The sequence below is a fragment of the Sulfuracidifex metallicus DSM 6482 = JCM 9184 genome (assembly GCA_032834875.1).
In the GTDB taxonomy this organism is placed as follows: Archaea; Thermoproteota; Thermoprotei_A; order Sulfolobales; family Sulfolobaceae; genus Sulfuracidifex; species Sulfuracidifex metallicus.
This window is the reverse complement of sequence record CP135238.1, coordinates 111,500-169,170: the sequence shown is the minus strand read 5'-3', so window position 1 is coordinate 169,170 and position 57,671 is coordinate 111,500. Positions and strand designations below refer to the sequence as shown.

Sequence of the window (57,671 nt, the reverse complement as noted above, 5' to 3'; positions counted from 1 at the left end):
ATAAACGCTTTGACTTTTAACATAGAGACTATGTACCATATAATCCTGGCGAATATTTTACTTTTGCATATTTGAGTTATCCTGATAGAGAAAAGGGAATATTTCAATTACTTTCTGCATTTTCGCTAGCTCTTAAAAAGAATGAAAAAATTAGGTTAAAAGTTCCAGGCGGCCTAGAATCGCCTCAAGTTATTAAAACTGTAAAAAAATTAGGAATAGAAGATCATGTTATTTTAACTAATAGAGTTCCTTATGATCAGTATCTTAAATCTCTTAGAGATATCTTGAATGATGTTGACTTTGTGGTAGTGCCAAATTTATATATTGATACATGGGGAAGAGTAGTTATAGAATCAATGTTGGCCGGAAGGGCCTACTATAGTTACTAAAGGTAACGGTGGACTTGTAGAACAAGTATCTGACGGTGTAGATTGCTTTCACGTAAATACGTATGACGTTAAAGAGTTTAGTGAAGCATTATATAAGATTTCACTTATACCTAGAGACAAAGTAAGAAAAATGGGAGAAATTGCAAGAGATAATGCGTTCCAAAAATTTGATAATGAAAAAATTATTAATCAATTAATAGACTTATATAAAGAAATAGGCGAGTAAAAATGAAGGATATTTCCGTAATTTTATTTGACGCTAGTGTTTTAGGCGGAATACAACTTATGACAATAGATACTATCGGCTTATTATCAAAAAATGGATATAATGTAACTTTTGTTACAATGAAAGTATCTGATAGAATAGTTAATTATTTAAAAAGATATGATCTTAAAAATGTTAAAATAAAACTACTGCTAAAAATTTCTAATATAACATTACAGATGTTGTATTCCAGGCTATTTTATAGTGAAAAAGATTTTAGTATTAATATGCATGGGGACATTCAACCTATAGCTTCTGATATTGTATATTTTCATCAATTTAATATAGATTATAGAATAAGATCACCTTTCAAGGAAAAGCTAATTTTGATTCCTCAATATTTAATAAGAAAAGGTTTTATGGAAAAAATAAGGAAAGAAGAGAAATTAGTTTTAGTAAATAGTAGATGGACAAAAGCAGAAGCTAAATATTTTTGGAACATAAATGCAGAGATCTTATATCCTCCAGTTCATGTAGAGTGGTTTAGAAATATAAATAACTTAGATAGAGATAATACCGTAATTACTATATCCAGATTCTCTAGGGATAGGGGATTAGACAATATAATAAAAATAGCTAAAGAACTAGAAGATTATAATTTTATTATTGCTGGTTATCTACAAGATCAAGAATATTTTAACGAAATAAAAAATAAAAAAACCAAAAATATACAGCTATATCCTAATATTGATGAAACTACTAAAATAAAATTACTATCTTCTTCTAAGGTTTATTTTAACCCTACTCCTTATATTGAAGGATTTGGTACTTCAGTAGTAGAGGGCATGAGTGCAGGTCTAATTCCTGTAACTAGAAATAAAGGAGGTGTAATAGACTTTGTTCCAGAAAAATATACATTTAATGAATTCACTGACGCTATGGATAAAGTGAAAAGAGCTATGGAAGATTGGAACGAGAAAGAAATGAAAGAGATGAAAAACATTTCTGAAAGATTTTCATTAGAGAATTACGAAAAAAATCTATTAAATATAATTAACAAATTTTTTTAAAGAATTATATATAGAAGAATTTCAAAATTATAAAAATATATAAGATTTTAACAAAATGGTTCCTAAAACCTTAAATATTAAAATAAGATATGAAGTTTAATGCAAGTAACCCTATTACCAGGTAATGTTAAACCTTAGGATGGAATTGAAGTTTATTCATTTGAACTTGCCAAAAGGTTAAGTAATAGAGGAATTTATGTTATAGGTCTTCGTATAAGTTCAAAAGATGATGTTTTTAAATATAATAAAAACTTTGAAGTCAACTACGTTAAAACGTCTGAATTACAAGGAGGATTAGGCTATCATATTAGAACTTTAGAAATGGTAATTAAAAAATCACAGCTAATCTTAGGCAAAAAGAAGGTATCTGAGATGAGAAGTAAAAAAGGATTTTGAGCGTTGACAAGATTTACATAATTTTTAGAACGTAAATGTTCTTTTATATACTGGAACTTATTCCTATTATTATGTCATGCTATCAATTGTTATTCCTACTTCCAATGCTGAGGATACAATTGGTGAGCTATTGGAAAGTATTAAAGCTCAAGACTTCCATGACGATTATGAAATAATCATAATAGATAACGGTTCTAAGGATAAGACTGAAGAGATTGTAAAAAAATACATAGATCACTTACCGATAAGATACTATAAATATGAGGAAAAACTAGGTCATGCAGGAGCTATAAATGAAGGAATAAGTAAAGCTAAAGGAGAATACATTTTAATTTTACACGACGATCTAATTCTAGGGGAAAGAAACTGGATTTCAGTAATGCTTGAAACGGTCAAAAAAGATGAAAGGATTGGCATAGCTTCTTCGCTTTTTATTACCCCAGTTAAAAAACTCAGGAGTACGATTGATAAAATATTCTCCTATATTTACATACTAGGGTGGCACGATAAAGTACCTAACTCGCCTATAATGGAAGTACTATACAGCGGGCTTAATAATGACGTTATCAGAAGAGAAGTTATAGAGAAAGTCGGTTTTCTCGATAATACATACAAATACGGTATGCACGACATAGATTTTGCTGAAAGGGTTAGAAGAACTGGGTATAAGATTGTATTAAATCCAAAAGTACATGTGGAGCACTTACTTTCTTATTATCAAAAATCGCTAAAGTCCCATTTGGTTAAAGCCTGCAATACGGATTCCCTTTAGCAATAATTTTGAAGAAGTACAAATATTTGCCCAATTTGGATAACTTAATTTATTTTCTAAGCGTATTTTTCTTCTTATTAAATTTCTTTCTACCTTTTTATCCTCTTCTTTTCTTTGTAATATTACTCTCGCTACTCACTTTTCCATTAGAACAGCCTAACTTTTATAAGAAGAACAAGTATGTCATCAGAGCTAAGAAAATTGTCATAGGTTATTTGCTGGGGGCTATAGCTTACTTAATTTTTCATCCATTATTCCTTTTAGCCATTGGCGGGTCAGTAATACTCTATAGAACTATTACCAGTGCGTTGAATTCATATAAAGAGTTAAGAAACTTAAAGGTGACCTTAGGTGTTATTCTATTTTATCCTATATGGACTTTAATTAACGGTAGCGCAGTATTCTCTGGCATTTTCAAGTTTATATTTACGAAATAATTTATTCGCTTAATTCTTTATACATCTCTATTATGTCGTTAATTATCTTATCCGGATTATACTTTGCTAAAGCGTTGGCTCTAGCTTTTTCTCCCATTTTCTTAATCTCCTCCCTCGGAATTAATGATATTTTATAGAGTGCTTCAGCAAATTCCTTAACACCATAAGTATTAACGTGGAAACCATCAACGCCGTCAGTAACTTGCTCAACTAACCCTCCGTTACCCTTAGTTACAAGTACTGGTCTACCAGAAAGCATTGATTCTGTTACAACTCTACCCCACGTCTCAATGATTAAACTCGGTACTACAACAACATCAACGTCACTTAAAATTTCTCTCATTTTCTTTACATACTCTTCATAAGGAACTCTTTCTGTTAGAATTACATGTTTAGTTAGTTCTAAATCCTTAACAATCTCAACCACTTGTTTCGATTCTGGGCCTCCAAGAACTTTAAGCCTTAAATTATTATTATTCTTTAAAGCTATTGCAAAAGCCTCTAACAAGTTGAATATACCCTTCTCCCTATCCGGGTAACTAAGGTACGCAAAAGTGAAAAACTTATCATTTGGAGTGTACGGTACGTAATCTATGTTTTTTGTAAGTGCACTAATGGTAATAACTCTTATCTTCTCTTCGGGAAAACCTCTAGATATTAGGACGTCCTTTACCACCTTGCTTAAAGCTAAAATTACTGAGGCAGAAGATACATTTTTCTTTATCCTTTCCATTTTTCTTATTGTGTAAAATGCCTCAAGCGTTGACGTAAGCAAAGATTTGCTTTTCTTACTACTTATAGCTTTACTCACCTTACCCACTGTTTTACAATCACAGTCATTACAAGTCATTGAATTAAAGTAACAGGTTGGCCACCAATACTGTATTGTTATTACAGTCTTTACTCCTCTCTTTTCGGCTAAAGGTATTATACCGTGCCAAGCGTTAGCTATGTGAAGTATTGAACCTTTTTCTGGGTTAATCTCGTTGAGAACCCTCTTTGAGTAAGATGGACTATTAAGCATCGTCTCTTCTCCGAATATCTTACTTTTAGGAGGAGAAGGTAATACATTAAAGTTGGAGGGAAAAGAAGTATACATTTCCACGTCTATTCCTTTCTCCTTTAGAAACTCGTACATTAGTAAAGTAGTAGCGTAAACTCCTCTCTGTCTCGTCTCTAATAAAATTCTAACCCTCAATTTAATCAAATAATTGGTTGTCACGCAGTATTTAAATTATTATAAACCTATCGCTTTTTAAATCTCTTCATAAACTCCTCAAACTTGAATTTCTTAGCGGTTTCTATTGTACCTAAAGAAAGCCTATCAGCCTCTGACGGATTATCCAGCAAGTACTCCACATATTCAGCTATCTTTTTGTAATCATCAACGTCAGCGATTAGGGAATTATGATTATGTATTCCGTAATCTTTAGACCCCTCAGTCCTTGTCATGACTACCGGAGTACCGCAAGCCATAGCTTCTACTGGCGGAAGTCCGAAACTTTCCAACCTTGATGTATAAACGAAAATATAAGATGATGCATATAAATTTGCCAATTCTGTCCAAGAAAGTCTAGGATGCTCTATATATTTAAAGCCAAGATCCCCAAGATTGAAGTTGTCTGAGTTAACTATGTGTATTTCAAAATCTTTTCTCTTTCTATAGATTTCATTCATAGCTTTTACAAACGTATCAAAACCTTTTGTAGGAGCTATACGGGCTATAGTCATTATTATTCTTTTCCTCTGTGATGGTTTAACTAACCTAGTGTTAAAGAACTCATCCGGAATAAATATTCCTACTCGCAATATTTTTTCCTTACTATTAAATTGCTTAATTATATTATCAGTGTAATTCGAAATGCTTAGAAAAGTAAGATCAGAGGAAAATGCTTTTGATATATATTTTTTGACCTCTTTCCATTGATCATAAATGAAATAAGCGTCAATTGAATCTTGTACAAATACATATTTTCCACCAGCTCTTACAGTTGGTAATATAGTATACCATGATGTAGCAATTACTATATCACTCTTTACTTTCTTAACAAGATTTGCTAATATTCTCATATTCATTTCATAAAACTGGGTTGTAGCCCAGCTAAATCTCTTAAAGCGCCTATTAGATTCTAAAAGAAATTGTATTGAAAAGAGAGGACGTAAAAATTTCCTTTGAGTAAACACATTAGCATATCTTGTAGGATTATAACCAGAATAATTCCATCCCACTAAACTGACTAAATTTACAGTATGTCCTTCTTTAGCTAGCTGATCCGCAATCCTGTAGATTATTAGTTCACCGCCAGCTCCTCCTAATCCCCACATTACAAATGTTATATTAGCCACGAAATGTAATGAGCTAAAATAAGGTTAAAAATTATTATAAAACCTTTTATTCTTCTTTTTTCTTACTCTTTTTGTGCCTTTTATTTCAGTTATTATTACTGCTCATAATAGGAGGGAGTTTTTACTTGAGGCTGTTAACTCTGCCTTAAACCAAACACTACCAAGAGATGAATATGAGGTAATTGTTGCAAAGAATTTCTCAGAATACGATAACATTTTAAAAAATCTAGGTGTAAAAACTGTATTTTCTAATGAACAGAATCAAGGTGCTGATATTGTCAACGCTTTATCCTATACAGAAGGTGATGTTATTTGTTTTCTAGACGACGATGATTTATGGGTTCCATGGAAGCTAGAAAAAGTTAAGGAGGAATTTAAGGAAGAAAGCTTAGGCTATTATCGTCATGCTCTTTTAGCTTTTAGGCAAGGTGAAAATATAAATGAACTTATAGGCAAGTTGAAAGAAAATGACAACGAATTTATAAGAAATAGGTTCATTGATTTAAGCCCAGTTAATTCAAGTTCTACGTGTATTAAGAAAGATACTCTAATGAAATGTATTTCACAGCTAAAAAAGGTAAGATAGTTTATTGATAACTTTTATTACTATTTTGCACTACTTAAAAACTGCAAGATTAAGTTCGACCCAGTTATATTAACTTTATACAGATAGCATTACAATAATTCTACTGCTTTAAAAGAGAAAAGTTTTCAAGATTGGTTAGAGAAGAAAATAACCTTTTATTCTAATCGATATGAGCTGATACTAGAACTTATAAGTTCTTGTAAATCAGAAGGAATAAGCGACAGCGTAATTAAAGCGCTGTTAGCTCAAGCTTTAAGTGACAAAATAACTGTAACTAGATTATCTAAAGACGGGCCGCATAAAGCAAATTTTAGTGATTACCTGAAATATGTTAGTCTGGATTATAAAAACTTTAGAGGAATTTTATTAGCATCACTAATCTTTATGCCTAAGTCCATTCAATTATACGTTGCAAGGAAGTGGTACGAAAAGGAGCAAAAAGCTTCCTAGAGTACTGTCTAAATTTTTATATGTATACAAGGTTATTGGCTTAATGGGTGATATATCTAAATACGCTATCACGTCATACCTCCACATCTTAGTAGGCACATTCTCGGCAATGGTTTTACTAGGCTTAAACACCATCATTATCGCTAGGCTACTAGGACCTGCAAATTACGGTTTATACACTCTTTCATTTGGTATTCCTTACTTTCTTTTAGGCTTCATAGATTTAGGAATGACTACTGCAGCGCAAAGATACATTTCGGAATTCATGACTAAAGGAAAATTAGCAGGTGCAAAAAAAGTGTTTCAAATTACTTCATCTTACATGCTCACATTATCCTTGGTTTTCACTGTGCTCTTCTTAATCTTAAGTAATTACATTGCGAGTACAATACTAAATAGACCAGAATTAGCTATTTATTTAAGGATTTCAGCCTTAGTAATTCTCTTAGAAACGGTATTTAGGTACATTAGTTATAATCAGTTACTAGCATTAGGAAAATCTCACGTAAGTTCATTTATAGATTTCTTACATGCATTATTGAGGTTTATTTTAGCGCCATTATTAATAATTCTAGGTTTTGGAATAGCCGGGGCGATCTTTGGTGTATTAGCGGGATATGCTGTTGCCGGAATAGTTGGGATCACTTATTTGCTCTACATTTTTAGGGGGATAAAAGCTGAAGGAGATATATCATTAAAGAGTATTTTCTCTTATAATATACCGTTTACGATTTTGGGCATAATAGGGTTAATTTCGAGTGAAGTCCAATATATCTTACTTTCTCGGCTCATAATTGCCTCAGATATAGGTAATTATGTTGCCGCTAACAACTTAACTAGTATTATAGCCATCTTTACTTCTCCCTTAGCTCAGATAACTTTACCTACCTTCTCTAGGATAACTGACGAAAGACCGTATGCCGAGGCAGTAATGAAGTATTCCAAGTATGCTTTACTAATAACGTTGGGAGCGCAAGGGATGTTATTTTCCGTTTCATTTCCCCTTGTTTACTTACTTTATGGGAAGTACTCATTAGCTCCCTATTTATTGCAGCTTTCCTTGACCCTCTCAATCTTAACCTCGTTTCTTTCTCTTTACGGAAGGAATACTATCTTCTATATAAAAAGAATGTACAAGATTCCAATTGTAGAAAATATAATTAATATTTCTGTATTTATACCACTATCATATTTCCTTCTCTTACACTACGGTATTGTGGGCATGATATTTTCAGTTTGGGGTTCATCAATTGTAACCACAATTTATGAGGATATACAGTTAAGTAAATTAATAAGATTGAAATTGAAGAAATCAATTTTTACCCTTATTAGGATTGAAACTATAGCACTTATCTCACTCATATTACCTACTATAATAGAGTTCAAGATTCCTTATCCTTACAACCTTCCACTTTCCTTGGTAACTTTTATAACTCAATATATAATATTGATAGCATTGTTAAAAACAATTTCCACTATTGAAATTAATGAAATTGAATCAGCACTTGAGAATAGCAAGTTTAATATTATTCTGAAACCATTACTGAAACTAATCCTCATTATTTCATCATTACGAGTTTAAATTCTCATTATTATTTAGTGTGAAATCTTTGGCTTAAAGTTTAAAGTAGTCTCATTTTACATTACCATTATGAGAATATTAATAACGAGAAGAGAGCATCTTGATGCTCTAGACGGCGTCAGTAGGTTTGTTTTCACATTAGGGGAAGGAATGAGAAAATTAGGTAACGAAGTATTTTTCCTTACGCATCACATCGAACGCGATTTTTCCCCTTTGGAAAGATGGGGTGTTGATGCTAAATATAAGGCTTTTTCAGTTCCTAAGCCTATAAAAAAAGTAGTTATTGATTGGTCCTTTGAGGGAAGTAAGGTAGTGAATGAGTTTTCTCCAGATTTGATCATAATGAATGGAGTTACGTGGATTAGAAGTAAGGCTAAGAAAATTGCAGTAATTCACGGTAATGGTCTTGATGAAGCTAAAAAGAGTAAGGTTAACGCGTTAGCTTTACGCTTCCTTTATTCCAGGCAAGATTACGTTGTGTGTATTTCGCAGAAGGTTAAGAGGATGGCTCCCGAGTTGGGCATTAAATGTCACGAAGTTATACCTATTCCATTTAAGAACGATGGATTTAAATACTACCCTAGAGATAAGAGAGGATTTATCCTTCATGTAGGGACTAGAGGTGAGAAAAACGTTACCGTTTCTATTGAGGCTATTAGGCTCTTAAGGGAAAGAGGGTTTAACGTGAACCTAGTTATAGTAGGCCCTGCTGCTCATTACTGGAAGGAAAAATTTGAATATGACTGGATTATCCCTAAAATAGTAAATGATGAAGAACTCAAAGAGTTATATGCAAGAGCTATAGCCTTAATTTTACCGTCTACATTTGATGGCTTTTCGTATACGACTCTCGAAGCTTCAGCAAGCGGTACTCCAGTGGTCGGCAGTAACTGTATTCCAGAAGAGGCATTAATTGATGGATATAATGGTTTTAGAATTAATGGAATTAATCCTAACGATTATGCTAAGAAATTAGAGATGATATTATCAAACTATGAGTTATGGGAAAAGATAAGCAGTAATGGAAAGGAGTTGGTAAAAAACTATGATTATATTTCCATATCTAAAAGATATCTGGAGCTAGCATCTGAATAGTTATTGATAAATACCAATTGTGGGATTATATTAATAAAGTGTGTATTGATTCATAATTAACTAAGGAAAAAACCTATTACTGCTCATTTGATCCCATAACACTTAGATTATAATTATACCATTTCTTTATAACATATTCCTTAATTTTCCTAGGAGCATAAGGTAATAAGCCGTATAAGAACGATTTTAAACTTCGTTGATAGCTAAGGTATTTAATAAACTCTTTGAATGTGAGTTCATTTTTTGTATTAGGTAATCTACTATAAGTAACTTTCCAACCTAAATACATGGATTCAAACTGTAAAATTAATCTCCTCTTATACTCATTTGAAATTTTACATTCAATTGAGGAGAAAATATCTAGAAGTGTTAAATTATCAGTCATATATAGCTTACTTATTCTAGAAAGGTTATTAAGCCAATCCCTATATTCGCTCACTCTATCTACACTTGTATTAGTTTTGTGAATCCTCCTTAGAGTTAAGATCCTATCATCAAAAACGAAATCTTTACCGTAGCAATAAGCTAGATAAAACAATAAAGCATCTATTAAACTAAAAACCTTTCTAATTTTATCTAATACTTCATAAAAAATCTCTTTCTTAACAGTTATAGAAGAGCTATTCATAGGGGTAAGAAAATTTTTCATGTCAGTTATCTTTAATTTTAATAATGAGCTTTTATTGTTATAAGCGATTTTATTTATTAAATCTAAATTACTAAATTCAGTAAAATTAACGAAGCCATTGTGGTAGTATATTACGTTTTTGTCTTTGAATACTTGTTTTACTATTTCTAATTTTTGTGGTAACCATAAGTCATCATCATCAAGTAACGATATCACTTCACCTTTACTCTCCTCAACACCTTTAACAAGGTAAATACCAGCAGGTTCTTCCTTCGTTACTATATTCTTCACATTATGTTCTTCAAGGAACTTATCAATCCTCTCGTCCTCGAAGTTTTTCACAACAATTATTTCATACTTATCTCTTGGTAGTGTTTGGTTTAGAGCAGAGTTAACGGCCTCAAGTAAAAACTCCCTCCTATTATGAGCAGTAATAATAACTGAAATAAAAGGCACAAAAAGAGTAAGAAAAAAGAAGAATAAAATGTTAACGTTTTTATTTTCAAGGTATTATAGGAGTTTGATTTTACATTGATATTCTAATGTAAAATAATAATTATGTATAACTAATATTGTACTACTTAACTATACGGCTATAATTTATTTTTAGGCAATTAGCATTTTAATAACCTATAATTGCATTTTAGTGAGGGATTAAGTTGCTTAGTGAAAACCGAATAGTTACCGCAATCATATTCAATTAGTTTCAGGAAATTATTTAGTAAAATCTCTCTAACTTTATTATAATCAATTATATTCGATCGCCTTTCTACGATTAGCGGATAAATGAACTCGTTATCTATTCCGTATTTTTGAGGGTCATCAATATTATAAAAGAAGTTCCTTAGTGTAAAATTCCAATTATTTAGCTCTTTTGAGTTCCTATAAATTCCTTCTACTTTTGCTACTAAATAAGCTAACGGTTTAGCTAGCTCTTCTACTAAAGTCTGTTGTCTTTTTCTCATTAATTCTACAAAACTGTAACCTGTCCCTCTAATAGTATCAATTTTCCATCTTAGTTCCCTTTTTATAAACTCTCTCCATTTTCTCGCATATCTCTTTTCTCTGGCCCCATTATATACAAAATTTTTACCTATAATTATTGGGAGTCCGTATTGAATTTTCATTCTAGAAAAAAATTCCCGATCTTCACCTGAGTTCAGATCTTTCCAATTTCCTCTACTTAGTATTTCTTCTTTAACTCCAATGAACGTGTTTGCTTCATGAAGTATTAATGCATTCTTAATTCCAGATTTTACAATTTTTCTGAAAGCCGGAGTATAAGTTACGTCAAGATCTATATATGCAGTTACTGAATTGTCAGGACAATGTTTTAATGCAATACCTCTTCCTATACCTCTTGAAGACTTAAATCTGAGTATTGTTAAGTTAAACTCTTTTTCAATCTCCTTTAGTTTTTCATATGTACCGTCAGTTGAATAGGAATCAACAATTACAATACTAGAAATTTCAGGATCAAAGACGCTTTCTATTGTATTTTCTACTGTATTTACTGAATTATAAACAGTGCCGTAAATGCATATATTCATTAGCTTTCCTCTTATTTAATTTTGTCCTATTGTATTATAAAATTTACTGAATGGGACACTTTACAGAGTAGTTAGGGAATATATAACGCAGTAGTTGTGTCAATGGTGATAATCTTTCTTTCTGTTAACTATGTATAGATAAACTAAGGATAATAAATATAAAGTTTCAAGGGGGAAATAATTTAATGGCTGTAAAAATAGGAAGAAGCACATTACCCTCACTTATAGTCTCCTTATCAGTTTTAGTAGTTTTAACAATTTACACGCTTACACTCTTATCGTATTCTAGGCTAATGGGGTTCAAGGATTATTTTAGTCAAATGAGCTTAGACCCTTACGCTTTTCCCCTATTCTCAGTCCTCACAGCACTTTCCTTCACTTTAATTTATTTAACTAAAAGAGAGAACAAGAGCATAATCTTCTTAACTATCCCCTTAATAGCGTTTATTTTAGCTCGTTTTTACTTACCTTGGTTCTCATTTCCTCAATACGGCAGTGAGTTTTATGACGCAGGGGGATTTTTAGCAAGGACAGAATATGTAATCTATACTGGCCATACTACACCAATTTATCCCCTTGATCAAATAGTAAGGCAAGAGCCAGGCTTTGAATGGGCTAACGCTATGCTAATAGATATAATGAACGGTGTACCTAAATCGCCTACAGCTTTTATTCTCGCCTTCCTCGTAAAGTACTATAATGTAGTGGAAGTCCTAGTTTACACTCCGATAGTCCTATACGTCTTCCGAAAATTAGGTTTAGACATATATAAGAGCTTCATAGGGCTCATAATATTCTTCGGCTTTGAGTTCTCGCCAAACCTTCATTATGTTGATCAAACTTACGCTACGCCCCTTTACTGGTTACTGCTTTTATTAGTTTACTTAAGCGCTAAGGAAGGCGGGTTGAGGCACTCTGTGCCTATTGCAGTACTATCATCAGGGATAATATTATCTCAATTAGGTGTTGCATTCTTTTCCTTCTTCGGGCTTTTAGTAATTGCTCTTTACTATTTAAGGAAGAACAGAACGCCAATTTATTATACAGTGCTATTCGGAATAGGTTGGATAAGTTACCTTAATTACCTAGCTATGGTTTACGGTGGTTACGTAGTTTTAGGTTATGATGTAGCAACGTTTTACATAAAGCCTTCTAGTGCAATTAATGTAGTATCGCAAGACTTATACAGACCTTTGCCTATATGGGCTGAAATAGTGTTTTATCAGGCAATATACATGGCTATAATAACTTTGACTCCTGCACTGCTCTTTTTCTTACTATCGCGGAAAAGCGAGAAAAAGGAGGAATACTTAATGTTAGCAGCGTTGATACTCATTACTTCTTTAATAATCGGTCCGGTAGCAGCAAAGTTGGGCGGCGCAGGTTATATTACGAGAATTCCGCAACAGTTAATGCCATTTATGGCAATAGCTTTTGCTGAAATAGCTTTCTCCAGAAAGCTTAAGCCTTTATTCGCTACCATGGTTATTATCCTAGTGTTAATTGGTTCGCTTTATTACTATGAGGGTAGGAATTTTGAAGCCACGCTTAATAATGATTACTTTGAATTCCTTTATACTTACGCAGCGTCTAAACCTCCTTCGTTCCTCCTAACGGCTTATTGCCCCTTAACTGTTAACGCTACGCTTACTGGCTATTCAATTTCAGGTTTGATACAATCTTATTATTATGAGTACGGTAACTTCTCGATAATTCAGGAAATAGTTTATAATACGAGTTTGAGGGACGGAATAATTTACATGGCTCCAGGTTTTGTTATTGGAATTAGCTGAGGTTAAAGAGGAGAACTTTTAACTAGCTACTAGTCTTCTTACAGAAAAGGGGCTAAAGCCTTGCAGGTGGGAATGGATATTCACCTTATAAAAAGTTCAAATATCTCTTTGTCAAACACCTCTTAGTTGTGCTATACCTTTCTTCAGCTTAATGGAAATATAGGAGGAGTAATTAGTATCTTTCTCCCTTAAGGGACTAGAGCTTGGCGATTCCTCTCTGGGGCTCTACCTCGACTGCCCACCAGATGAGTCCCGATGGTGGAACTATGAATTCCTTGGAAAGGAACTCTCGCCTTCCAGGGCGCGGAGACGTCAGTACTAGTATTGCATATTTTTATGTGGAATTTTCAGAATGCCTAAAAATGTGAGTGTAATAAATTAGTAATTATGTGGTTAACTATGATAATGTTGCATTCTTAGTATTAAAGATTAAATTCATCTCCTCGCTTTTATAATTGATGAAAATAGCATTAGTCCATCATAGTGTTTGCGGTTACGGAGGTATGGAGATTGTTTCTCAAAGGCTTTACTATTACTTGACTAAAAGGGGACACGAAGTAACACTCTTCTCTACCTCAGCTTGTCAAGGTATGAACGTTAGGCAAGTTAAAGTCCTTAAATTCAACCCGGAAATTCAAATACCTCTAGATAAGGTAAATGGAGATTACGAAGTAGTTCACGCGCTTTCCTCATTGAGCTATTTTAATATTTCAGTATCCTCAATGCTTAAAGGTAAAAAAGTAGTGAGTTTTCTATCCGTAAAGACTTTGCGCACTCATCCAAACTTATTTTACAGACTGGTTGGTTCTATTTACGAGGACTATATGATAAAAAAGGGGTTAAAGTTAGCTAACGCAGTAACAGTGAAAAACTTGGGCGATAAAATAATTCTAGAGAAGTTTAATGCAAATCCTTTCCTAATTCCTGATGGGTTAGACGACGTATATTTTAAGCCTTTAAATGAGGATTTTAGGCAAGAGGTGTTAAAACGTTTTAACTTAGAAGAGGGTGAGTTTGCACTTTACGTGGGTAGGATTCATAAGTTGAAGGGCGTCGAGGTCTTTATTAAAGCTCTGCAATTGTCTAATTTTAAGGGCGTAATAGTTGGTGGTGGAGATAAAGTTGAAGGTATGAACGTTGTTTATGCCGGTTCTCTTGACGATCTGAGTAAGATTGCTTTAATAGACTCGTCATGCTGTGTAGTTATTCCGAGCCTTTCGGATTACGTTGAGGCTTTCTCTATAGTAGCTTCTGAAGCTTGGGCCAGGAGGAAACCGGTCATAGCTTCTTCCGTAGGTGCTTTGAAGTATAGGGTTAAAGAGGGGGTTAACGGTTTTCTGTTTAAGCCCGGTGATTATAAGGCTTTAGCTAACATTTTGCCAAAGGCTAAGGATTTTAAGGTTAAGGAAATACCGGAGGACGTTTTGCCTTGGGAAATGGTTGTAAGTATGTATGAGGATGTATATAAGAAGACATTAGAAGATAGCAATTTTGAAAAGTAGCTAATAGGAAGAAAGACGCTAACTACATCTTGTCAGATAGGTGTTTACCCGGGGCGTAACTCTTCTTTACTTTTAATTACTTTTAATTCCGCCACGGGCACCCCTCTCAAGGGATCATACACAGTCATCCTTAAATCATTGGGGCTAGTCGAGGGAAAAACCACTACCCTCCCATCCACCTTTTTCATAATGTTAAGTGGAGCAATAGAATCCCTTTCTAAAAGAACTTGTCCACTTTCCAAGTACCTAGCATTCACTTTAAATACTCTAATACCCCCACCCTCGTGAGCAGTGCCCGTCATCAGGAAGGGGTTAAAAACCTTGACAACCTTCTCAACTTCCTGCTTACCCTTCCTTAACTTCTTACCGTCGAAGGGATTGGTAGACGAGGTATATGACTCAGAAACCTCTTCAACATCTATAGGTTGAGTCTTCAACATTTCCACAAATTTAACAACACTCCATTGATGAATCCTATGCCTAAGCCTACCATTTTTATCACCCTCCATTTTCTCCTTAGCTTTAGAGGAAAACTTACCAACAATAACCTTAGCCTTTAAATCCCTAGCCAGTTCGGTTATCCTCTTAGCAGTCTTCCTCAACACGTCAATTTTCCTCTCCCTTTCCCTCAATTTCCTCAACTTCTTCTTTATTAATTCATCCTTAGTTGAGTGTCCTTTAGTAATCTCTTCTCTTCTAATAGAGTAGTTAACCACAATCCTACCTAAACCGGTCTCATAACGTCTCAACTCCTTGAGTTTAAAATCTTCAAAAACTGCTAAAGTGAAGTTATTCTCATTAACGTCAATAGAGATATAATTACCGTCTTTCGTTTCAACCTCAACCTCCTTCTCAAAAGTCAACCAAACTAGGACTTTCCTACCCACTAATCTCAGCTTAAGCTCTTGTGAAACTCTCCAACTCTCATATACGTAGCGGGTAAATTGCTTAGTTGACTTAAGGGATATCTCAATCCAACCCTTGTGGGTTAAAACGTTAACTGAAACTCTGTTAAACCTCCAGTTAACCATGTTTGGTATAGTGATTACCACCTTCTTATACTCTGGTTTATCCTTCCTCGTTAATCCTCTCTTCCTCCTCTCCCTAAAACTCTTAACAATCCTACCAGCAATAATGTAAGCACCTTCAATAACTCTTGAAGGTAGGAAGGGGTACTTCTCCTTATAATGATTGTAAAACCTCTCGTGTAACTTCTTCCTAGTGGTTGGTAAGCCCTCTGATAGGATTACCCCAATCATTTCATTAACAATTAATCTTTGATATTCCTCAACCTCCCTAAGAACATGATATTTCCACTCGTTCAAGAAGTCACTCTCTAACCTAACTGTCCTTTTCAACGTCTTCAACACATTTTACCACCTTCTCATATTTATGAGACCTATGTCCATAGATTCTTGAGGCGAACGATTTAACGATTTCTACGAAGTCCTCAAGCAACTCTTGCATGTAATCCTTTGGCTCTTCCTGAAATGCTACGACGACGTTCACTCTGTAAGCTTTGAATAACTCTACAAGGTACTCAAATCCGAAACGTGTTAGCCTGTCCTTATAAGCTACTACTACTACGTCAATTTGCCTCCTCTTGGCTAATTCTATTAACTTCTTTAACCCTCTCCTATCCTCCTTCAATCCAGAACCTATATCCTTAATTTCTATTACACTCACTTCACCGAAAGTTTTCCTAACCCATTCCTTTAATGCGTTTAACTGCCTCTCTAGGTCGTCCTTTTGTGTATTCGATGAAACTCTAGTGTATATAGCTATCTGTCTTGCCCTCTCACCTCCACTTAATAGCCTCTCAATCTCACTGTAAGGTATTCTCCACCTACCGTTAACTTCAACAGCCTTTATCTTCCCTTCCCTTATCCACTTAATAACACCACTCCTACTCATTCCGAATATTTCGGCAACTTCACTAGGTGTTAGATACTTCTCCACAGTAATTAAAAGTAACTAGAAGTATTTAAAAGTTACATAAAGGTGTTACAGTCTTTTATTCTCTATTTAAGAAGCAAGTTTTAGGTTCTTACGTCTTTACTACAATGAGTATCCACCTAGTATATATGAATGAAATATTTTTAATTCTCAGATTATTTTTTTGAGAATAATTTGTCTCCTAATAGAGATTCATAGAAGCTGATCATGCCCTTGGCATAGAGTCTACGTCCCTTGGCAATTCTATGAGTAAAGAGGAGGTAAAATAGAGTAGTCATTGCATCTAATATTTATAATCCCCTTGTATAATATTCTCCTATGAAGACTTTAGGAATAATCCTTATTGCTCTTTCCCTTCTAGTGATTGCTCTTTACGCTTACGGTCTTTTCTTCTCCCCTTACAGTGAAATCTTCTTAAAAATAGCAGTTTTCGCAATAATAACCGTAGTTTTCGGCATATTTGGTTGGATAGGTTATTCAATGGTTAAAGCTCCTAAACCGAAGGACTTAAAGGATTTAGAGAAAGAAATTGAGGAAGTCGTAAAGGGGAAGAAAGGTGAAGGGTAAGTGGGCTACGTTTATCCCTACTTTTATAGTCCTAATGCTGAGGCTTTATCCATACTTATATTCCCGTGAACCTTTCACTACAATAAGCTGGGATAACTTATACTTATCTAACATGTTATTAAGCGGTAAGGTTTCACTTTCAAGCTTACTTATAATTCACCCAACTTTAGGTAGTGAGTTCTTTTCAGCAATATTTTCAAAAGTCACGTCCATTTATCCAATATCCTTTGAGCCGTTAATAATACCTGCCGTAGGGTCTATTTCGGTTTTAATAATATACTTAATGGTTAGGGATTTCGGGGTCAAAGTTGCATTCCTTTCTTCAACTTTTTTAGCCTTATTTTTCGGTGAGGCTTTGATAGATGCTTCAGTTAAGAACGGAGTTTACGGTGAACCGCTCTTCTTGTTAGCTATATGGCTAATGATGAGAAGAAAGAGCGGGTTAAAGGAGTACTTCTTGTTGTTTCTCATCTCCTTATCCCTTATTCCAGTATATTTCTATTTTACGGGTTTCTTATTTCTTATAGCACTGTTTTTTACGCTCTATGACAGGGACTGGAAGAAATTTATAAGTGTCTCTTTACCTCTATTAATACTCTTCCCTCACCTTTCAACAATAATTAGGCCTATTTACCTACTAGCCTTAGGTGTGTATATAGCCTTTTACTTTTTAACAATATTCTTACTACAGTTTCACGTTAAAGGCTATGTGATATCCGGCTTGATGGCGGTTCTTGTTATACTCTCCTTATTCGTTAAGTTACCCTATGCCACGGTTTTCCCTCTTTACTTCTTACCTTTTGCAGTACCTTACATAGTAGGATTTTATTACATTAATGAGAAGAAGTTAACTTACGTTAACTTATTCCTTTCATCCCTTCTAGTGGTCTTGCTCTTTTCAGTTTTAATTAAGACTTCTTTGAGTTTTTACATTGCATACAGAGTAATGGACTATATATCAATTCCCTTAGCAATGCTTTTCGGTTTAGGTGGGGTAAGAACAAAATTAATCCCTTTCATTTTATTAATTCTGGCTACCTCTAACTTTTTTGCAATTTTCGCAACAGTTAACCTGCAGTTGCCTTACACTGGAGGAACAACGGAGGTTTATACACAACCTGAGTTCTTTGCAGGAAGTTTTATTTCATGTAATAACGTCTTAGCTGAGGTTTCTACGTGCGTTAAGTTCCAGTTCTTATTCCAATATTTCGGTCAATCTGTTGATCGTTATTCAGCATACTATTACTTGTTAGGAAAAGCTCCTCCACCAACTCTCTTTTTGCTTACTCCTTCTCTTAGTCAAGGATATGTTCTAAATTATAACGAGAATTTGCCTAACCCAGTACCGACGAATTACGAAGAGAAGTTGAATAACGTTAGTCTTATATTTAACGATGGGGCAGTGCAGTTATACATGGGATAAAATATATAAATAAGGAATGAAATAAGACTCGCTGTGAGATTTATAATCCTTGCACTACTCTTAATCTCCGCGGCTTTCTCTACGGTATCTTTTGCTGCGTCTAATTCTCACTTAATTACTCAAATTCAAGAGCTTTACTTGCAACTAGAGAAGATAAGTGAATCGGGAGTTAATGTAAACCCTCAAATTCAAGAGCTTAATGAAGCCTTACAATTGTTGCAGAATTGCTCAAATCCGAAAGAGGCTGAAAATTTAATTCAACAAGTTAATTCCTCAATACCGCAACTCAAGAGTGAGGCAAGCACACTTTGCCTTGAACACCAAATCGTTAAGTATTCTACAATTACGGCTTTAATAGTCTTAGGTTTTCTAACTTATTATTTCGGTCCTAGGTTTTTGTGGAAGGCATGGATAAAGATGAGGAGTAGGTGGGTGGTTAAATGATAGAGGACGAAGTGCTGGGAGTTATAATGGCTATAATTGTGGTTGCTGCCGTAGTTGCTGTGACGTTAGCCTTCTTTAACCCAGGTGATAATTATACTGCAATAGGTCTCCTGGGAATTAATGGTAAAATAGGGAATTACCCCAGCCATCTAGTAGTTAACCAGTCTGTAACCCTTTATCTCTTCATTTATAATCATGAAGGTAAGGCTATGTATTACATAATTTACGAAAAGTTGGGTAACTATACTACTGTTCTTAACTCAACTTACCCTGGCTATAATTTGCCAGTGTTAAACGTTTATCAAGTTATAGTAGGGAGTGACGAGAACGCTACTTTGCCGGTAGTTATTAAAATCCCTTACCCGGTCATTGACGGTAAGGTGTTTTTCATATTGTATTATTATAACGGTTCGGAGGTGTATTCTGGGAAATGGTTACAGCTAATCTTGAACGTGACAGAATAAGGAGTGCTGTAATAAAATACAAGGGTTTGACCTTAGACGAGATCGTCGAAAAGGTAAGTAAGGAATTGAACGTTAAGGACTACGATGTTGCTAAAGTAATTTATAAAATGCTCGAGGACGGTGAAATAAGGCTTGTGGATCCTAATGAGGGTTTTCTAAACTTTTTACTTTATCATGCTATATGGTTCTTCTTAGTCTTAGTAATAATCTTCGGGACTATAATTTCCGTTTTTCTTAACTTCTTACCTTTACGTTACTTTTTCGGAATAATCTTCGTAATGTATTTGCCTGGCGCAACTTTAACTGAACTCGTTTACCCAAAGAAGGAGGATTTATCGCAATTGGGTAGGTTAGCAATGGGGATAGGACTTTCCTTAGCATTAGATCCAATTGTGGGTTTATTCCTTAATTACGGCCCTGGAATCTTCGTTAACACTTCTTTAATTTCTCTTACTTTACTGACCTTAGCTTTTTCCCTAGGAGCATTGTTTAGAAAGTATTCTAACTATAGATTGTTAAAGGAGGTGGAAAAGGTTGAGAAGTGAATTAGGAATATCTTTAGGCATTTTCGGCACATTACTTTCTCTATCTTCCTTTTTCATTTTAAGAGACGATACTCTCACTGCCCTAGGAATAGGGATTATAATAATAGGTTTGACTTTAATCTCGATCAGAGATGAGGGAGACATCTCCGGGATTATTGAAGGCGGTTTAGCTAATTTGGAACTTTTACTTGAGGACTTAGATGTTTCCCAAAAAGGATATTATTTCCCTAACGGTAATAAGGTAAATTTTTATGTTGCTCTGAACGGTAAATTATCATTTCCAGAACCTCAGGGGATTATAACAACTCAAGATGGTTCATCGGTTTTAATCCTCCACCCCCCTATTTACGTTATCAAGGACTTAAACAAGAGTTTAGACTCGCTAATAAGTGAGTACGTGGTTGAGAAGGGTTTGGCTGAAGGTGTTAAGGTTGTTAAGAATGGTAGCGTTTACGCCTTAGAGGTAAAGGGTAGTAAGGTTTACACCCCTGGAAGAGTTAAATTAGTAATGGGAAGCTGCGTATCGAGTATTGTCGCATCAATTATAGCCTTAAAGGAAGGAAAACCATGCGTTATTAAGGAAGAGAAGGGTGACGATAAGAGATTCACTGCATTGATCGAGGTGTTAACTTGAGTAAGCTATTCCCATTGTATTTGACAATAGCTTTTACTTTATCAACAGTAGTAATTTCCTTATATAATCAACCTATAGACGCTTATTTTATGACTTATGTCTTCATATTCCTAGTGCTTTACGCGGTTTATAGACCTACATTTGAATCTAATTATCTTCTATATGGTTTAATAATTGGAGCAATATTAATAATCATGTTGATCACAATCTCTTATATACCTGCTCACAATCTCTTATAACCATGAGAAAAGAGGCTTTACTTAGTTTATCAATGCTTTTAATTATTCTATCGTTAGCCGTGATTACTGTTTACCAACAGCCTGCTGCAGTTAAGGAAATTCACTTACCTAATATCGTTGTAAGGCAAATTAACCAAATAGTCTCAACTTACTACCAATGCGTGATAAATAATATATCAGTAGGGAACTTCACTTTGGCTTTACAGATGGTATCTGAGGCACCAAGCCAATATTCGCAGCTTAATTCCAATTTATCCGCCCTGATATTCTACCTTCAATCTCTCCTAAATTCTACTTCTCTTAGCTTAAAGGAATACTATTTGTTAAAGACTAATGAAAGTTTAAACCAATTGAAAAATTTATTAAAATTTTACTCACTTAATGTAACGCTCACCCCAATTTATTCCCTTTTAAACAAGATATACGCAGGAATATTACAACAAGAAAGCGAACTTATAAAGACTGAGATCGAAATAAATGTAATTAACTCTACAGTTCCTGGAGGTAATATTACTATTACGGGGAAGTTGCTCACTTATAACGGAACACCGCTACCTTTTTACACAGTTTATATAACTCTTTTAAACAAACAATACTCCGTAATAACAAGTAGTATAGGTAGTTTCGAGTTAAACTTAACTTTACCTCAAATTTACGTTAGGGAGATAGAGGTTACTGCTTATTTTTTACCAACAAATGTCTATGCAGGTTCCTTAACTACAGCAAAAGTGTTTCTAAACTATTATCAACCGGAAATCCAAGCAAGCCTTAATCAAACACGAGGATTTGAGGGAGAGAAGTTAACTCTTAATTTTGAGTTAAAGACAATTAGCACAGATAATACTGTAGTAATTTCAATTTTTAACTCCAGTTACACGATAACAGACGTTGAGCCGAACGTAACATATTCTACTATAGTTACTTTGCCTAACATCCCAGGTCTACAGAATATTATAGTTACTTCCTTACCGCAAGGCAATATTGCACCAGCGTCTGTTAAACTCACGGTTAACGTAACTTACTTTTCGGCAAATATAACCTTTGAAAGTCCTGGCTTTGTTATAGCTGGATTACCTACTAACATACATGGATGCACTACGTCCAAGTTTAACGGCGAGGTATTAGTTATGATCGGAAATAATAAGTATTATACTCATGTTATTGACGGTCAATTTTCAGTAAGTGTTGTAATTCCTCCTACTCTCAATTTGGGTAATACTCCAATATCAGTTTCAGCCCTACCCCCCTATTCTGGTACTACTGTAAAGAACGTCTTCGTAATTAATGTCTTAGATTTAGTTCCTTTGGGAGTTGTAGGGTATCTAGCTTATTATGCCTTGAGTAGTAGGACTGTTGAGGTTAAGAGGGAAGAGAAGAAAAAGGAAGGAGTAGGTGAGAGGAAGAAGTTTATCTTTACGGATCCAATAGCCTTAGCCTATTATCAAGCCTTAACAGCTATTGAGAAAATTACTAATGAGGAGATGAGGGACTATTATACAGTGAGGGGGTACTTAAACCTAGTAAGAGGTAAGATAGATGAGAATAAGTATAACGCATTTTCGAGGCTAACCTTCTTATTCGAGTTAAGGGTATACGGTAATTATGCATTAGACTTAGCTGAAGTTAACGAGTTACTGAAGGTGATAATGTCATGAAATTGATTTTAATTTCCTCCTTGCTTTCAATTCTAGTAGTTTTGACATTAATTTACGTTACTCCATCTACAACTCCTTTTTCCGTATTCTCTAATTCACCTCTAGGTTTATCTAGTACCGAGAAGTACTTCACTCCATCAAATAACGTCGTTATTATAGTTCAGCCTCAGCAAAACGTTACCCAACTCGTTAAAAAGATTCTTATAAATAACGGCACAGTAATATTAGTAGGCGATAATTCTGTAATTAATAATACACTAAAGGAGTTCGGTGCTTATATAGGCAGTTGTATTATAAGAGACAATCTTTTCAATGCAGGTAATGATTCCGAAATTGAGGTGTTTTATAAGGGTAATTTAGCAGTGTTTTTTGACTCCCATCCTATATATAATGTTACTCCATTAGTGGAGACTAGTCCTTATTCCTATACTATTACTCAAAAAGGGCCATTTACTGTAGTTGGGATGATAAAGGTTCATAATATGGGGAGGATAGTCGTTATTTCTTCTCCTTACGTTTTGACTAATTATTATATTAAAGAGAATCTGAATTTCCTTTACGCTATTATAGGTAAATCAGCTTACATTTATCCTAATGTTTTCTCACCGTTGGATTATGTAAAGGCTTTGTTGAATCAACTCTCCGACTATTCATACGTCGTTTTGCTTTTGTCCCTTGCTATATTTAGGTTAAAATTTAAAAGGAAAAATGAGCAGTCAAAAACTATGCTCAAAAGAATCCTTTCCCTTCATCCTGATTGGGATGAGAACGTGCTGAGGAGGACTTATGATGATAGAGGTGAAGAATGATTATATTAAGAGAATTCTTGAAGGTCTAGACTCCCTTATAATAGGACAAGAGGAACTGAAAACAGTTTTAATCTTATCGCTCTTAACAGAGGGTAATGTACTTATAGAAGGTTCAGTAGGTGTAGGTAAGACAGTTACAGCTAAAGTTTTCTCCATGCTAATAGGTGGAGAGTTCAAGAGAATTCAGATGACTTCAGACCTTTTACCCGCAGATATATTGGGTACCCCGTTCTATAATATTAAGGATGGGAGCTGGAGCATTAAGAAAGGTCCAATATTTGCTAACGTAGTTTTCATAGACGAATTAAATAGAGCACCTGCTAGGACTCAGTCAGCGTTATTACAAGCCATGCAAGAAAAGGAGGTTACTATAGAGAATACTATCTTTAAATTACCTTCGCCTTTCATGGTAATTGCAACTCAAGTACCATATGCCGAGGGAACTTATACTTTACCTTACGTTGAAATAGATAGATTTTCATACGGTATCGAAGTCGATTTACCTAGTAAAGAGGATGAGATCAGGATTTTAGATGTTTCCTACCTCACTGACAATCCAGACGTTAAACCTGTCATTACACCAGAAAAGGCTTTAGAATTAACTAAGGTCATTAAGGGGATAAAAGTAAGTGATGAGGTTAAAGACTACATAGTCACCTTAGTAAGGAGTTTAAGAGAAGATAAGGACTTGATGTACAAACTCTCTGTTAGGGCTTCAATATCGCTATATAGAGGGAGTAAGGCTATTGCCTTTTTAGAAGGTAGGAATTTTGTAATACCGGACGATGTAAAATTTGTATTTCCTTATGTAGTATATCACAGGATAGTTCTTAAGCCAGAATCAGCTATTGAAAAGGACAAAAAAGAGAAAATTAAGGCTGTTTTAGAGAGCGTTAAGGTGCCAAAATGATAACTGACAAGGGTTTCAAATTCCTCATTATCCTAATAATTTCTTCTTTCCTTTCCGTGCTAACTCCCATAATAACTTTAGTAGCTATTACTTTAATCTCCATTTTGCTCCTCGATTATTTAACGCTTGTAAGGAAGAAGGTTTTAAATTTGAAGTTTAAGGCTGAAGTTATTGCTGGAGAAAAGTTAAGTTTTGATTTACCTCCATTAGGAGAATTCGTTAATCAAAAATTTGTAAAATTTGAGAATAAGGGGAGTAAGGTTGAGGCTATTATTGACACTAGGTTTTTTGGGAAGTACGTTCCGAAGCCTAAGGTGGTGCTTAAGTCATTCTTAGGCTCTTTTCAGTAGTTAAAGATAGTGGTATTGAAATAGATTTGACTATTTACCCCAGGTTTTTGAGGGAGGTCATATTAGCCCTTGGCGAACTTTACGGCATCGGAGGATTGGGTTATTATAAACTTTCGCCGAGGGGGTTAGAATATGTGGAAAGCAGAGAATATATAGAAGGAGATCTACTAAATAGGATTGACTTTAACGCAACAGCTAAGACTGGGACTTTACACATTAAATACTTCCTCGACGAGGGTAGCCTGGGAGAAGCTATAATATTTGACATAAGATCTCCAGGGAGGTATACTGCGGACTATTTAGCGAGCAAGTTCTTATCAGCTATATTAAATTCCGATAGATCTATAGTACTAATCACTGACGGAGTTAAGACTTACCGCTATGAGGGTAATAGAGATTATATACTTAAAATAGCACTTTACTGGGTTTTTAGAATAGCCTTAGATAAAGGTGAGGAAATATATGAGATAGTACCTCCTAAAATTATGAGCGAGCTGGAGAAGGTGCTTAAAGTAAATAGGGGTAATGGGACTACTGAAAGCCCATATAAGCTTTCTTATGAGATGAGAGAAGTTATTGTTATTGCTCATCCGTTATATGATACTGTAAAACTCCTTAGGTTTTTAGCAGATGCCAAAAGTAGGGAAATTAAGGTGAAAGTTATTTACCCAGAATCGCCTTGGCTTGACTCTGAGGATTTAGAGAGGGCTTATATTGAATATCAGTCCTTCCGTAAGGTTACCAAAGTAATTGAAGATTTAGTAGAGGGATAATAGAGTTTAGAGTACTAATGATTAAGGAATTTTCTTATTACTTGCTTAATACTTATTAACTTTAAAATAATTTATAACATCTAGCTAAACGTTTATCGACTCTACTATATAACCCTTATTAATTAGTAACTTGAGGAGAATCTTGTAAAGTGTTAAAGGAATTTAAGGCTCTATTTCCTCTTACTTGCTCAGCTTTCTCATCATTAGTTTGTACGTAGTATAATTCAACGCCTTTATGAAGTCCAATTTCTTATCTCTACAGTGCCAAAGTATCTTTTTGTTTTACACGTTAAATTTCATTAAAATACATAGTGTTATATAATTTTCACTAATATGATTAACACAGACATGTAGATACTTTTTGTGATCTAATATTGTGAAGATCTTAGGATTTAAAAAGATCTTATAAAAGGCGTTAATCTACTATATTATATTATTAGTCTTTTATAAAAAGTAATTCACTTCCACGGCTCATCTTCCTTAAAGAACTTATCGTCAATCAATGGCCTCCTCCACCACTCATTCTCCAAGTACCACTCATAGGTCTTCCTCAAACCCTCCTTAAGAGGAGTCGTTTCGTAAGAAAGTGAAGTATTCATACAATACCTCCTATCGTGACCTGGCCTAATTGGCCAGAAGCACCGATTAGCAATATCCGCATATTATAAAATGATAGAGAATAAAAATAAAGATTTTGGCTTTAATGACTTTCGTCAAAGACCTCGGCCTTTTCTAAAGGCGGACATTTTTGAGTCCTTCTCGCTTATGTTAATGTCCTTTATTGGCCAGTCTATTATGAAATAATTTACGCACCTCTCATGAGGGGGAGAGTACTCATTGTGGGTTATGAAATACATTATAGTTGAGCTCTCTAATGCTTGAAACCCGTGGGCAAAGCCTGGAGGAATCCATAGCATGTAATGGTTATCTTCACTAAGTTCAGCGCTAACGTATTTCCCGAAACTAGAGCCCTTCCTTATATCTACTGCGACGTCAAGGATTTTCCCCTTGATTACAGTAACTATTTTACCTTGCTCTTTTGGCGGTAATTGATAGTGAAGACCTCGCACTACTCCGTACCTAGAGAATGAGACATTTACCTGCAAAGGTGTAGGAATTCCCATTTTCTTAAAATCTGATTCCTTAAATATCTCCTTGAAATAACCCCTATTGTCGGGAAATACTTTAGGCTTTATTAGTAGTACGCCCAGTCCTAGTTCCTCAAATTCGAACGGCATTAAAATGATGAAGAGTAAGAAAATAAAAACTTTTTATGCATGTAAAGACTTTTCTTCATAAATCATTTATTAAGTTTATTTCTAATCGTATCACTAAAATATATATTAAATCTAATAATCAAATTCTGATCTTATTTTCTACTGCTATGTAATAACTAACAAATTAATATTCAATTTAGAGACTATTATAATTAAACTATAGTAAGAGATAATTTTCTGCTCAATCACTGTAAATTCGATATTAAATTTAAAATTTTGTCTACAGCTACCTTTGGGTCATGTTTCTCCTTGACTATTTTCCTATTCCTCTGAAAGTCGAGGTTTACACGACCTTCTAAAACATCAATTATTCTCTTTGCAAACTCCTCTTCGCTCTCTGCGTTTAAGTACACTATATCGTCTATCCCTTCTACTGCCTTCTTTGTGGCAATTATAGGTTTACCACTCATCATATATTCTAACATCTTTAACTTTACACCTCCACCTCTCTTTACCGGTGCGACGCAGATGTCGGCAGACATGACGTAAGGTATTGTGGACTCTGCGTATCCCGTAGCATAGACTGGAGGACTTACTGGTGGAGGTGAAGGACCTGCAAGATAAAAGTTTGCTTTATCTCCTAAAATCTTAGCTACCCTAATAAGAAACTCGGCAGCTTCTCTATTGGGAGGATAGCCCATGCCACCTACAAATACAACTGCAGGCCTCTTAAGGTCTATAGGAGTATAATTAGAGAAAGCATCTACGTCTATTACGTTAGGAAACACTATAGCTTTCTTGCTGTTCAGGAGGACTCTATCATTTTCTGAAGGGACTAAAACTTTGTCGCAGAAATTTTTACCTAAGTACTCGAATATCCTGACTAAGGTCTTCCCCATCATTGTCAGTCCTACGTCTTGTTTAGACTCTATCGAATGTAGATGGAGAATACAAGGTGTAGAAGAGACTTTTGAGGAAATTATTGAGGGTAACGATATCCAGGCAGTCTCGGCTACTATTGCGTCGTAATCCCCCTTTACAATTTTTCTTATGAAAGAAGGGGAAAGCGATCTTAGCCAGAGTAATCTTTTGCCTCTCTCTTCAGCTCTTCTTTTTGAGTAGGCGATTATTTCAGCCTTTATACCTCTCCTCTCCAATTCCCTTTTGAGTAAGTAAACTTGTTCGTGTATTCCTCCTCTCTGAGGATAAATAGTCTCCATCATTACGAAAGCTATCTTCACACCTATTGTTTCATAACTTCAGTTTAAAATGTTTGGTAATAGAGAAGTAATGAAAATGCAGTATAAAAAATTTAGGAACTTTTAATAGTTGTTAAAAGTAAACCTATAATTTTATTAGTATTATGGTGCTACTTTAATAATAATTTCTTCTCTTTTTTAGATTGCAAAGTGAATATGCTGAAGATCCTTACTTCTAGAAATTTAAAATAAAAAGATTAGTCTATTCTTGAATATATTTATTGGCAGTAAATATAATGAAACTCAAAAAGACTATTATATAAGTATAAATATTATATAATATGTTAAGACGTTTCCCGTAACTCATTTCCTACCGTAAAGTATCTTATACTCCTCCCTACTCAAAGCCGGCACGTCGTACTTCCTCTTGAAGTAGTTCAAGACCACTTTAGTCCTCGCCTCAGCTTTTATAAACGAGATGGGGTGGAGGAAGGAGTTCTTGAGCGAGTTTTTGACTAGGTCATCCCCAGTCATGAATCTGATCACAAAACCTTTGTTCCTTAACAACTGCGGTATAGCCTCTATGTTCTCCCTACCGTGGAGTTCAATAGCTATTTGCTTAACGTGGTCTAACCACTCCCCGTTTTTCATTATCTTTCCCTCAGCGCCTTCAATGTCCATCTTCACAACCGAGAACTTACCTAAAGAGTCCACAGTAACGCCCTCAACCTCAACCCCGTTTTCCCCGATCTTAGAGCCAGTCCCCTCATCGACAATTTTTAGTCTAACGCCGTCAACGTCTTATAAAGCCTTGTTCACTAACACTACGTTCTTTAAGTTGTTTATCTCCACATTCTCCTTTAACAGTTTGAAAGCCCAAGGTAAAGGTTCCACAGCTACTACTTCCTTAGCTTTCCTACGCAATCTTTACAGTGAAGTCCCCTATAAATGCGCCCGCATCAAGTACTGTGTCAGTGTCCTTAACCTTTAAAAAGTCCCATTCACCAGCTATGAAAGTAGCGTAATAGACGTATTCGCAACCCTCTGGAATTTTCAGCTTAGTTTTGCCGTAAGTGAAAATCATGAAGACTTCTCTCCTTTTAAATACTTGTTCTTCATCATTTAATATTTTCGAAAAGTTCTTAGTAAATCCTTAAGGCTATAAACTTTCTGAAAGCACTAGTGCCTGCTTCGGCAATTCATGTACAGCAGGGAGATCTCTCTCCCTATTTTGCAATGTAACTCTTTTCATCCTCTTTTCTTTCTCTCTATCACTAACGAAACCGCAACTAAAACGACCGAAATTCCTAGCACTGCGTATTGTGTGATCGGGTATTCTACGTGTATGTCTGCCTTATTATATGCGGAAATCGTTATAACGCGGTACTCGTGTTGTAAAGGAAAGCTAATATTGACTACCATTGAAGGAGAGGATACAACCAACGTCACCGAACCTCCGCCGAGGCAATTAGTACAACCCTGGCGTATTCCTTGCCGTTAACGTAGACTGCCTAAGGCTGATGAGGAGAAAGGATTGTTACGTAAAATCCGCAGATAGTTATTGTAGATGGGTCTATCCTAACTCCTAAGTAAGTGAAATTCCAGGGTATAGGAGTTTGGTATTTTACTATGTATTTTTCACCGTTAAGGATTACGTACTTTACGCATATAGAACCGTTAAACTCTTCCAAAATTGCCGTATAATTAAATTCAGTAGAGTTCATCCAACCGTCCCTTTGAGGAGCTACACTGGGAAGAGAACAAGAAAGAGTAAACCAACCCTTAGAAGGAGTGTGAACAAAAAGTCCGCCGTCGAAAGCAATCAAAACTGCGGTAAAGTCTCCCTGCGACAGATCCGACACGTGAGGGTTAAAATCCCCTCCATAAACTACTATGCCCGGACTCCAACACGGTCGAGTATAATCCTTACCTTCAAAAGTAATTGCCACCTCTCGTGAGGAGTTGTTTATTTTAAATACTGCAAATGATCCCGCAAATCCCTCAAGTATCAGAGGTTCTTCGTTTACCTCTCTTACTCCAGAAGTTATGAAAGGGAAATCAGTGCTATTTACCTCATGTTGTGCTAATGAGAAAGTTATGGAAATTTTACTACCTAATATTGCCTCCTCAGGATATTGCACGGAAATTGAGGCAGTAAAGGAGTTGCTAAAGATAGTAGAACAACGACTGCCAGCGTAAATAACAGTAGTAATCTCATCTGACTTCCTCCCCGCCCTGGAAGGGCGAGGGTTCCCCTCCAGAGGGTTCATAGTTCCCACCATCGATTCGGGATTACATCTCTCATTTGGTGGGCAGTCGAGTGGCTCAGAGAACCCTCCCATTTGGACAGAGTGGGTAGGGGACTTTCATTGCTGAGCTCTAGTCCCTTGAAGGAAAAGGAAGATGATGGTTGCTCCTCTCACAGTCCCATTAAGCCCCCAATCGAGCTGGGGAGGAGCATCGTTAGCGTCACTAAAAGACTTTTTGAAAAAAGAAATATTTAAACCTTTTATAAGGGGGCTATCCATCCCCGCCTTAAAAGGCGAGGCTTTCCGCCCCCTTAACCCCCTTCTCTGTAATTATATCAATTAATAAAGTTTATCGTTATTTTGCAACATTTAGCTTACAAATCTTAGTGGTGAAAACAACATTGTCCACGATCTTATGCCTACAAGCAACGTTAAGTTCTTACAATGATGATTTAGCACTTAAGCCTAGGAGAGAAAGACAACGTTTAGACTTTCTACGAAAATCCTTGCAGTACTACGTGTGTTAAAAATAATTTTATATAGTGGAAGAGACATTAAATAAATATTGCAAGCCTAAAATATTATCATCTAAAATAAGATTTATTGTATAAAAGAATGAAGATATTTAAGTAAGAGAAATTTTCGTAAACTACTAAAAGTTATAGCTTTTACCAAATCTTCAAGTAAGTGATGCAAAATTCCTCTCCTATTGGAGATAAAAATGTTGTTACACTAAAATCTCTCATTATTAACTGGAAGAATTCAAATAATCTATTTACTAAGTGATCGCCTTCACTAATGAGATAAAGAACTTCAGTTTAGAAGGCAAAAAAGAGTCTATCAATTTCATGTCTTCAGCAGTAATTATCCTAAATGTCTTAAAAAGGAGTATAACAGAGAGAAGTAAAAGAAAGTTAAGATAAGGAGGGTCTAAAAAAACCTCATAAAGAGCTATTAAAGGCATAGCTGTCAGTAGCACACTCTCCCTTCTACCCAAGACGAAAGTATTCTCCCTTAAAGCGTAAACCAACACAAAGGAGGATGAGATTGTAGAAACTATCACTTGAGAAATTGCTCCCCCCATTATTCCTATTCTAGGAATTAGGAGGAAAGAAGTTAACAAAACCAGACCACCGTTAAGAAGTGAAAGGATTAGGAAAGGCCTCAACGATTTCTTAGCCGCTATTATGAAATTCGTTAAAGAGCCTATGGGGAAAGGTAAAGTCGTAGCTAAAAGAAGGAGGATCAGAACTTTAACGCCGGCAATGTAGGCCGGGAAGAATTTCTCAACGACCAAAACGGCTGTAGGTATTGAGATAATTACGGCTAGAAATGTAATTAAAGACAATACACGAAAAGAGATTGAGGACATCTTCTTCTCGTCACTTCCCAAAGCCTTATAAAATGATGCTGTAGGTAATAAAACTCCTCCTAAGGCCCCTAAAACCATTGAAGGTACTCCAGCTACTAAGGCGGAAAACTGGTATAAACCCAGGTAGTAAGAACCCAGCAAGTAGGCAGTAGTTACTCTGTCACCTTGGGAAGAGAGGAAAGTTGCTGCGGAAGATAAGTAAAGAGGTAATCCTTCCTTGAAGTGTTTAAAGAGAAAAGCGAAGTCAAAAGATGGCAAAATTAAACCAACTTTCCTACTGAGAAAGGCGTAGTTCATAGAGACAGAGAGGATTCCTCCTAAAGTCCATATTCCAATGAAGAGGTAAATGTTATGAGAGAGGACAGCAATTATCGATATTCCCCATCTTATAATCAGGAAAAAGTTTCCAGTTATTGCAGACTCAGTGAACATGTCCATTCCTATCATTAATGCTATCATAACGTTATTAAGTAAGTAAAGGAAGAGATAAGGAATCGCTAACTTAACGTAATTTGGTAAAAGAAGAAGAAGAAGAAAAACTGGCAAAACAAGAAAAGGAAAAGAAAGAAACTTCTCTACTAATTTTTTATTTATTTCTTTCCTTGCGTAAAGGTAAGATATTTCCCTTGTTATTATTTGACTTGGAATAATGTAAAAGAATGCAGATGTCACTACTTCAAGAAGCTGGATTATTGCAACTTTCCCAAAGAAGGCAGGGTTAGTGATCTTAGCTGTAATAATAAAGAAGATTAATGCGACCATGACATTAGTGGTAGTGACACTAAGTGTCTTCAGTGCGTTCTTTATAGGATTCATTCAGGTCAGATCTTTAAAAGGAAAATATTAAAGCTTTTCTTAACTAGCTTTAATGGGCTATTACTAACATTATGAGGTTAAATGAAATTCGAATTATACTTGATAATTTATATATCTACGATCCTTTGTTTATATCAAATATTTTATAATATAAGAAAATTAATTAAGCTTTATGCAATAAAATAGCTTAGTATTATCATCTATTTTCATTCTTTCTTCACATTTATATCTTTGTTCTTCTAGCCTTTTTATCAATTTCTTATGAGGTATTTTTGTTATTCCTTGATGGGATTCAACGAATATTTTATTAAAGTCTAACTCTGATGAAAAGATTACATCTGCCTCACATCCTTCACAATCCATTTTTAGAAGATAAGGATTTCTGGTCATACTCATAATTTTATTTAAGGAGAATCTTGGAACTTCAACGTCTCCTTGATTTTTAATATAAAATACTCCAGACTCTTCAGTATTAATATTTGATGGGACTTTAACCCTGCCTTCCTTAGAGCCTACTGCTGCATTAATTTAAAGTAATTTTATCGTCTAAGCTATTAAGTTTTATATTCTCTAATGCAACTTTATAAACTGAAGGTAAAGGCTCGAAAGCATAAACGTGAGATGCCCCTTTTAAAGCAAAATATATTGCAGAGTCGCCTATATTAGCTCCTATATCTACTACTTCACCTTCTATTTCTGTATTATATTGCTCTAGTATGAAAGTTTCAAAAATAGCATATTCTATCTTATTGAATTTTACGCTATATTTAGGAAAGTACAAATAATCGTTATTTCTAATAAATCCTCCAATTGATAATAACCATGTAGTGTTATTATCTTCTATTATTAAATTACCATCATAGTATAATCTATTATTGTCGCCAAAATGAAATTTCATTGGCTCAACGAAGTTAAATTCTGATATTATTGTTATTAAAGTTAATATACAATTTATGTTACACATTCCTTTGCTACCATTTTTTAGAACGACACCTATATTTTTATCTCCTTTTCTTATTTTATAGATTATATCCAACCAATTAGAAAATATAGTCCTATATGCATTAATCTTATGCCATTTATAATAAATACTACGCAAAAGTACTTTAGATTTATTCATCATTAATATATACTGTCAGACTGTAATTTAAATATAATTTTATAATAGTCTTATGAGTGTGGAAATCGTACCACCATTAAGCTATAAATTTATTAAATGACTTTCTTTATAAAGAGAATAGACAATAAATTAAACTATACAAAATGTTAAAAAATTATAGAATAAAAATAGCTTAATGTCTACACTGTGCTCACACTCAGTCTTATCAGAAATAATACTAATGGGCAAAAAAGATATATAAGGATTATCAATACTTTGAAAATTACCTAATATTTTCTATAATATTTAATAAATGTTCTTCTATATTATTAACTATCTTATTCCAGTCTAAATGAGATCGAATAAGATTATTTGTATATCCATCTATTTCTACTTTATTACCTTTTATTATCTCGTTTATTTTGTTTAAAAACTCATATTTATCAAATGAGTTAACTATTTTTACAAGTTTAGATTTTGAAAAATATTCATAGTTAGCTTCATTATAATACATTACTACTGGAGTATAAACTCCTAAAGATTCTAGAATAGTTATACCAAAAGCGTCTGATATAGATGGATAAATATTTACTTTAGCTTTACTTAAGATTCTATATACTTCATTTTTATCGTTAATTCGTCCAAGACTTATTATGTCTGTTTCATTGCTATATTTTGAAGTAATATCATTTATATTTCCTCCAATAATATATAATTTCCTTAAGTATCCTCTTTCTTTAGCTAATTTGAAAATTTTGATCGCATCAAGTATTCCCTTAGTTCTATAGGATCTTGCAAAAAATACTGCATAGTCATCTTTATTTTTGCATGCATAATTTAAAATTGAGCTATCTAATCCTACATAAGGAAAAATAATTGTATGATTTAGTTTATTTAATCCCACTTTTTTTATGACTCCTTTGGACGGTGCTAAAAGATGTACCTTATCTTTATAATGAATTAGGGCATATACCCACGTTTTTTGCCTTATAACACTAGCTAATAAATATATAAGCTCCGTGAAACTATCAATATAACCAAGTAACTTTTTAAAATAATAAATATAAAAATTTAGACTTAGTGGTATATCGCCAAGATGTTGAAGCATACCAATATATTTTTTAGAGTATTTTAATGAATAATGTAGAAAATCATACCCTACTGGTCTTCTTCTTATAAATTCTAATATATGTTTATTTAAAAATTGAGAGACATTAACGTTTGTGCCAATCTTCATGTCCAGCACAATTTCGTTATTTAATACTTTTTTAAAAATATCAGGGTTATTATGTAATTTACAGTCTAAATAATAGTTCAATAGCCTAGTATTTATAGGCAATTTCAATTTGTCAATAATTTCTAGAATATTATCTTTTTGAATTTTTTTATTTATACATAAATCCAAATAAATTAAATCCATATCTGGTATGATTTCATAATCTATCTTTTTGAATCTTGTTAGCCAATTAAGTGTAACATATTCAGCGCCTCCTATATAATTCTTCATAAAAATGTTTGGGGCTCTAATCTTTAATGTGTAAGGCATACCTATATAGCTTACTGCGTGTAACTAAATAAGATTTTTTATTTTTTATTTATGATATATACTATAAAATATTTATTATTGATATAGAATTAAAATCTTGTTCATTTATTTCTAATTATATTATAATTTACTATAATATTTTATATTATTATAGATATTCAATAGATTTTTGATAGAGTTTTCCCAAGATAATTTAATTGCATTATTTCTTAATCTATCATAATACTTCTCCTTAAAGGATTTAACGTAATCTAATGACGGGAATTCTTCATCAACTTTTATACAATACTCACATACCTCCTTCGGAATTCTAGCATCACTGAATACTATTCCTGGAACACCTCTAGCTTGTGCCTCAACGATAGGTAATCCAAATCCTTCCTCTTTTGTAGGGAAGAAGAAAGCGTCAAAGGAATCGTAAATTTCAACTAATTTCTCATCTGGTGCAGGCCCCATAATCCTTATTCTTGGGTCTTCTTCGCTCTCCTTTTTTATTTTCTTAAAAATCTCACTGTCAGGGTTATAATTCCCCCAAAGCTCGAATATCACGTTCTTTTCCTTTATTTTTCTGAATACTTTTATTCCCCTAAGTAAGTCCTTTCTTTGACTGTCAAGCCTTCCTATATACCCAATCTTTATTTCACCTTTTTTCTCTGGTTTTTTAGGTGTAGTAAAGAATTCTTCTCCTATCCCTGGATTTACTACAAAAATTTTCTTTTTATAACCCAGTTTTTCTACATCTTCCTTAATTAGACTAGAGACAACAATTAGTGCATCAGAACTTAACATGCTCTTCAGGTAGATCTTCTGCATAAAAGGTGAAGGCTTTGATTCCTTGTATTTAAGGAAGAAGAGATCGTGAACTGTAGTTATCCATTTAGCCTTACCTTTTCTTAGAGGGAAGAAAGGTTTGGGAGAAAGTAAATGAATTATATCGTAACCAGAGTAATCATGAAAAATTCCTTTTATCATACTATTGACTGAGGAGAAGATCGAAGAATAATCGAAAAGGGGATACGCCTCTACGTCTATTTGCTTTTTTAGTCCTTCGTAAACTTCTCTAACGTATCTTCCTATTCCAGTGACTTTACTCACGTCTTCATTGAAATCATCTTTGCCTGCTATTAATAGTACTCTCATCGAATTTATTAGTTTCTACAATCAATAAAGCTATTCGTGAAGATAACAGTAGTAACCTCAGGACTGAGGTCAAATTACTCTGGAGGGAGCGTTCATGTTAATAATGTAGTTAAGAGACTTACAAATTACTTTAAGGTAGAATTTATTCCGTCCATAAATTTTTTCATAAATAATGATAGGGTAAATGAGGAGATAGAAAATATAAGAAAACTTGGCATAGAAATTCCAGATTTTGTTAGCTCTTTATCAAAATTTCATAGCTTGAAACCTTCGTTCTTACCTTATTCTTCCTCAGTGTATAATAAGTATGCAGAAAAAGTGGAGAAAGTAGATTCTGATTTTATTTATGATCCAGATTATACTACTCCAGAGAGCATATTTATTTCAAACAAGGTAGGAATACCTTTAGGTTTAACGCTACATGAGCCGTTGTACTCCTTTTCTCAATCCATATTTTACACGTATTATACTCTACGTCCGTTCTTTTTACAATCCTCAGACTATTATATAAAGAGGTCGCTGGGACTTTATTTATTAACTAGAAGTAAAGCTAATTACATAAGTAAATCGAGATACTTAAGCTTCGTAGCTGCAGTAAGTAAAGGTACGCTAGATTCTGTAAAGATAGAAAATTCAAGGAAGTATGTTTTATATCCTGGAAATGGAGTAGATAAAGAATTATTGCAATATAGAACTATTAAGAAGGAAGATTATGTTGTCTTCTGGACTACTTTAATTCCACCTAAGGGTATTTTAAATTTTCTCTATATAATTAATTTGCTTAAGAAGAGAGGTATATCAGTAAAAGCAAAAGTTTCAGGGAAGTTTATTTACGATAAGTTCAAGAGACTATTCTTTAACTATATAAGAGATAATGGGTTAGACGTAGAATATTTGGGTTTTTTAGATAAGAGAGAACTTTACAGTATAGTATCTAAAGCTAAACTCCTTATATATCAATCTTTAGCCGACGGATTTTCTATTACGATTTTAGAGTCATTAGCGTTAGGGACTCCAGTAATAGCTTATTCTATACCTACTGTGTATTCTGTATTTAAAGATATACCTGCAGTAAAGTTTATAAAAGAAGGGGATATAAGAAAATTCGTTGATGAGGTAGAAAATGAACTTAAAACTGGCGATTTACAAGAGGCAATATATGATAAGAGAGTTAGTTCTTTTATTGAGTTTCATAATTGGGATAACGTTGCAGAAAACGTTGCAAAAATTATAAAATCCTCACTAAATAGATAGGTTAATAATAATGTTTCATTCTCCATAAGAAGAAAACCAACAAATAGATTTAAAATAACGTGTCTAGCAGTAGCTGACTTTTACACACCATAAAAGACTTGTAAGCAATTTTAAGAGCTATAGATGTATTGTATTATGATATTAAACTAGGTTAGTTATGTTAGGTTGACGCTGAGTTAATTAGTTAGTTTCATGTAAATTTACAAGATGAGTTACTGATGCGACATTTTAGAAGATGTAGTCTGCGGTAGATAAGTACGCTTATTGATTAGCAAAGAGATGCGTAAAGAAGGAGAAATTCTTATTACATTGTAACTTAGAGATAATATCAATGAGAATTTTAATATCACCTCCGATGAGGTTTGGTAAGGAATTCCTTGGTGGAATGAGGAGAACGTTAGAAGTTTACAGCAGAATAGGAGAAGAAGTTTATTTATGTGTGGACGAAAAAATCTTGTCACAAGTAGATCCAGAAATATCTCCTTTACTTTCAAAATTTCACTTAGTTAGTTCCTCAAGCACTGATAAGAAAACCTACTTGAAAGGATTCTTAAATTGCCTTAAATACGCTAGGAAAGCAGACGTCTTAATAAGTTATAGTGAGTATTCATTAAGCGTTTATTATACGTGGTTATTATCCCTATTTTCACGGAAGCCTTTTATTGTAGTAGTTCATCATGTTACTGAAGAGATTAGAGGAAGCAACTTCTTGCGTAGTGTTATTGCAAGAAGTAAGGGAATCATTTGCCTAGATAATCCTGAAGTTTATGAGGAACTTAAAAGGCTCTTTCCTAACAAGGTTATTTTGACTTCAACTAATGGCGTTAATGTAGAGGATTATTACACGTCAGAGGAGAAAATATGCGACGGAATTTTTGTAGGGAATTACGGTGAGAGGAAAGGTTCAAAGTATTTGTTTCAAATATGGGAGAAAGTCAATGAGAAAATTGACGCTAAACTATGTATTATAGGAAAAGGATGGAGCGAAATTCCTAAAAATTCCGTTTATTACGGTTTCGTGAGTGAGAAGGAGAAAATTGAATTACTTGCAAAGTCTAAAGTATTTGTTTTTCCTTCCTTATATGAAGGCTTTGCCTTAGCAGTGGCCGAAGCTTTATCTTCTTATTTACCAGTAGTTACTTGGGATTTAAAATGGAGTGAAAGATACCATGTTGCAATAAAAGTAAAATTTCCTGACGTCGATTCTTTTGCTGAAGAAGTCGTCAAATTATTAAAGGATGAGAAGCTAAGAAAGTCTATAGGAGAGAAAAGTAGGGAATTTGCTAAAAGTTTAAGCTGGGAAAAAGCCGCAGAAATGGAGAGGGAAGCAATCTATAAAATAATAAGAAGGTTATGATAACGCTTTACTAAAGTTTACGTGTTTAGCTTTAAAACTTGAGGATAAGGTTGACGATTAACGTCGTATATGTAAAACAACGGAAGAGAAAAATAATCACTCACTATTTTTAATTAATAAGAACTCGCGCTAATTTAGTCAACAAGTCCCAATACTCATGTTATTACTGACTCCTCCCACCTCACAGAGGTGAGAGTTCCCTCAATCGATCCTCATTTCGTGACCAGTCAGGGTAGAGTCTCAAGGAGGGATCGCTTAACCCTTAAATGACGTCGTTAGTTATTACTTCCTCAGTTTCATTGAGCTGAGGAAGAGCGTAGTTATTATAGTAAGAGAAATTCTGACAAAAAAGATATTTAAACTATCATCCTCGACCCTAGAAGTGATGAGCTTTCAATCTTTTGTAAACTTTAACGCTAAATTTTTTTCTCATTCTTGGATGGCTTCAGTAATTAATCTATCAACAGCGTTACTTACGTTATCCCAACTTGAGTGCAGTTTAATAAATTCCTCTAACTTCTCATCATTAAATAATTCCTCTATTCTTTTCATTTTGTACACCTCTATAGCCGTGTTTACTAAACTCTTGATGTCAAATTCCTTTACAAAAAATACTGACTTAAAATTATAAATAGAGGTTAAAGAAGGTAAATCGTAAGTTATTACTGGCGTTCCTACAGCTAAAGACTCAAGTATTGTTACTGAAAATGACTCCTGATGTGAAGGCGAAATTAAGGCTTTAGCTTTAGAAAGTATTTCAAATTTCTCTTCCTCTGAAACGTTCTCGATAACCTCTATTCCTGAACTTTTAGCCTGCTTTACTATAAATTTCTGCTCTTGGTAGCCTATCATTTTCAGCTTTACATGTTTTCCAACTTCTAAGGCTTCATTTGCACCTTTAGCGGTATTTATTCTTCCTAAAAACACTAGGTAGTCTTCTTTATCAAAATTCCTATACTTTAAAGCTAGGCTGTTGAAAGCGTGAGGAGGTGACAAGACTTTTACGTTAAAATGTGCAGGTAGTTTAGTATATTTTAAAGCTCCTCTATTCATCACTCCAATAAATCTCGGTTTTCTCTTTAACGTCTTCAATAAAAAAGTGATATTTTGTAACCTTTGAACGCTACAAAACTCTATTGCTGCCTTTCTCGAAAACCATATTTTATTCCATACATCCACGCATGCAAAAAATGATTCTCTCTCTAGTAAAGAGTTATGAGGATCAGTTATTAGTAGCATTCCATATTTTCCTCTGCTCAGTGAAGACAAAAGTATGGAGGACATTAATTGCAGTCTATAATTGTGAGGAATGTAAATAAAATCTAGAGAATCAATTTCTTTTTTATATTCTGACAAGAGCTCTTTAGCTAAAGGTGAAAAAGTGAATAACTCTCTAAATAAAGAGAAATTAATCTGTTTTTTATCTAACAAATATTCAAAAAACGAGGGTACTTTAGCATATTTCTTTACTTCCTTCAATTGCTCTTCTGAAATGTCGCTAAATGAGTGAGTAGTAGGTAAATAATAAAGCTTATATTTAGAAGAAAGACGTCTAAGTATTTCCCTTACATGCCTCTCTGTGCCGCCATTAAGTTTGCTTATAGCTCTTGAGTCTGCTAATCCTAATGATAGCATTATTAATAACCTCTACGATTTTACCATTAAAAAAGCTCTTGTAAATGATGAAATATATAAACAATACATAGAAGAAAATATCTACTGCAGTTATTAATAAATCAGTTATAAAACCTTGTTTTATTGAAATTGTTAGCTTACCGTTAGATGTGAAAATATATTGACCAAGACCGTTTAAGCCTAAAATCTTTCCGTTATTTACTACAATTCCACCATAAGGTAAAGGTAAAGATGTTTCTACTATGTAAGAAGAACTACTATTCACTTCAAATTCTGCCATTAACTGATTGAAAGAGAAATTGATTGGCACAGACACAAAATCAGATAGATTTAGTTTTTCTGGAATTATTATAGTCCGAGGTTTTACAGTTATAACTTTCTCACTAAGTATAGTCTCACGGCTTATATTTCCTTCATGATTGATTATATAAGATCCTTGGATAATCGTTATGTTTCTACTATCGTTAAATAATGACATGTAATTCTCGTTAACTATAGAAGGATTAAGTAACATTGTTACAGTATTATTAGTTTTTTCTGGACTAATTATAGCCGGAGTATAATTAAGTAGAGGATAAAGTAAACATTCGGCCTTAAATAAAATAGTTTCATTAGTTGGACTAAAATAAATGCCCATTTTAGCTTCCCTAAATACTGAAGCGTTTGGCTGTTCAAGTAAGTATACGTCAGCTTTTGCGTAAACCACTTTTAATCCAGAGTTATTTAGATAAGAGTAAATGAAGGAATTACTTAAGGGGATATAAGAGGTATTGTCTATGAATAAGTACTTTATTCCTGCTATGTCGTAAGCTAATGGAGTTTGATTAACGTAAGTAATATGTGGAGGAGAAATTGTAGCGTAGCCCGGCATAAGAGGGGGAGAAAGTGAAATAAATTGATAATTAGTCCACTTTTCACTGAACCCTCCTTCACCTACATACGCTACTCCTGCATTTGACGTTGATAAGATATTCATTACGCGAACCCATTGAGGTGGAGGATTTAAAGGATAGTAATATCCTTCTAATGATATACTATTACCAGGGAATGATCCTGTATGTTGACTAGGATAAAGTGTTCCATTAAAGTATTGCCAGCTAGCGAAACTCATAATTAGGATTAATACAATTCCTATTATATATTTCGTTTTAATTTTCCTGATAAAGCTAATTATATAATTAAAGCCTATTGCTGCTAATATTAAAGATAATGAGATATTAGTCCATTCTGCATAAAATGGAATTGCAAATGCTGTAGACATTATTCCTCCAATTACTGGTAACTTTGAAGGAAGGACGTCAAATATATATGTAAAGTCATTAAATGGAAAGTCAGTTCCACTTTCTACGCCTATCATAAACGTGAGAGCCAATAATAATTCTGAAGAAATTTTTCTTCTAGATTTATCAAAAATGCTAATAAATACTATAGCAATAAAAATAAATAGAGAAGAAAGCCATATATATGATATTAGGTCATTTGGTAAAAGAATTTGATCATTAAATCCATAAGCTGGTAAATAAAACCATTTGTTTCTAGGATAAAAAAGTATAGATGGAGAAGATGGAATAACTGAGGGCCACCAACTACTTATAAATGTTAAAAGATTTACAAAATCTGAATTTTGGGAAAACCCTGATATATAAGATAGGCTATCAGGTCTTAATGCACCAAAACTTACTGCTTTACTTATTGGAACTGTAATAAGAGACGGATATATAAATATGTAGTATACATAAATTAAAAAAGGTAATGATACTAAAAATATTCCTATTAAGCTTTTAATAATATTTAGAAGCGATTCTCTGTACGTGATTATAGTATATAATAGAAATATCATAATAATATAAAGGAACCAAATATAAAATCTCGGATCCATCATTGCAGAAAATCCTAAAGCTATACCAGATAATATAATGGTTTTCTTCGTCAGTTTCATTTTATTATATTGTATATTTACGATGTTTACTACTACATAAGTTAATGATAATATTCCTAGTATTACATTAAACCAGTTAGAAGCAATTAATTGCATATATAATGGTATTAAATAGAAAAATAAAATAGATAAAATCTTAACAATAAAATTATTTATATTTAAAACTCTAAGAATTATATCAGTTAATTTCCATAATATAAAATATATTGAGCTAAATATTAATATAAGGTATAGTTTAGCTAATATTATGGTATTGTTAACTGGCATAATGTCCATGAATAAATATAGAACACTCTGAACACTAGGAGAAATACCGGTCTCTGGAGTGTATACGAATAGTGTATATAAATACTTAATATAATGCCCAGAGAAAAAGGGGAATTGAGGTCCGTAATAGTTTAGGTATCCATTACCTAAAAGGTACCCAGAAATAGGAATTAGTGAAAATATCCATAATAATATAAATTCTAATCTACGGCTTATATTATAAGTAATTGACATTATGATAAAGTCTTATGTGATCTTAAAAAAAGTTTTCAATAGGTTATTTAAGATATATTTGAAATTTAGATAAAAGATTATTATTAAATATTTAGTTTATACCAATATTATATACTTTAATATTTTATTATTGTTATTAATGCCGTGCTTTTCAATATAATTATATAGATTTCTAGATTGAGGAATCTGTATATCAGTTAAATCTACATTTTTCGAATATTCTATAGGATCAGATATAGTATTGACTACCTTCTTCCAAAGATGTACATAATTATTAGGTTCTGCGTTCTTATAATGGCCTTTAACTCTAGATAACAAGTACAGTAAATACAAAATTATATTGTATTTAGTCGCATAAGGATATATAGATATGAAATCTTCATATTTTATTGCACACCTCTATATATATCTATAATTTTTTAATATTCTAATTTTCCAAAATTTGGAATACCTTTTTTCTCGTTCGATATAAAGGTTCTTAGTTGTCACATCTTCATTTTTGCCTATAATTAGTGGAAAGGTTATTGAAATATTTTGCCTGCTCAGGAATTCTATATCTTCTCCAAAGTTCAAATCCCGCCAATTTCCAGGCTTAAGAATATCTTCTTTAGAATTTATATAACTCATTACTGGACCAACTATAAAAAGCTCTTTTAGTCCAGATTTTATTACTTTGTGGTAGTTTTGGTTGTACATTACGTCTAGGTCGAAGTATGCTGTTATTGAGTTTTCTGGGCATTGTTCTAATGCGTAAGCTCTTCCTTTTCCTCTTGATGATTTTAGTCTTAGTAGTTTCAAGTTATATTCTTTCTTTAATTCTTGTAGTTTCTCCCATGTTCCGTCCTTTGAGTAGTTATCAACAATAACAATATCATAATCTGGACTCCAAACGAATTTTACACTATCCTCAAAAGTATTAACAATATTAAAAACAGTACCATAAACACAAATACTAGCCATTAGAACTCATTTCTTTAAACTTTATAATAAATGTAGTGCTTATAGTTTTATGAATCACTTAGAATATTTAAGAGTTTTACCAACAAACTTTAGATCGTTCCCTGGTTCCATATTATCAAGAACTTTCGTTAACTATTTTCTTCTACATAAAGGTTTTAATCATGAAGAAGTAAAAGATTTGATAAAAGTAAGAATTGATGGCATAACGTTTAATGTAAGGAAAAACAACTTTATTCACAATATTGGGTTAGTTAAGGAAGAGCTAACATATGGAGAATCTGTTTATTACATGCTAGGAAAAGGTAAAACTTTAGGCTTTTAAATTTCCTTTCTCATATTTTCTTAATGAAAATTAGTGTTGTAATTCCGACGCTTAACAGTGAGAAAACTATTGGAGCTACTGTTAAGTCAGCACTACAGTTTGCTAGTGAGGTTATAGTTGTTGACTCCTTTTCCACGGACAGAACTGTGGAGATTGCTGAGAAAGAAGGAGCAAAAGTTTTCCAGGTGAAAGGTAGTAGGTTAATTGCAAGAATTGAAGGAGTAAAAATCGCAAAGGGTGACTACGTAGTTAACCTGGATTCCGACATGTATTTTTCTGAGAACTTTAAGGGCTTTGAGGAGAAAGTTATCGCATTAGGAGAAATAACTGTAGGAAAAGGAATAGTCCATAAGCTGATGAGCATTGATAGGGAAATGACTCACAGGAAATGGGCTGACAATCTGTCAGTAGGTAATGGCAGTATAATTCCCAGAATGTATGATAGACAGTTGCTTTTGAAGGCTTACGAGCAAATTCCTGAAAACCTTAGGAGTAAACTTGACGCCTTTGAGGACAGCGTAATTTATTATAACGTTATGAAGCTGTACAAAGATGGGAAAGTTCAGTTTATTCCTAATGCAGTTTACCACGGGGAGGACGACTCTCTGTGGAATTTTATGAGGAAGTGGTATAAATACGGGAAGAACGCTAAGTTGTTGAGGGGAACTGAGTACGAGAGATTTATTTATGAGAGGAGGACTAGGCCAGGGTTAAGTTTAGGAGAGAAGGTGAAGCTACTTCCCTTGATGGTAATTAAGGGAGTTCCCTTTGCTTTAGGTTATTATCTATAAATAGGGAGCATATTCATTGAAGCAATAAGGTAAAAATACCTCTAATGCAAATCTTTATAACCATATTTCAAATAAAAGCGTTTTATTACTTAACGTCTTCGTGTTGTAAGAATTTCTCTAATTGTTGATAAGCTTCCCCTAATTTCGTATATATCCGTTAATTTTAGCATTGAAACAAAGAATGAACCAAAAATAATTGCCAAAGCTATAGCTAATCCTACAGATAATTCTTTGACTGGGGCGTTTGTTAGTATTTTGATTACAGATAAAATTACACTATAAGTTATGATAATTATGGGTAATCCTAGAGAGACTATAATAATAACAGCTATAAGAATAATCATAAAAACAGTAATGGGCGGTATTATATTTTCTCTTTCCATTATAATAAATGCATTATATCTTTTAATAAGTAAAACAATCAAATATGCAAATAAATCAATGGAGATTATAGCACTTAATTCCACATAATAATATGAAAGTTCTTCGATATTTATATTAGCAACTAATGGAATTAAGGCCAAGCGTAAATTCTTAGATTCAACAACTTTCGAAATAATCTGAGTTAATATTAAAAAGAGTAGAGATGTGTAGTCATCATTGGTATTAATCAGGAAATCTCTATTAAGAGTAAATACTAAGATTAAGTTTTAGCTTATTGGTAATCTGCTCCTTTTTGTAAGAAACCTTTTATATGAATATAATTAACTTGCACTTATGAAAATATGGAATTTAATTATAACTATAGGTCTTGGTATTGCAGAATTTTTAACTGAAGGAAATAAAATAATCTCCGCCGGTCATCTTTTATATTCTGCAGCGACTACGATGTATTTTGCGTCACAAGGTGAAGTAGTAGATACTTTAGTAAGTTCTATAGGTGTTGCTAATTCTACATACCACTTACTTAAGTGATTAATTTGAATATTGATACTCTATTATCCTTAGTTGATCTAGATGTAGATGATACCTATTTAAATCCCTTATTAAAAATTATGTTACAGGAAGAGAATCTCTTACGTGAGAATATTGAACTACTTCAGTCTAAGCTTCCATATTTAAACACCAGTCAGCAGTTAAGAGTATTAGACTACTTATTCTTCATATATAAGAAAGTAAAGTTTACAATCCCTAGAGTTCCGTGCTCGTTTAAAGACGCTTTATATTCAATAAACCATACTTTCATTAAACCCTGAAATGCTTAGGTTATATGAGGAAACTAAGATATGTGATGAGAAGCTTACGATTCTGAGTAAGTTCGTAAACAGTCTTGAAGACGTAATATTAGACTCTAAGTTGATTGACTTCATGAGGAAGAGTGTAAGTGAGAATGGGTTAGAAGAGGCTCATTTGGATTTAGTAATACTTTTAGAGTTCATCTTAAGGCTTAGAAGAGAAGGATATTATGCTAAGTTATCTTATTTTTACGGGGAATTATTACTTGACACTAATGCGGACTTTTCGGCTAGGCTTAAGATTAGGGATAAGATAGTTGATGAGTATAAAGGCTACGGCATAGATGTTTCGAAAGGGGCTGATTATGTTTTCGGAATCGCTGATGCCGTGAAGGGGTTAGAAGAATATCTAAGAAAATTAAAGCTTGGTATTTTGTAATTACTTATAAGATAAGCAGTTATACGTTCACGCTTACTTATTTCAAATTTAAGGTTCGATAACCTATCCAATAGGTTTTTATCACTAATAATATTTCTAAGAATATCTTCTATTATTTTTCTAACTTCATTTACGCGTTGCATATTAGATTTAGAGTTGAGATCTGCATAAAAATCACATTCCCTCAAAAAATTTCACCAAAGCGTTAATCCTCTTTTTAGTATTCTCGATGCAGATATCATGGTCTTTATAATTCGCAATATAATTGACATAAACCGCGTTTCTTAAACCCGCATAAGGTTCTATTACTAAATTCTCATCTAAATAACTTTCAGTTTTATATAACCTAATGGAAAAAGGCGACATATCATCAGATATTTGCTTTATATCTACATACTTCTTAATAATTTCGTAAATATTTCCGTCTATACTATAAATACCCACATAGGACATCTCTGTGACCTCGTTACGCCCTTCAAATTTTTCAGATATGATATTCTTTATAATTTCTACTACCTTATATACATCGTCATTATGTTGGTTAAAATTCAAAATCACGGCTGGGTAAGAAGTTATTGTTATGTTAACATTTATATTATTAATAATTGCATTAATCTGTACTTAGTTATCCTCATTTATATCCTTTATATATAACTATATCTTTATCTGATGAATCTTTAATGATGAGTGATAAATAGTCGCGTAAAGCTGAAGAAAATACGCTTAACCTTTTTTGCCATGCCAATACAACGGCGAAACTTTGACTTAATATCTCCAACTCAATTACCTCAGCTATAAGCTGCTATTAATATAGGTCTAAGAGTCTGCACTCCACTACTTGACGTACGGTTTAGTTTATCGAATATAGACGGGCTAGTATAGGTAGTGATAAATGGTCGTATATCGGAAATACGCTTGTGCACCTTTATGCCTTGATATTTCTCGAGATTAGGTATTTTTCTATGCCTATATCATTCTGACTTCCTCCCCGCCCTGGAAGGGCGAGGGTTCCCCTCCAGAGGGTTCATAGTTCCCACCATCGATTCGGGATTACATCTCTCATTTGGTGGGCAGTCGAGTGGCTCAGAGAACCACTCCCATTTGGACAGAGTGGGTAGGGGACTTTCATTGCTGAGCTCTAGTCCCTTGAAGGAAAAGGAAGATGATGGTTGCTCCTCCCACAGTCCCATTAAGCCCTCAATCGAGCTGGGGAGGAGTATCGTTAGCGTCACTAAAAGATTTTTGAAAAAAGAAATATTTAAACCTTTTATAAGGGGGCTATCCATCCCCGCCTTAAAAGGCGAGGCTTTCCGCCCCCTTAACCCCCTTCTCTGTAAATAGTCCCAGCACTCATACCCTCTTAAATCTTCGTAATCCATCCTATCCAAAACTTCTTCCGAAGACAGAACCTCGTAATTACCGTCATTAATTAATATAAACCTAACGTTATCTGATCGCTTTTCAGCTAAATACGCATAAACGTCACTGCTCTGCGTTGTAATTAATATTAAGTCTACATCTAGTCTCAACAAAAAGTCGTAAAATTGTTTAAGCAATTCCGGGTTTAAAGAAAAACCTTCTAAATCGTCAATAAGGATAATCCTAGGTTGATAAACAACATAAGACAGTATGAAATTTAGCAAGCTCTTGTATCCATAACCTAACTCATTAATTGAAACGTCAGTCTTATCATTAAATAATACTCTAACCTCATTACCCGCAGATAGGTAAACATAGAAAATATTTGGGTCAAACTCGCTTAATAGATCAGTAACTTTACGTAAAATCGATACGTCAAAAGTAGCTATTGGGTTGGCATTGTGAGAATATATTAAAAGTACTTTAGCGTCCCCAAGTCGCGTTAAGAGAGTTTCAGAAAATACGCTCCTATAATATTTCTCATCAGATATCTCCAGTGGTCTTCGAAGGTATGTTTTGCTTTCTTCTTCTCCAACAGTTTTTTGAATGTTTGTAGATCTTCTGAAGTCACGGGATAAGAGTAAGAAGCTGCTTTGATAAACTCCCCTAAACTCCTTTGCAACATTGATAGAAATAGTTCTCGGAAGTCTGGATCCTTTGTAGCTTTCACTATTACACCTATTGCCTCATTGATCCCTATTTTTGATGTATCGACTCCAGCGGTTAGTTGTAAAAGCTCATCTGGTGTTAGGTACTCTACAGCTCTTTGGGCTATTTCGTTTGGAATTTTTCTCTTCTTATTCTTATACCTCCACCACGTTACTCTGTCTATTCCTAGTTCTTCATATGAAATACCTTTCTGCAGTACCGTTTCTATAATTTTTAATCTTTGATCATCAGTTAAATTGTAGACATCTATTAACATACTATATACCTCTACTGATAATTATGTCAGAGACCTAACTGATATATTCGTTTCCAAAAACTTCCTCAGGCGTTTCTGATCATTCTATATATAAGAACGTAAAATCCTTTCAATTTATTGGAAGAACAATAGTATATGCCGTCACGGGGACTTGAACCCCGGACAACCCGGTCTTCAGCCGGGCGCTCTCCCGGGCTGAGCTACGACGGCATTTTAATGATATAACTATTAGCTTTAAAACTTTAACTCTTACAAATGTTTTTTATGGGGCTTGGCGACACCCTTCGAGAACCCTACTTGGGAATCAGTGAAAAAGGGTCTCCAGAAGCCCCAACAAAAATCTTAATCGCTCTAATGAAACCCGTAGAAAGAGACATCTTACTGAATATAAAAACTTTGATAGAAAAAGAATTTAATGTACAAATTTTCTTTAAGCTAGAACGAGAGTACGTACCAATTTCTGCCTTTGACTGGAAAAATCTTAGTTATAATTCTAGTTTAGTTCTAGAAAAATTGGAACAAAGAACCTTAGATCTAAATTCTTTTTTCTCTCTAATAATTTTCTTAGGTAGATTAAAAACTAGTAATACTAATATTAACCTCAAAAGTAGGATTATATTTGTAAATTTTACAGAAGAAAGAAAACTTCTAAAAGACGTGGGAATAAGCGTGGGCAAATATCTAGGACTAGACGACTGTAATGAAGAATGCATGATGAACCCAAAATCTTCTCGCATTGAGCTTTGTAAGAAATGTATAATGAAACTGAAGAAAAGGGATTCAGATATCAACTACAAATGATATCTTCCAACCGTTTTCGTCTTCGGCTATTTCAAGCTCATGGTATGTCATTGCTTTTACCACCGTCCTTCTCTCATGTATACCGGGATCAAACTTTTCTCCTATAGCTTCTCCAGTTAGAGAGTTTTTTTCCTTATCTACCTTTACTTTAAATTTACTAAATAAAGTTAAAGAATCATCATATTCAGCTAAAAGAACTTCTATCCATTTATATAATAAATTTTCCATATCAAAACCATTTACATTTACCTCTATTTTCTTCAAAGGTCTAACCTTAGAAGTGTCTGTCATTATTTCGAAGACAGCTAGAGCAGAGTTCTCGAAAGCCTCGTCTATTGTTTTTCCGAAAGCCCTTATTCCAACGTCAGATGTATGATCAAAGAACTCGAATTTTTTCATAAGCTTTTTTATTCTGAGAGAGTATTAACGTTAGTGATAAGTTATGGGCGGGAGGCAAAGAACTACACTTTTTGAAATAAAGGAATTTAAAAAGGAGAAAAAACAGCCTACTTCTCAGCAATCCTCGAAATAGTCCGTGGAACTAAAAAGAGTGTCATTGATATTATTATCCCTAAAATTAAGATAATGGAATTTTTAACATAGTAAAAAGTTAATATTGTGTTAAATAGCACCAAAAAAGAAAGGAGGTCGTAAGATTTCATTTAGATCGCCTCTTTAGAAAATTTCTAATGGAATAGGTAATTTATAAGAACCTCCTATGGCATAGGACAATCCCATTGAAAGCCCAGCTAAGATACCTAAGTAAACTAAAGGTAGAATAACTAAAGACGTCATAGCTGTAGGTATTAAAACAGTGGTTAGATATACTAAACCGTTATTTAGATTAGCACTACTTGGCAAACCAAGTTCAATCCTCAAAGGATTCATACCTAAGCCGTTAAGAAAATCAGGCATATATGGCAATCCAATTTCAAAAACTATTGAAAATGAAATCAGAGATGCTCCTATTCCTTTACCTACTCTAAAAGGAATACTCATTAAGGCTATACCGAAAGCAATAAAGAAACCATAGTAATTATTAATAATAAAAGCTATTACAATAAAAGTTTCAGTAGATGCAATAATGCCAGTAAGCAACGATATTATGTAAGATATGGGAGCAAAGAATATGGCAATGGAAGGATCTACTGAAGAAAGCAGACCGCTAAAAGCCCTTGTAAAGGTGTACATCGATATCTCCTCAGAAACTACAGTTTCTATCCAAGTTATGAAATAAGACCAGCTTACCCCTATGGCCTGAGATATAGATTGAATTAGATAAATTACTCCACCATATATATTAATCCACACCGCAGAATATATTCCGTCACCAATAAGCCTGGGTCCCCATTTCTTTACTCCATAAACTGGTATAGGAAGAGCCATTATCATGGCCCCTATCATGTAAGTTAGAACTGATAAGCTCATTCCTATATAGAGATAAAAGAAAGGTGAAAACATTGCAGATCACACTTGTCCTGCTATATAAGAAATGAAAGAGAACACCGTGGAGCCAATTGCTATCCAAAAAGCTGCTAGTACGGCATCCTCTATGAAATCTTGTCCAGTCCTCTTTACTTTAAATATTGGGATCGGAGATCCTCTTATGGCCCCATCCTGAAGCCCAAGCTAAAATAAACAAAGCCCAAGCAGCGGTAGTAACATCACCCGTTACGGTATTAATCAAACTTACTATGCCAGCTCCTCCCATCTTAGATCAAAATAATATCGGAGCTTCAAACTAGACTGTCTTAAACGAAAGTGAAATAACTTGTTCTAAAAGGTTAGCTATTTCCTGAGGGGATAATTTGGATGTATTTAGAGACAAATCAAATAGAGATATGTCAGTAATGTCTATTCCATAGTAAAGCATAAACCTTGTATAATGGCTATATTCTCTGCGCATAATTTCAAGTAGAGCTTCCTCGTACGTCGTTTTATCCCTTATCGATATCCGCCTAGCCCTCTCTCTCAGCGGAGCGTTAAGGTAAAATGAAAGATCAGAATATTCCTTGAAAAGCCATCCTGCTATATGAGACTCAACTATAATGTTCTTCATGGACTTTCTAGCTTCTAAAATTTGATTTAAAATTTCGTTATCTAATTTGCTATCTATCGAAAAATCCTTTTCTGCTATTTTATTAAGCTGCAGAATATCTATCTCCATTTCCTTAGCCATCTTCCTAAATATAGAACCTGCAGAAACTAAATCGGCTGAAATGTCTTTAGCTATAATCTTAGCGACGCTGGTCTTTCCGCTACCTGGAGGGCCGCTTATGGTAATAATCATAAACTTCCTCTATATGATTTCTTTATTAATCTTTCAAGGCATGAGTGACAAAGCGTTCCTCCATAGGGTCTATTAACCTTCTTCTCTGACTTTGAATGTTTATGGAAATTATCTTTGACTCCGTTCAAGGTTTTACCGCATTTACATTTAGGGGTAGAATTCTTCTTTGATTCATAATGCACGTTTACTTTTCCACTTGGCGTTCTAACTTTTATTTTAGAAATTGATCTTGATCTCAAGTAAGGCTTAGGCATAAAATAAATGAAAATTAGAACCTTTTTAAATTTGACCTAAGGGATAGCGACGTGAATACAAAATAAGACGCGATGAACTCCCATAATGAACCTCCAGGTATTACTATGTTAGAATCAGACTTGATAGTAAAGAGAGGAATATAGACTGGAAAGTTTAAATTGAAGTAGAAATAACCAAAGACTATAAATAAATCTATAATATAAAGAATTACGAGAAAAAGGGATTGCATCATAACGTAACTTCTCAAGGATGACATGTAGCCTTCCACCTCTTTTGAAACTTTCTTAGAAATTCTTTCTCTCCTTTTTGAAGAAGATATCTCATTTACTCTCTCTTCATATGCACGAATCTTGTCTAACAAAGAATCCATTCTATTTTTTAAAAATATCCTATAAATTAAATATAGAAAGAAATTAGAAAAAAAGGAAATGATTAATATTAAGCCTATTCCTTCGATCCCAGTGATCATAATAGCGAACCTATAATCTCATTTGCTGCCTTTATACAATTTCCTTCTTCATTGAGTACTATCTTAACCGATGCTCCAACTAGAACTGCTGAGGACATTGCAGCGAATCTAGCAAAACTTATAACTTCATTTATAACTTCCTCCGAACTATAGTCGGATCTTGATCTGTTCTGATCTCTCCTCTGTCTATCCAGTATAGATTTAGGATCAGCCTCTAATAAAAATATTACATTAGGATTTATAACTTCAATTACGTACTTAGGAAGTCCAGGAAGATAACCAGAGGGAGTCTTTATCACGGCATGAGTATCAACAAGTCCTATTCCATTATTACCTAACTCTGAGAAATCTTCTATTATCCTTCTTGAAGCGAGCGTCTGTAGTTCCTTTTGCTTCTCGACTGGCAATTTTCTCATTTGATCTCTATTTTCAACATATTTCTCTTTTATAGCAGTATTTAGCATATAATCTCCATAATTAGCTATCTTGAATGGTATATTTTTTTCAGTTAATAGTTTTGAAGCTCTGGAAATTACTGTTGTTTTTCCTACACCTGGTATACCAGTTACGATACCTACTTTCATATTCACTCCCCTATTATTCTCTTTAACAAAGGATACATCTCTAAAGACCTCTCATAGGCTAATAAATTATAGTACTGAACCGCAATCACCACAGCTAAAAGTATTCCTACTCCAGTTCCATATGCTCCTAGCAGAGTAGCAGCCACAGCAATAACTCCCACTATTATGGAGCTGAAGAAAGCCAAAGGATAAATATACTTTGCAAGTATTCCTTCAATTATCTTTGGATTGCTCCTCATACCAGGTATCTCTATTCCAGCATCAGCTAATTGCCTTGCTTGAGTAGTTGGATCTAATCCCGCTACATCTACCCACAGAATACCGAAGATTACACATAACACTATGAATACTATTGAGTACTCTAATGCTCCTAAAGGATCTAGCACTACTGAGTATATGCTATGAGGTATCGTAGTGTTTGGAGGTGGAAAGAAGAACAATGAGTCTATGTTATTTAGAATTCCAGCTACTGAAGGGGATACGTAGGATGATATCGACGAGAAGAGCTCTATATCAGAGCCTAAAACACTTACAAATATAACTGGTATGCTACTCACGTAAAGGAAGTTTAATGGTATAGTTCTCCTAATGCCTCTTAGTTTTTGAGAAGTAACTGGAATTTCTATTACCATAGTAGTCAAATAGACTATAATAAATATCAAGGAAATAGTGGTTATTAGACCAACCAGATCTGGTTGGAAAGGCTTACTAGTATCTACAATCACGTTTAATATACTACCTCCAGAAGCTATTGTGGATATTAGCGTAGGGAAAAATCCCACGGGCAAATTCTGAGAGCTCACATTTACTATTCCAAACATATCCCAGAACATAATTTTAAGTACTCCTGCCATTATAAAGAGACTTACTCCTGATCCTAATCCCCATCCTTTCTGAACTAACTCGTCTAGCATGAGAATTATATAGGTTGCTACTATTAGCTGTGCAGTCACAGCAGAAACAACAACTAAAAGCGATCCTGTAAAAGTGGAACTTCTAGTTAAAACATAGCCGAAAAGTAACGATTCAATTAAAATGAAAATGAAGGCTAGACCTTTCTGCGCTTCAGTAAACTTTGCTTTATCATCTTCATTATTCAGATTTATATTAATTAATTTAGATCCTACTAATATTTGCATTATCAAACCAGCCGTTATAATAGGTCCTATACCTAACTGTGCTAACGTACCTGTAGTTGAGGCAAAAATCACTTGCTCCAGCAAGAAATTGTTAAAACTAGTTGCCTGAATTCCGTATAAAGGCGTTGATGCCATCACCAGATAAATTACAACTGCAACTATAGTCCACAAAAGCTTCTGACTTAAAGATGGCTTTACCTTAGGTTTAGCCGTCGCAGGCAAGGATTGACCAAGCTTTGCCAGAACATCTACGAATGACATTAAAACTCAAAAAAAGTTATGAGGTAGTACCTAATATTACTTGTCCTCCTACTTCATTTACCTTTTCTACGGCACTTTTAGAGGATTTCTCTACCTTTATAACAATAGGAAAACTTAGCTTCCCTCCTCCTAATAGCTTATCGTATCCAAACTTGGAAAGATCAACGAATTTCTTTCCTTCGTTTTCCTCAACCTTTATATGACCATTTCTTACCATTTCGTCTAACTGCCTTAAACTAATTGCTTTAATTTGAATAGTTGTAGGGTTTACGAAACCATGTTTTCCATACCATCCCTTCCCATATTTTACTACCCAAGACCATTTATCCTTACTCATTCCTATCTGTCTTCCTCCTTCTACACCTCTGTCTCTGTGCTGACCTCTGAGACCCCAGCCCATGGTCCTTGATCCTCTCATTTTCCTGCTTTTTTTACTTACTCTAACTGTCATGCTTAGATCATCCTCTTAACTAGTTCATTAATCTTTTGTCCCCTGTAGCCAAATTCTCCTTCATCTTTAAAAGGTCTCTTCACACTGCCCTTGAAACCTCCCCTAGGTGGATGCAGCCTTAGCGGCAAAGAGAAGGTATCATCTAGCTCATGTAACTTAATCTTACCTTCCACTATAGCTTGCTTAAGATTAGATGTATTCTCAACTCCAACAGACTTCAGAGCCTCTTCAATAGTCTTGCCCTTAGGCTTAAGCTTAGAAAGCAACATTGATAGTACTTCATCCGAAGGTTCCCCCCAAGTTACATACGGCTGTACCTTTATTAGCATACCTTTTAGAGGACTAGTGTCTGGATATAACATTGCATTAAATACTCTGCTTAGCCTAAGATTTCTCAGCGTCTCCTCTATAAACCAAGGAGAACCAGCTGATCCCCTCAACCTGATAATCAACATGAGATTGCTCATACTTTCTTCACCTCCTCCTAGCCCAATCTGTTGAAGTAACGAAGTTGTAGGTATTATATAGCGCAGCGTATCCAGCCCTGATAAAATTCTCGGTAGTTCTAGTTTCTCCACTTGTAAATGACCATGCATCTCTTATACCAGCATAATTAAGCAGTATGCTCAAAGTCTTACCTACAACTAGACCTGTTCCTTTCGGTGCTGGTAGTAACTCAATGCTCACGCTACCCGACTTACCGCTAACTCTGAAAGGTAAACTATGGGATTCACCGCAAGTACACTCCCAACTTCCACATCCCCTTCTTACTGGAATAATATTCAGCTTTCCATCTCTTACTGCTTTCTGTATCGCTACTCTCAATTGCTTTGCTTTTCCTAGGCCTATTCCAACATATCCATCATAGTTCCCCATAACTACTAAAACCTTATATTTGGAAATCTCTCCTGCATCTGTCTGCTTCTGAACCATCTTTATGTCTACAACTTCATACTTTAATTTAGGTAACAGAGCCTCTATAATTTCAGGTTCGGTTATCTTATAATTCCTATCGAATATCTCTTTTATGGAGGAAATTTTACCCTCCTTTACTAACTGACCCAACTTTGTCCTAGGTGTCCACTCATCTAAATTAGAAACTGGTACTTCCTCTGCCATTTTCATCCACCGTTTTCTTTTATCTTATTAAAAACTTCCTCAAAATGAGAGGGAAGATCCTTAGGATTCAATCCCCTCTTTAAGTACCTTGAAAAAAGCTTATTGAAAATCTCTGGATTTTCTTGCTCTAATTTAGAAGCATACTCTGCTATATGTTCGCCGCGTATTCTCTCCTCTATTATTTGTACATCGCCTAATGGAATCTCTAGTCCCGCATCAACGGAACCTTTAGCTGCATAAAATATCCTAGAACCAGTTATAGCTTTAAACATGCCTATATCTAAAACTGCAGACTTTAGTCCTACCTTAACTGCCCTTTTACCAGCTAGATAACCCGTAAGATATACGGCTGATGTGTTATCAGTATCGCCCTTCCAACCGAACTTCTTAACTAACTCTATTGAATGTGCGGATGCTAGTACTTTATCCCCTTTAGGATCAATATCATAAAACTGCACTACAACATGTTGATTAGTAAGCCTCACTACTTCCCTTATAGCACTAGTAGAGACGAAAACGTAACGCCTATAATAGTTTGTCTTACCCTCCTGCCTCCGTCTAAACTTTAAATTATAATTGGCGCCCTTGCTCATTGAGAGTCACCTTTTATTAGACCCTGCTGTTTTAAGGTTGTCCTAACGTCGGCCAGACTCCTAAACACTCCTCCTTTTGCCTTCATATAGTATTTTCTATAAGTATGACTATCTATTATTCCATTGTCTCTTAGCCACTTTAAGTATCTTCTTATTTTTCTAATTTTATTAACCCACTCGTCTTCTCTCCTAGCTCCTTTCCTGCCTTTTCTGCTGCCATAACCTTTTCCTTCACTTTTCTTATGCTTCTTGTAACTTCTTAGCTTCTTTCTCCCAGAGCTTATACCCTTCTTTCTTTCAATTATTATTTTTCCATCCTTTATTAAGGACTTTATATCAGACCTAGTTAAAGATTCTGCCACCTCGTCCGCGAAATCTGGCAATATTTTGACTCTACTTGTACCTGCTCCTGTTATACTTGCGGCTATTCTTTTTTGTACCTTTAAATTACTCATAAACACCACCATTAGCTAGCCTTAAATTAAGTTCTCTAGCTTTCTTTATGATTTCAAGCCTCTTTTTAAGTCCAACGCTACTGGAAATTATAACTATCACTTGATTGGCTTTTGATTGTAAGGAATCTAGATCTTTTAAGTTACTAACCAACACTGGAGCTAAACCACTGGGATGAAGATTACGAACTTCTTTAGGTTTTCTATATCCAGGTTGCGCTAACGGAGGAAAACCTCTTATCTTTAGCCTTGACTTGTTATCCCTTCCTCTTGGTTTCCTCCACGATTCCTGCCTTTCTAATCTAAAATATTTATCTGCGTCGTACCTAACA

At 34.1% G+C, this 57,671-nt stretch carries 65 protein-coding genes, 1 tRNA gene and 3 pseudogenes (2 of these 69 running past the window's edge); 28 read left to right on the top strand and 41 right to left on the bottom strand.

The features are described 5' to 3' along the window. From RQ359_RS01065 to RQ359_RS01050, 4 genes are all read left to right on the top strand, one after another. On the top strand, positions 1 to 20 hold the final stretch of the coding sequence (locus tag RQ359_RS01065) for a hypothetical protein (protein WP_240899993.1). 328 nt of this gene lie to the left of the window's left edge; the window shows 20 of its 348 coding nt (coding positions 329-348); the start codon falls outside the window, past its left edge; the stop codon is at positions 18 to 20. A 51-nt stretch (positions 21 to 71) separates the two neighbouring features. Beyond that, entirely contained in the window at positions 72 to 389 is a 318-nt protein-coding gene (locus tag RQ359_RS01060; protein ID WP_457921229.1) for a glycosyltransferase, read from the top strand. Between the two features lie 228 nt (positions 390 to 617). Beyond that, positions 618 to 1,664 (top strand): glycosyltransferase family 4 protein, encoded by a 1,047-nt coding sequence (locus tag RQ359_RS01055; protein WP_156016280.1) that lies wholly within the window; start codon positions 618 to 620, stop codon positions 1,662 to 1,664. 526 nt (positions 1,665 to 2,190) lie between these two features. Beyond that, positions 2,191 to 2,832 carry a glycosyltransferase family 2 protein gene (locus tag RQ359_RS01050; RefSeq protein WP_457921228.1) on the top strand — a complete coding sequence of 214 codons (642 nt, stop codon included), beginning with the start codon at positions 2,191 to 2,193 and terminating at the stop codon, positions 2,830 to 2,832. Between the two features lie 438 nt (positions 2,833 to 3,270). Here RQ359_RS01050 and RQ359_RS01045 read toward each other — a convergent pair whose 3' ends face one another. Then, on the bottom strand, positions 3,271 to 4,491 hold the full coding sequence (locus tag RQ359_RS01045; RefSeq protein WP_338116947.1) for a glycosyltransferase family 4 protein: 1,221 nt from the start codon (positions 4,489 to 4,491) through the stop codon (positions 3,271 to 3,273). A 23-nt stretch (positions 4,492 to 4,514) separates the two neighbouring features. After that, complete coding sequence (locus tag RQ359_RS01040; RefSeq protein ID WP_338116948.1) at positions 4,515 to 5,615, bottom strand: glycosyltransferase family 4 protein; 1,101 nt, start codon at positions 5,613 to 5,615, stop codon at positions 4,515 to 4,517. Between the two features lie 73 nt (positions 5,616 to 5,688). On the opposite strand from RQ359_RS01040, the gene RQ359_RS01035 reads away from it, so the two are divergent. From RQ359_RS01035 to RQ359_RS01025, 3 genes are all read left to right on the top strand, one after another. Next, on the top strand, positions 5,689 to 6,201 hold the full coding sequence (locus RQ359_RS01035) for a glycosyltransferase family 2 protein (RefSeq protein ID WP_338116949.1): 513 nt from the start codon (positions 5,689 to 5,691) through the stop codon (positions 6,199 to 6,201). A 493-nt stretch (positions 6,202 to 6,694) separates the two neighbouring features. Then, entirely contained in the window at positions 6,695 to 8,233 is a 1,539-nt protein-coding gene (locus RQ359_RS01030) for an oligosaccharide flippase family protein (RefSeq protein ID WP_054837984.1), read from the top strand. A 69-nt stretch (positions 8,234 to 8,302) separates the two neighbouring features. Then, on the top strand, positions 8,303 to 9,328 hold the full coding sequence (locus RQ359_RS01025) for a glycosyltransferase family 4 protein (protein ID WP_156016281.1): 1,026 nt from the start codon (positions 8,303 to 8,305) through the stop codon (positions 9,326 to 9,328). A gap of 76 nt (positions 9,329 to 9,404) precedes the next feature. Here the strand turns inward: RQ359_RS01025 and RQ359_RS01020 are convergent, their stop codons facing one another. Then, positions 9,405 to 10,412 carry a glycosyltransferase family 2 protein gene (locus RQ359_RS01020; RefSeq protein WP_054837983.1) on the bottom strand — a complete coding sequence of 336 codons (1,008 nt, stop codon included), beginning with the start codon at positions 10,410 to 10,412 and terminating at the stop codon, positions 9,405 to 9,407. Between the two features lie 158 nt (positions 10,413 to 10,570). Next, entirely contained in the window at positions 10,571 to 11,506 is a 936-nt protein-coding gene (locus RQ359_RS01015) for a glycosyltransferase family 2 protein (RefSeq protein WP_156016282.1), read from the bottom strand. Positions 11,507 to 11,691: 185 nt separating this feature from the next. Here RQ359_RS01015 and RQ359_RS01010 point away from each other — a divergent pair, with 185 nt between their 5' ends. Both RQ359_RS01010 and RQ359_RS01005 read left to right on the top strand, forming a co-directional pair. Further along, positions 11,692 to 13,299: a hypothetical protein gene (locus RQ359_RS01010; RefSeq protein WP_054837980.1), complete on the top strand. Its 1,608-nt coding sequence runs from the start codon at positions 11,692 to 11,694 to the stop codon at positions 13,297 to 13,299. A gap of 458 nt (positions 13,300 to 13,757) precedes the next feature. Next, entirely contained in the window at positions 13,758 to 14,801 is a 1,044-nt protein-coding gene (locus tag RQ359_RS01005) for a glycosyltransferase family 4 protein (protein ID WP_156016283.1), read from the top strand. A 44-nt stretch (positions 14,802 to 14,845) separates the two neighbouring features. Here RQ359_RS01005 and RQ359_RS01000 read toward each other — a convergent pair whose 3' ends face one another. Both RQ359_RS01000 and RQ359_RS00995 read right to left on the bottom strand, forming a co-directional pair. After that, entirely contained in the window at positions 14,846 to 16,171 is a 1,326-nt protein-coding gene (locus RQ359_RS01000; RefSeq protein WP_338116950.1) for a transposase, read from the bottom strand. Then, complete coding sequence (locus tag RQ359_RS00995) at positions 16,143 to 16,760, bottom strand: IS607 family transposase (RefSeq protein ID WP_338116951.1); 618 nt, start codon at positions 16,758 to 16,760, stop codon at positions 16,143 to 16,145. Before RQ359_RS00995 ends, RQ359_RS01000 begins: the two co-directional genes overlap by 29 nt. 315 nt (positions 16,761 to 17,075) lie before the next feature. Between RQ359_RS00995 and RQ359_RS00990 the strand changes: the two genes are divergently transcribed. The 12 genes from RQ359_RS00990 to RQ359_RS00935 are packed head-to-tail and all read left to right on the top strand — an operon-like array spanning position 17,076 to position 25,570. Continuing rightward, positions 17,076 to 17,324, top strand: a complete 249-nt coding sequence (locus RQ359_RS00990; protein WP_054837979.1) for a hypothetical protein — start codon at positions 17,076 to 17,078, stop codon at positions 17,322 to 17,324. Then, positions 17,314 to 18,747, top strand: coding sequence for a hypothetical protein (locus RQ359_RS00985; protein ID WP_256201810.1), 1,434 nt, complete (start codon positions 17,314 to 17,316; stop codon positions 18,745 to 18,747). The genes RQ359_RS00990 and RQ359_RS00985 overlap by 11 nt, the downstream gene beginning before the upstream one ends. 33 nt (positions 18,748 to 18,780) lie before the next feature. Next, positions 18,781 to 19,191 (top strand): hypothetical protein, encoded by a 411-nt coding sequence (locus RQ359_RS00980; RefSeq protein WP_054837978.1) that lies wholly within the window; start codon positions 18,781 to 18,783, stop codon positions 19,189 to 19,191. Next, positions 19,188 to 19,655 carry a DUF1616 domain-containing protein gene (locus tag RQ359_RS00975; RefSeq protein ID WP_054837977.1) on the top strand — a complete coding sequence of 156 codons (468 nt, stop codon included), beginning with the start codon at positions 19,188 to 19,190 and terminating at the stop codon, positions 19,653 to 19,655. The genes RQ359_RS00980 and RQ359_RS00975 overlap by 4 nt, the downstream gene beginning before the upstream one ends. Further along, on the top strand, positions 19,622 to 20,200 hold the full coding sequence (locus RQ359_RS00970) for a DUF1616 domain-containing protein (RefSeq protein WP_054837976.1): 579 nt from the start codon (positions 19,622 to 19,624) through the stop codon (positions 20,198 to 20,200). Before RQ359_RS00975 ends, RQ359_RS00970 begins: the two co-directional genes overlap by 34 nt. Then, positions 20,190 to 20,834 carry a hypothetical protein gene (locus tag RQ359_RS00965; RefSeq protein ID WP_156016284.1) on the top strand — a complete coding sequence of 215 codons (645 nt, stop codon included), beginning with the start codon at positions 20,190 to 20,192 and terminating at the stop codon, positions 20,832 to 20,834. The genes RQ359_RS00970 and RQ359_RS00965 overlap by 11 nt, the downstream gene beginning before the upstream one ends. Next, on the top strand, positions 20,831 to 21,073 hold the full coding sequence (locus RQ359_RS00960) for a hypothetical protein (protein ID WP_054837974.1): 243 nt from the start codon (positions 20,831 to 20,833) through the stop codon (positions 21,071 to 21,073). The genes RQ359_RS00965 and RQ359_RS00960 overlap by 4 nt, the downstream gene beginning before the upstream one ends. 2 nt (positions 21,074 to 21,075) lie before the next feature. After that, positions 21,076 to 22,728 carry a hypothetical protein gene (locus RQ359_RS00955; protein WP_156016285.1) on the top strand — a complete coding sequence of 551 codons (1,653 nt, stop codon included), beginning with the start codon at positions 21,076 to 21,078 and terminating at the stop codon, positions 22,726 to 22,728. After that, positions 22,725 to 23,537, top strand: coding sequence for a hypothetical protein (locus tag RQ359_RS00950; RefSeq protein ID WP_156016286.1), 813 nt, complete (start codon positions 22,725 to 22,727; stop codon positions 23,535 to 23,537). The genes RQ359_RS00955 and RQ359_RS00950 overlap by 4 nt, the downstream gene beginning before the upstream one ends. Then, a complete protein-coding gene (locus tag RQ359_RS00945) occupies positions 23,515 to 24,447 on the top strand; it encodes an AAA family ATPase (RefSeq protein WP_457921227.1) in 933 nt (310 codons plus the stop codon). Before RQ359_RS00950 ends, RQ359_RS00945 begins: the two co-directional genes overlap by 23 nt. Beyond that, complete coding sequence (locus RQ359_RS00940; protein ID WP_457921226.1) at positions 24,444 to 24,797, top strand: hypothetical protein; 354 nt, start codon at positions 24,444 to 24,446, stop codon at positions 24,795 to 24,797. The genes RQ359_RS00945 and RQ359_RS00940 overlap by 4 nt, the downstream gene beginning before the upstream one ends. 47 nt (positions 24,798 to 24,844) lie before the next feature. After that, the gene (locus RQ359_RS00935) at positions 24,845 to 25,570 is read left to right on the top strand and encodes a DUF58 domain-containing protein (RefSeq protein WP_457921225.1); all 726 of its coding nucleotides are present in this window, start codon (positions 24,845 to 24,847) and stop codon (positions 25,568 to 25,570) included. 458 nt (positions 25,571 to 26,028) lie between these two features. On the opposite strand, the pseudogene RQ359_RS00930 reads toward RQ359_RS00935, so the two are convergent. The 13 genes and pseudogenes from RQ359_RS00930 to RQ359_RS00870 form a co-directional block, all read right to left on the bottom strand. Then, positions 26,029 to 26,196 (bottom strand): annotated as a pseudogene (locus RQ359_RS00930) (dTDP-glucose 4,6-dehydratase); the annotation flags it as partial. Positions 26,197 to 26,270: 74 nt separating this feature from the next. After that, positions 26,271 to 26,808 (bottom strand): annotated as a pseudogene (gene rfbC, locus RQ359_RS00925) (dTDP-4-dehydrorhamnose 3,5-epimerase). A 224-nt stretch (positions 26,809 to 27,032) separates the two neighbouring features. Then, the gene (locus tag RQ359_RS00920) at positions 27,033 to 28,034 is read right to left on the bottom strand and encodes a glycosyltransferase family 4 protein (RefSeq protein ID WP_338117020.1); all 1,002 of its coding nucleotides are present in this window, start codon (positions 28,032 to 28,034) and stop codon (positions 27,033 to 27,035) included. 315 nt (positions 28,035 to 28,349) lie between these two features. Then, entirely contained in the window at positions 28,350 to 28,700 is a 351-nt protein-coding gene (locus RQ359_RS00915; protein ID WP_256201801.1) for an FkbM family methyltransferase, read from the bottom strand. A gap of 87 nt (positions 28,701 to 28,787) precedes the next feature. Next, entirely contained in the window at positions 28,788 to 28,910 is a 123-nt protein-coding gene (locus RQ359_RS00910; protein ID WP_240900000.1) for a class I SAM-dependent methyltransferase, read from the bottom strand. Further along, positions 28,903 to 29,070: an SAM-dependent methyltransferase gene (locus tag RQ359_RS00905; protein WP_240900002.1), complete on the bottom strand. Its 168-nt coding sequence runs from the start codon at positions 29,068 to 29,070 to the stop codon at positions 28,903 to 28,905. Before RQ359_RS00905 ends, RQ359_RS00910 begins: the two co-directional genes overlap by 8 nt. A gap of 164 nt (positions 29,071 to 29,234) precedes the next feature. Continuing rightward, complete coding sequence (locus RQ359_RS00900) at positions 29,235 to 29,435, bottom strand: hypothetical protein (protein WP_156016288.1); 201 nt, start codon at positions 29,433 to 29,435, stop codon at positions 29,235 to 29,237. 62 nt (positions 29,436 to 29,497) lie between these two features. Next, the gene (locus RQ359_RS00895) at positions 29,498 to 30,328 is read right to left on the bottom strand and encodes a hypothetical protein (RefSeq protein ID WP_240900003.1); all 831 of its coding nucleotides are present in this window, start codon (positions 30,326 to 30,328) and stop codon (positions 29,498 to 29,500) included. A 685-nt stretch (positions 30,329 to 31,013) separates the two neighbouring features. After that, positions 31,014 to 32,423: an MATE family efflux transporter gene (locus RQ359_RS00890; protein ID WP_156016289.1), complete on the bottom strand. Its 1,410-nt coding sequence runs from the start codon at positions 32,421 to 32,423 to the stop codon at positions 31,014 to 31,016. 159 nt (positions 32,424 to 32,582) lie between these two features. Beyond that, positions 32,583 to 32,900 carry an FkbM family methyltransferase gene (locus RQ359_RS00885; RefSeq protein ID WP_457921266.1) on the bottom strand — a complete coding sequence of 106 codons (318 nt, stop codon included), beginning with the start codon at positions 32,898 to 32,900 and terminating at the stop codon, positions 32,583 to 32,585. A gap of 46 nt (positions 32,901 to 32,946) precedes the next feature. Further along, positions 32,947 to 33,459, bottom strand: coding sequence for an FkbM family methyltransferase (locus tag RQ359_RS00880; protein ID WP_276608301.1), 513 nt, complete (start codon positions 33,457 to 33,459; stop codon positions 32,947 to 32,949). Positions 33,460 to 33,805: 346 nt separating this feature from the next. Beyond that, positions 33,806 to 35,068: a glycosyltransferase gene (locus RQ359_RS00875; protein ID WP_156016290.1), complete on the bottom strand. Its 1,263-nt coding sequence runs from the start codon at positions 35,066 to 35,068 to the stop codon at positions 33,806 to 33,808. Between the two features lie 120 nt (positions 35,069 to 35,188). Next, positions 35,189 to 36,208: a glycosyltransferase gene (locus tag RQ359_RS00870; RefSeq protein WP_156016291.1), complete on the bottom strand. Its 1,020-nt coding sequence runs from the start codon at positions 36,206 to 36,208 to the stop codon at positions 35,189 to 35,191. A 36-nt stretch (positions 36,209 to 36,244) separates the two neighbouring features. On the opposite strand from RQ359_RS00870, the gene RQ359_RS00865 reads away from it, so the two are divergent. Together RQ359_RS00865 and RQ359_RS00860 are read left to right on the top strand one after the other, a co-directional pair. After that, positions 36,245 to 37,462: a glycosyltransferase family 4 protein gene (locus tag RQ359_RS00865; protein WP_338116952.1), complete on the top strand. Its 1,218-nt coding sequence runs from the start codon at positions 36,245 to 36,247 to the stop codon at positions 37,460 to 37,462. Between the two features lie 331 nt (positions 37,463 to 37,793). Next, a complete protein-coding gene (locus RQ359_RS00860) occupies positions 37,794 to 38,819 on the top strand; it encodes a glycosyltransferase family 4 protein (protein WP_156016292.1) in 1,026 nt (341 codons plus the stop codon). 429 nt (positions 38,820 to 39,248) lie between these two features. Here the strand turns inward: RQ359_RS00860 and RQ359_RS00855 are convergent, their stop codons facing one another. The 3 genes from RQ359_RS00855 to RQ359_RS00845 all read right to left on the bottom strand — a co-directional run bounded on the left by RQ359_RS00855 (position 39,249) and on the right by RQ359_RS00845 (position 43,854). Then, positions 39,249 to 40,454: a glycosyltransferase gene (locus tag RQ359_RS00855; RefSeq protein ID WP_156016293.1), complete on the bottom strand. Its 1,206-nt coding sequence runs from the start codon at positions 40,452 to 40,454 to the stop codon at positions 39,249 to 39,251. After that, complete coding sequence (locus tag RQ359_RS00850) at positions 40,408 to 41,826, bottom strand: hypothetical protein (RefSeq protein WP_240900009.1); 1,419 nt, start codon at positions 41,824 to 41,826, stop codon at positions 40,408 to 40,410. The genes RQ359_RS00855 and RQ359_RS00850 overlap by 47 nt, the downstream gene beginning before the upstream one ends. Positions 41,827 to 43,293: 1,467 nt before the next feature. Then, positions 43,294 to 43,854, bottom strand: coding sequence for a glycosyltransferase family 2 protein (locus tag RQ359_RS00845; RefSeq protein ID WP_156016295.1), 561 nt, complete (start codon positions 43,852 to 43,854; stop codon positions 43,294 to 43,296). A 49-nt stretch (positions 43,855 to 43,903) separates the two neighbouring features. Here RQ359_RS00845 and RQ359_RS00840 point away from each other — a divergent pair, with 49 nt between their 5' ends. Both RQ359_RS00840 and RQ359_RS00835 read left to right on the top strand, forming a co-directional pair. Further along, positions 43,904 to 44,176, top strand: coding sequence for a hypothetical protein (locus RQ359_RS00840; RefSeq protein ID WP_054839063.1), 273 nt, complete (start codon positions 43,904 to 43,906; stop codon positions 44,174 to 44,176). 23 nt (positions 44,177 to 44,199) lie between these two features. Continuing rightward, positions 44,200 to 44,967, top strand: a complete 768-nt coding sequence (locus RQ359_RS00835) for a glycosyltransferase family 2 protein (RefSeq protein ID WP_054839064.1) — start codon at positions 44,200 to 44,202, stop codon at positions 44,965 to 44,967. Between the two features lie 89 nt (positions 44,968 to 45,056). On the opposite strand, the gene RQ359_RS00830 is transcribed toward RQ359_RS00835, so the two are convergent. After that, entirely contained in the window at positions 45,057 to 45,491 is a 435-nt protein-coding gene (locus tag RQ359_RS00830; protein WP_156016296.1) for a hypothetical protein, read from the bottom strand. 193 nt (positions 45,492 to 45,684) lie between these two features. On the opposite strand from RQ359_RS00830, the gene RQ359_RS00825 reads away from it, so the two are divergent. Beyond that, the gene (locus RQ359_RS00825) at positions 45,685 to 45,882 is read left to right on the top strand and encodes a hypothetical protein (RefSeq protein ID WP_054839066.1); all 198 of its coding nucleotides are present in this window, start codon (positions 45,685 to 45,687) and stop codon (positions 45,880 to 45,882) included. Between the two features lie 282 nt (positions 45,883 to 46,164). Further along, on the top strand, positions 46,165 to 46,581 hold the full coding sequence (locus tag RQ359_RS00820) for a hypothetical protein (RefSeq protein ID WP_240900011.1): 417 nt from the start codon (positions 46,165 to 46,167) through the stop codon (positions 46,579 to 46,581). A 174-nt stretch (positions 46,582 to 46,755) separates the two neighbouring features. Here RQ359_RS00820 and RQ359_RS00815 read toward each other — a convergent pair whose 3' ends face one another. The 4 genes from RQ359_RS00815 to RQ359_RS00800 form a co-directional block, all read right to left on the bottom strand. Further along, on the bottom strand, positions 46,756 to 47,133 hold the full coding sequence (locus RQ359_RS00815; protein ID WP_156016297.1) for a hypothetical protein: 378 nt from the start codon (positions 47,131 to 47,133) through the stop codon (positions 46,756 to 46,758). Between the two features lie 419 nt (positions 47,134 to 47,552). Further along, entirely contained in the window at positions 47,553 to 48,224 is a 672-nt protein-coding gene (locus RQ359_RS00810) for a hypothetical protein (RefSeq protein ID WP_420856764.1), read from the bottom strand. A gap of 218 nt (positions 48,225 to 48,442) precedes the next feature. Then, positions 48,443 to 48,925, bottom strand: coding sequence for a hypothetical protein (locus RQ359_RS00805; RefSeq protein ID WP_240900013.1), 483 nt, complete (start codon positions 48,923 to 48,925; stop codon positions 48,443 to 48,445). Between the two features lie 136 nt (positions 48,926 to 49,061). Beyond that, positions 49,062 to 49,135 (bottom strand) — tRNA-Phe (locus RQ359_RS00800). 87 nt (positions 49,136 to 49,222) lie between these two features. On the opposite strand from RQ359_RS00800, the gene RQ359_RS00795 reads away from it, so the two are divergent. Further along, the gene (locus tag RQ359_RS00795; protein ID WP_156016298.1) at positions 49,223 to 49,726 is read left to right on the top strand and encodes a hypothetical protein; all 504 of its coding nucleotides are present in this window, start codon (positions 49,223 to 49,225) and stop codon (positions 49,724 to 49,726) included. Here the strand turns inward: RQ359_RS00795 and RQ359_RS00790 are convergent. The 14 genes and pseudogenes from RQ359_RS00790 to RQ359_RS00725 all read right to left on the bottom strand — a co-directional run. Next, positions 49,706 to 50,125 carry an archease gene (locus tag RQ359_RS00790; RefSeq protein WP_054838620.1) on the bottom strand — a complete coding sequence of 140 codons (420 nt, stop codon included), beginning with the start codon at positions 50,123 to 50,125 and terminating at the stop codon, positions 49,706 to 49,708. The genes RQ359_RS00795 and RQ359_RS00790 overlap by 21 nt on opposite strands. A gap of 276 nt (positions 50,126 to 50,401) precedes the next feature. Beyond that, a complete protein-coding gene (gene cedA, locus RQ359_RS00785; protein WP_338116953.1) occupies positions 50,402 to 51,187 on the bottom strand; it encodes a DNA import protein CedA in 786 nt (261 codons plus the stop codon). Between the two features lie 6 nt (positions 51,188 to 51,193). Next, positions 51,194 to 51,437 (bottom strand): annotated as a pseudogene (gene cedA1 / locus RQ359_RS00780) (DNA import protein CedA1). A gap of 30 nt (positions 51,438 to 51,467) precedes the next feature. After that, positions 51,468 to 52,016 (bottom strand): (d)CMP kinase, encoded by a 549-nt coding sequence (cmk, locus tag RQ359_RS00775; protein WP_054838623.1) that lies wholly within the window; start codon positions 52,014 to 52,016, stop codon positions 51,468 to 51,470. Further along, positions 52,013 to 52,270, bottom strand: a complete 258-nt coding sequence (locus RQ359_RS00770; protein WP_054838624.1) for an eL34 family ribosomal protein — start codon at positions 52,268 to 52,270, stop codon at positions 52,013 to 52,015. Before RQ359_RS00770 ends, cmk begins: the two co-directional genes overlap by 4 nt. 14 nt (positions 52,271 to 52,284) lie before the next feature. Further along, on the bottom strand, positions 52,285 to 52,641 hold the full coding sequence (locus RQ359_RS00765) for a hypothetical protein (protein WP_156016300.1): 357 nt from the start codon (positions 52,639 to 52,641) through the stop codon (positions 52,285 to 52,287). A gap of 95 nt (positions 52,642 to 52,736) precedes the next feature. Continuing rightward, on the bottom strand, positions 52,737 to 53,324 hold the full coding sequence (locus RQ359_RS00760; RefSeq protein WP_156016301.1) for an adenylate kinase: 588 nt from the start codon (positions 53,322 to 53,324) through the stop codon (positions 52,737 to 52,739). A gap of 2 nt (positions 53,325 to 53,326) precedes the next feature. Continuing rightward, entirely contained in the window at positions 53,327 to 54,724 is a 1,398-nt protein-coding gene (gene secY, locus RQ359_RS00755) for a preprotein translocase subunit SecY (protein WP_156016302.1), read from the bottom strand. Positions 54,725 to 54,740: 16 nt separating this feature from the next. Then, positions 54,741 to 55,175, bottom strand: a complete 435-nt coding sequence (locus RQ359_RS00750) for an uL15 family ribosomal protein (RefSeq protein WP_156016303.1) — start codon at positions 55,173 to 55,175, stop codon at positions 54,741 to 54,743. 2 nt (positions 55,176 to 55,177) lie between these two features. Next, positions 55,178 to 55,642 carry a 50S ribosomal protein L30 gene (locus RQ359_RS00745; protein ID WP_054838627.1) on the bottom strand — a complete coding sequence of 155 codons (465 nt, stop codon included), beginning with the start codon at positions 55,640 to 55,642 and terminating at the stop codon, positions 55,178 to 55,180. Between the two features lie 7 nt (positions 55,643 to 55,649). After that, positions 55,650 to 56,294: a 30S ribosomal protein S5 gene (locus tag RQ359_RS00740; protein ID WP_156016304.1), complete on the bottom strand. Its 645-nt coding sequence runs from the start codon at positions 56,292 to 56,294 to the stop codon at positions 55,650 to 55,652. Positions 56,295 to 56,296: 2 nt separating this feature from the next. After that, on the bottom strand, positions 56,297 to 56,887 hold the full coding sequence (locus RQ359_RS00735; RefSeq protein WP_054838628.1) for a 50S ribosomal protein L18: 591 nt from the start codon (positions 56,885 to 56,887) through the stop codon (positions 56,297 to 56,299). Then, positions 56,884 to 57,342 carry a 50S ribosomal protein L19e gene (locus tag RQ359_RS00730; protein WP_156016305.1) on the bottom strand — a complete coding sequence of 153 codons (459 nt, stop codon included), beginning with the start codon at positions 57,340 to 57,342 and terminating at the stop codon, positions 56,884 to 56,886. The genes RQ359_RS00735 and RQ359_RS00730 overlap by 4 nt, the downstream gene beginning before the upstream one ends. Beyond that, a protein-coding gene (locus RQ359_RS00725) for a 50S ribosomal protein L32e (protein ID WP_054838630.1) crosses the window boundary here: on the bottom strand, positions 57,335 to 57,671 show its 3' portion. Its footprint extends 77 nt past the window's final position; 337 of the gene's 414 nt are visible here — the last part of the coding sequence; its start codon lies beyond the right edge, outside the window; the stop codon is at positions 57,335 to 57,337. Before RQ359_RS00725 ends, RQ359_RS00730 begins: the two co-directional genes overlap by 8 nt.

What these genes read in the sequence shown, in the direction of transcription:
- RQ359_RS01055 (WP_156016280.1), top strand. Translation starts at nt 618, where the DNA reads ATGAAGGATATTTCCGTAATTTTATTTGACGCTAGTGTTTTAGGCGGA.
- RQ359_RS01030 (WP_054837984.1), top strand. Translation starts at nt 6,695, where the DNA reads ATGGGTGATATATCTAAATACGCTATCACGTCATACCTCCACATCTTA.
- RQ359_RS01025 (WP_156016281.1), top strand. Translation starts at nt 8,303, where the DNA reads ATGAGAATATTAATAACGAGAAGAGAGCATCTTGATGCTCTAGACGGC.
- RQ359_RS01015 (WP_156016282.1), bottom strand. Translation starts at nt 11,506, where the DNA reads ATGAATATATGCATTTACGGCACTGTTTATAATTCAGTAAATACAGTA.
- RQ359_RS01010 (WP_054837980.1), top strand. Translation starts at nt 11,692, where the DNA reads ATGGCTGTAAAAATAGGAAGAAGCACATTACCCTCACTTATAGTCTCC.
- RQ359_RS01005 (WP_156016283.1), top strand. Translation starts at nt 13,758, where the DNA reads ATGAAAATAGCATTAGTCCATCATAGTGTTTGCGGTTACGGAGGTATG.
- RQ359_RS00990 (WP_054837979.1), top strand. Translation starts at nt 17,076, where the DNA reads ATGAAGACTTTAGGAATAATCCTTATTGCTCTTTCCCTTCTAGTGATT.
- RQ359_RS00975 (WP_054837977.1), top strand. Translation starts at nt 19,188, where the DNA reads ATGATAGAGGACGAAGTGCTGGGAGTTATAATGGCTATAATTGTGGTT.
- RQ359_RS00970 (WP_054837976.1), top strand. Translation starts at nt 19,622, where the DNA reads ATGGTTACAGCTAATCTTGAACGTGACAGAATAAGGAGTGCTGTAATA.
- RQ359_RS00955 (WP_156016285.1), top strand. Translation starts at nt 21,076, where the DNA reads ATGAGAAAAGAGGCTTTACTTAGTTTATCAATGCTTTTAATTATTCTA.
- RQ359_RS00950 (WP_156016286.1), top strand. Translation starts at nt 22,725, where the DNA reads ATGAAATTGATTTTAATTTCCTCCTTGCTTTCAATTCTAGTAGTTTTG.
- RQ359_RS00945 (WP_457921227.1), top strand. Translation starts at nt 23,515, where the DNA reads ATGATGATAGAGGTGAAGAATGATTATATTAAGAGAATTCTTGAAGGT.
- RQ359_RS00940 (WP_457921226.1), top strand. Translation starts at nt 24,444, where the DNA reads ATGATAACTGACAAGGGTTTCAAATTCCTCATTATCCTAATAATTTCT.
- RQ359_RS00905 (WP_240900002.1), bottom strand. Translation starts at nt 29,070, where the DNA reads ATGATTTTCACTTACGGCAAAACTAAGCTGAAAATTCCAGAGGGTTGC.
- RQ359_RS00895 (WP_240900003.1), bottom strand. Translation starts at nt 30,328, where the DNA reads ATGGGAGGGTTCTCTGAGCCACTCGACTGCCCACCAAATGAGAGATGT.
- RQ359_RS00890 (WP_156016289.1), bottom strand. Translation starts at nt 32,423, where the DNA reads ATGAATCCTATAAAGAACGCACTGAAGACACTTAGTGTCACTACCACT.
- RQ359_RS00875 (WP_156016290.1), bottom strand. Translation starts at nt 35,068, where the DNA reads ATGCCTTACACATTAAAGATTAGAGCCCCAAACATTTTTATGAAGAAT.
- RQ359_RS00870 (WP_156016291.1), bottom strand. Translation starts at nt 36,208, where the DNA reads ATGAGAGTACTATTAATAGCAGGCAAAGATGATTTCAATGAAGACGTG.
- RQ359_RS00860 (WP_156016292.1), top strand. Translation starts at nt 37,794, where the DNA reads ATGAGAATTTTAATATCACCTCCGATGAGGTTTGGTAAGGAATTCCTT.
- RQ359_RS00855 (WP_156016293.1), bottom strand. Translation starts at nt 40,454, where the DNA reads ATGCTATCATTAGGATTAGCAGACTCAAGAGCTATAAGCAAACTTAAT.
- RQ359_RS00845 (WP_156016295.1), bottom strand. Translation starts at nt 43,854, where the DNA reads ATGGCTAGTATTTGTGTTTATGGTACTGTTTTTAATATTGTTAATACT.
- RQ359_RS00840 (WP_054839063.1), top strand. Translation starts at nt 43,904, where the DNA reads ATGAATCACTTAGAATATTTAAGAGTTTTACCAACAAACTTTAGATCG.
- RQ359_RS00835 (WP_054839064.1), top strand. Translation starts at nt 44,200, where the DNA reads ATGAAAATTAGTGTTGTAATTCCGACGCTTAACAGTGAGAAAACTATT.
- RQ359_RS00825 (WP_054839066.1), top strand. Translation starts at nt 45,685, where the DNA reads ATGAAAATATGGAATTTAATTATAACTATAGGTCTTGGTATTGCAGAA.
- RQ359_RS00820 (WP_240900011.1), top strand. Translation starts at nt 46,165, where the DNA reads ATGCTTAGGTTATATGAGGAAACTAAGATATGTGATGAGAAGCTTACG.
- RQ359_RS00805 (WP_240900013.1), bottom strand. Translation starts at nt 48,925, where the DNA reads ATGTTAATAGATGTCTACAATTTAACTGATGATCAAAGATTAAAAATT.
- RQ359_RS00790 (WP_054838620.1), bottom strand. Translation starts at nt 50,125, where the DNA reads ATGAAAAAATTCGAGTTCTTTGATCATACATCTGACGTTGGAATAAGG.
- cedA (WP_338116953.1), bottom strand. Translation starts at nt 51,187, where the DNA reads ATGTTTTCACCTTTCTTTTATCTCTATATAGGAATGAGCTTATCAGTT.
- cmk (WP_054838623.1), bottom strand. Translation starts at nt 52,016, where the DNA reads ATGATTATTACCATAAGCGGCCCTCCAGGTAGCGGAAAGACCAGCGTC.
- RQ359_RS00770 (WP_054838624.1), bottom strand. Translation starts at nt 52,270, where the DNA reads ATGCCTAAGCCTTACTTGAGATCAAGATCAATTTCTAAAATAAAAGTT.
- RQ359_RS00765 (WP_156016300.1), bottom strand. Translation starts at nt 52,641, where the DNA reads ATGGATTCTTTGTTAGACAAGATTCGTGCATATGAAGAGAGAGTAAAT.
- RQ359_RS00760 (WP_156016301.1), bottom strand. Translation starts at nt 53,324, where the DNA reads ATGAAAGTAGGTATCGTAACTGGTATACCAGGTGTAGGAAAAACAACA.
- secY (WP_156016302.1), bottom strand. Translation starts at nt 54,724, where the DNA reads ATGTCATTCGTAGATGTTCTGGCAAAGCTTGGTCAATCCTTGCCTGCG.
- RQ359_RS00750 (WP_156016303.1), bottom strand. Translation starts at nt 55,175, where the DNA reads ATGACAGTTAGAGTAAGTAAAAAAAGCAGGAAAATGAGAGGATCAAGG.
- RQ359_RS00745 (WP_054838627.1), bottom strand. Translation starts at nt 55,642, where the DNA reads ATGAGCAATCTCATGTTGATTATCAGGTTGAGGGGATCAGCTGGTTCT.
- RQ359_RS00740 (WP_156016304.1), bottom strand. Translation starts at nt 56,294, where the DNA reads ATGGCAGAGGAAGTACCAGTTTCTAATTTAGATGAGTGGACACCTAGG.
- RQ359_RS00735 (WP_054838628.1), bottom strand. Translation starts at nt 56,887, where the DNA reads ATGAGCAAGGGCGCCAATTATAATTTAAAGTTTAGACGGAGGCAGGAG.
- RQ359_RS00730 (WP_156016305.1), bottom strand. Translation starts at nt 57,342, where the DNA reads ATGAGTAATTTAAAGGTACAAAAAAGAATAGCCGCAAGTATAACAGGA.